Genomic DNA, 42,222 nt, shown 5'->3' on the forward strand with positions numbered 1-42,222 from the left:
TTGGATCTGTAGCTGTGATCTTTGAGATCGTATATCTGGCTGTGCAGATGGGAGAGAACTGGAAGCTTTTTCGAATGTAGAGGATGTTTTATTTACCGATTACGGATAATTTTATATGGGGCAGATATTGCAGGAACTGAAGGTTAGAGCGTGTTTGAAAAATCATTCCCGTAATCTGCACGCCCCACTTTGCGGTATATTTTACCCGAATTCAGTTGCCGTAGCCCGCTACGGCGCCCTCATCCGGACAAAATCTCCCACAAATTGTGACGCACATCTTGCAGAAAGCCTTTTTCAAACACGCTCTAAGCCAAAAAAGGAGCAGATTTTCCAAATACGGAAGATCTGCTCCTTTTAACCGAATCAAGGGAGTCCCCTGTTTCAATTATGAATATCCGCCTGACGGTTTATAAGTGTGATCATTTATTCTTTCTGATCCTGCAGGCGCATGCTGTGTAAAGTACGTCTGTGGAAGAGTTCAGTGCTGTCTCACAGGAATCCTGGATCACGCCTACGATGAAACCGACACCAACTACCTGCATGGCAACATCATTGGGGATTCCGAAAAGGCTGCAGGCCATCGGGATCAGAAGAAGAGAACCGCCGGCAACTCCGGAAGCACCAGCCGCACTTGCAGCAGCCAGGATGCAGAGGATCAGAGCGGTCGGGAAGTCTACGCTGATACCGAGTGTATGTGCAGCTGCCAGAGCCATGATGGAAATGGTGATCGCTGCACCACCCATGTTGATGGTTGCACCAAGAGGGATGGAGATGGAGTAGGTATCCTCATCAAGTCCGAGATCCTTGCACAGCTCCATGTTTACCGGAATGTTGGCGGCAGAGCTTCTTGTAAAGAAGGCTGTGATACCACTGTCCTTCAGGCAGCGCAGAACCAGCGGATACGGATTCTGGCGTGTGCAGATGAAAGTAATGATCGGGTTGATCACCAGTGCAACAAAGAGCATGGTTCCCACCAGTATACAGATCAGACGGCCATAGCTTAACAGTACGCCAAGCCCCTGCTCGGAGATGGTTGTGAAGATCAGGCCCATGATACCAAATGGAGCAAGGCTGATGATCCATCTTACGGCTGTGGAGGTTGCATCGGAAATGTTTTCGATGACAGTCTTGGTAGTTTCACTTGCGGCCTTCAGTGCGATACCGAAGATGATGGCCCATGCAAGGATACCGATATAGTTGGCGTTGACAAGTGCGTCAACCGGGTTGGAAACAATGTTCATCAGAAGGTTTTTGAGGACCTCTGCAACACCGCTTGGCGGAGTGACGTCGGAAGTATTTGTACTTTCGGAAAAAGTCAGCATGATCGGGAACAGGCGGCTGGAGATCACAGCTGCCAGTGCTGAGAGTATATTTCCCAGAAGATAAAGTACAACAACGAATTTCATGTTTGTTTTCTGGCCTTTTCCCATGTGGCACAGAGAGCTCATTACCAGGAAGAACACCAGAAGCGGAGCAATTCCACGAAGAGCACCGACGAACAGATCACCGAGAATGGAGATCACAGATGCCTGAGGGATCGCAAGTCCGAGAATGATACCAACGATCAGACCACAGATGATACGCTTGATCAGGTTGATGCTGTTCCATTTTTGAATCAGGTTTTTCATAACTAGTTTCCTCTTTCCTATTGTGTGAGTGTGCTAAAAAAATGCTGAGCCGCAAAGCAACGATCCAGTGTAAAGGGCGGATCGTTCTAAGCCGGTATTACTGCATCGCGTAAAAGCACAACAGGATAATTATATACAATTATGTCCGCCTTGTAAAGACAAATGTACATAAAACGCGAGAAAGATATAAAAAGCGCCAGATCAATGCTTCGTCTGGCGCTATATATTTGAAGTATCAGGTCCGAATTTTCCGGAAGCTTACAGCAAAGAACAGAACCTCCGCAAAGCCTGTAATTCCCCATGAGAAAATATACAGGAGATAAAGTGAGGAAATGGTCTGGAAGTGTGCAAACACCGTATAGAACCAGATGACACGGAATACACAGGATCCCAGAATGATGATGATGGTCGGTGGGATACTTTTTCCGATGCCACGGGAAGCGGCGATACTGCAATCCATAAAACAGCTGAAGGCATAGCTGAAGCCCATGATCCGGATCCTCTCCATGCCGGCATCGATGACTGCCGGTTCTGTGGCAAACAGTGACAGAAACTGCGGACCGAAAACAAGAAGCAGTCCACCAAGGATCGCGCCTGCGATGAAGGCATAGGTAAGGCTGATCCCATAAGTTTTCAGCATACGTTTTTTATTTCCGGCACCCCAGTTCTGACCGATGAAGCTTGCGCATGCAGTATAGAAAGCAAACATGACGTTGTAGATCAGAGAGTCTGCATTTGCGGCAGCGGCATTTCCGGAAACCGTGACTGCATCGAAGGAGTTGACACCGGCCTGTACGAACAGATTTGCAATGGCAAAAATTCCATTCTGCAGACCTGTGGGAATACCAAGAAGCAGTACTGCTTTACAGGCCTTCGGGTGAAGACGGAGCTTACGCAGGGATACCCTGCATTCGTCTTTTCTCCGAAGGAGGTGGATCATTACCAGCGCTGCGGAGATATACAGTGCGATCGCGCTGGCAGTTGCCACACCTGCGGCGGCCATATGACAGACGATAACGAAAAACAGGTTCAGAAGAACGTTGATCACTCCGGCAATGGAAAGATAGATCAGCGGTCGCTTCGTATCGCCGCGGGCACTTAATACGCCGTTACCGAAATTGTATACAGCCATGGCCGGCATACCCAGAGCATAAATCTTCATATATAAAACAGCCTGGTCCATCAGCTCCGGTTTCGTATTCATCATGGACAGCATCTGTCCGGAAAACAGAAGACAGACGACACAGACCAGAAGTCCTGCGATGGCACAGAGAAGAAGAGATGTATGAATCGTTTCTTCGGTACCTTTTCTGTTTTCGGCACCCAGCTCGTGTGCTACACGAACATTGACTCCGGCGCCCATGCCGATCAGGATTCCGGTAAATAAAGTGACCAGCAGAGTTGTGGAACCCACAGCTCCAAGTGCCATGTAATCTGCAAATCGCCCTACAACCGCAACATCACTTAAATTAAAAAGAACCTCCAACACCTGGGACCCCATCAGGGGAAGGCTAAAGAGGAGGATATTTTTCCAGAGAGAGCCGGAGGTCATCTCAATGGAAGACGTTTTCTTTTTTTCATTTTCACACATAGTTTACCTCATAAAAATTATAAAAAATTCCTTCATCCAAGGTATACAATACTATGTTGGAATAGGTTTGTAAAGAGGGGAAAATAGCTCTTTTACCAGGCGCAGAGGTTTGTTTTTATTTATAGATTCTACATTGATTTCAGTACGAACAATGATATAATAAATGAGAGCAATAAGAAAGTATTTTCAGAAATATTGGAAATATAAAATACAGCAGACCAAGGAGGAACTCAATACAATGAAAATCGGAAATGATATTTATTATGTAGGAGTAAACGATCATCAGGTAGACCTGTTTGAGGGACAGTATGTAGTGCCAAACGGAATGTCCTACAACTCCTATGTGATCAAAGATGAGAAGATCGCAGTTATGGACACTGTAGATGCCGGCTTCACAGAAGAGTGGCTGGGAAAAGTTGCAGAGGTTCTGGATGGTGCGAAACCGGATTATCTTGTAGTCCAGCATATGGAGCCGGACCATGCAGCAAATATTGAGAATTTCATGAAAGCATACCCGGATACAACTGTTGTTGCCAACACAAAGACCTTTACCATGATGGAGAATTTCTTCCGTGGAATGGATCTGGAAGGAAAGAAACATATTGTAGCCAACGGTGACACCCTGACACTTGGAAAACACGTCCTTACCTTTGTATTTGCACCGATGGTTCACTGGCCGGAGGTTATGGTTACATATGACAGCACAGACAAAGTTCTGTTTTCCGCAGACGGCTTTGGCAAATTCGGAGCTCTTGATGTAGAAGAGGACTGGGACTGCGAAGCACGTCGCTACTATATCGGAATCGTCGGAAAATACGGTCCGCAGGTACAGAAGCTTCTCAAGGCAGCAGCAACTCTTGATATCCAGACCATCTGCCCGCTTCACGGACCGATCCTTACCGAAAATCTTGGACATTATCTGGAGAAATATGATATCTGGTCTTCTTATAAAGTAGAGAGTGAAGGAGTAATGATCGCCTACACATCTGTATACGGACATACAAAGAAAGCAGCAGAGCTTCTTGCACAGAAGCTGGAGGAAAAGGGCTGCCCGAAGGTTGTTGTCTGCGATCTTGCAAGAGAAGACATGGCAGAGGCAGTGGAGGATGCTTTCCGCTACGGCAAGCTGGTACTGGCCAGCATTACATACAACGGAGAAGCATTCCCGTTTATGCGTACATTCATCGAGAACCTGACAGAGCGTAATTACCAGAACCGCACCATCGGCCTCATTGAGAACGGAAGCTGGGCACCGACTGCAGCTAAAGTCATGAAAGGAATGTTCGAGAAGAGTAAAAATATCACATGGCTTGAGAACAATGTAAAGATCATGTCTTCCCTCAGTGATGAGAATGCAGCAGAGATCGATGCAATGGCAGAGGAGCTCTGCAAGTAATTTCTGAATACCAGAACAGCTTATAAAAAATAAAGATATAACATAATAAAAAGACGTGGATCCGGATCGATATATTTCGTTCATTTACTGAGTTGTTAATGAACGAAATATATCGATCCGTAAGGCCACGTCTTTTTTATTTACATGAACAACAAATTAAAGGTAAGTACAGTGATCTCATGATCCTAGAAACTGCCACAGGATCATTATATCCTCTTACACCACATAAATCCATAAGCCGGAAGCTCCACGTCCTTAAGCTCCAGTGTCTGGTCAGTGATCAGATCGCGGAAGGTTCCTTCCTCCTGCATCCAGGCAGTTTTTTCACTGTCACTGAAATTGAAGATTCCGATGAAACGTTCGTTTCCTTTCTGGCGGAGGATGCAGAGAATGCTGTCATCATGAACATCGTATGTATATACATCACAGTCCTTATCAAAAACAGATTCCTGGCTGCGGATCTGCTCCATGCGGCTAAGAGTCTGGAAGATCTGTCCCTCAACGGAGGATTTGGAGTTTCTTTTTCCGGCAAGCTCCCACTGGAAAGCACCACGGTGGATATAGCGGGAATCTGCAGCCTTATCCGGATCCTCTTTATAGGAATAATCATTGAGACGTCCGATTTCATCGGAGCTGTAAAGCATCGGGATCCCGGACTGGGTAAGCATATATGCGTGAAGCATCAGATCCTCGCGGATACCCCTTTTCAGCTTCTCGTCATCTTTTTCAAAAAGAGCAGCCTCGATCCCGCACATGGAAGCAGTAGTTCCGCAGAAACGGGCATCCTGAGTTACCGGGTCATCATTATAGAGCTCTCCGCGGCTGTCGCTTCCCGGATGCTTTCCTGTAAAGAAATCATTCAGGTAACGCTTATGGGATGGCTCATCCATGTCCCATTCTTTCAGGGTGGCGAAATCAAGTCCCCAGCCGATATCGTCATGGCAGCGGAGATAATTCAGGAAGGTGTACTGCTTCGGAAGGCTGTTTACAATATCCATCTGTTTTTTCAGAAGGCGGATATCACGAGTGGCAATGCTGTTCCAGGTTGTAGCCATGGTTGTTACATTGTAAAGCATATGGCATTCCGGCTTCTCTACGGTTCCGAAATAGGGAACAACCTTCTCCGGCTCCATAACGACCTCACCCAGAAGTACGACACTTGGGCAGACGATCTCGGCGATCATACGCATCATACGAACGATCGTATGCACCTGCTTCAAGTTACGGCAAGGAGTTCCCAGTTCCTTCCAGATATACGGAACCGCATCGATACGGATCACGTCCATTCCTTGGTTTGCAAGGAAGAGGAAGTTGTACATCATCTCATTGAAAACACGGGGATTGCCGTAGTTCAGATCCCACTGGTACGGATAAAAGGTAGTCATGACATAGTGACCGATATCCGGAAGCCAGGTAAAGTTCCCCGGAGCAGTGGTCGGGAATACCTGTGGTACGGTCTTTTCGTACTCGTCCGGGATCTCACGGTTGTTGTAGAAGAAGTAGCGGCTCATATATTCGCCGTCACCCTGGCGTGCTTTTTTGGCCCACTCATGATCCTCGGAGGTGTGGTTCATAACAAAATCCATACACAGGTTCATTCCGTTTTTGTGGCATTTATCTGCAAGGGCAGCCAGGTCCTTCATAGTACCAAGGTCCGGGCGGACTTTGCGGAAGTCGGCTACTGCGTAACCACCGTCGGAACGGCCCTTCGGAGTGTCCAGAAACGGCATCAGATGCAGGCAGTTCACGTTGCATTCCTTAAGATATGGAAGCTTGGCAGAAACTCCCTTGATGTTGCCGGCAAAATTGTCAATATAGAGCATCATGCCAAGCATATCCTTCTGGCGGAACCAGTCCGGATTTTTTTCTCTTTCCAGGTCGCGGTTTTTGAGCGCGCGGCGGCGTGCTGTAAAATACTGGTACATCTGGTCGCAGAGCTCTGCAAACATATCGTCATTGTGATAAAGCTCTGTGTACAGCCATCGAAGCTCGTCGTGATGATGGTTTAAACGTTCCTGAAAAATTTCCTGATCTTTTTTCATGATTTCCTCCCTGAATAGATATTTATAGATGTCGGGAAACCTGTCAAATATTTCCCGGCGGTAATGGTTATCTGACATTTTTCCACAGAATTATAGCATGAAGTTTCCGGTACATGAATATACGGGTTGTTATGGAATATGGAAAAATGTTGTAAGTATTTTCAGTCTCCTGTTGTCTGCCGTCGTATCAGAACAGGAGTGATCTTTTTGTGGATCGGTTTTTGAAGCGGTGCCGGTTTTCTTTTCTTCATTTCGTTCATCTGTTCCACAAGCAGTTCCATGGTAGTCTGTGCGATCACATCAATCTGCTGTCCAACAGTAGTGATCGGAATGATGGACTCCGCAGCAATGGGTGAATTATCGAATCCAATGATCTGATATTCATCCGGCAGACAGTTGTATTTCTGGAAGATCAGATTGAGAAATATATTTGCGTAAGTATCATTGGATAAAAATATGCCTTTTTTCTGACCGGAATATTTACTGTCAATATCCTGAAAGATCACACGCATCTGTTCAAAAAGCTCCTGATAGGAATCACCGGAAACATTAAGGTTCAGTTCATAAGGAACATGATATTCCCGGCATGTTTCCTCAAAGGCACGGATACGGTCATAAGCCGGAATATTCTCAGGTACATGGACATTGATGTGGATCAGTACATCACACTGATTACGTATCAGCAGAGAAGTAGCCTGCATGCTGCCCATGTAATTGTCTGTTGTAACGCTGCATATATGTTCTGCTTCACGTTCAATGGCGATCACAGGAATATTATAGGAAGCCAGTTTTTCAGAGGAAAGAGTATGGCTGAGAACAATAAGTCCTTCAATCTTATAAGCCATCAGCTCGTCCAGATACTGCATTTCTTTCTCCGGGCCGCCATCACTGACAAAAACCAGAAATTTGTAATGATAATCGGAGTAACTTCGAAGAAGCTGTGTCAGCATTTCGGAATAATAATGAAGATAAAGGTTCGGGACAATGATCCCTACAAATTCGCTTTTTCCATTGGCAAGAACCCTGGCAAGCTTGTTTTTTCTGTAGCCGAGCTCATCAAGGGCTTTTGCGATCTTTTCCTGATTTTCCAGGGTCAGAGAATCCGGATGATTGAAATATCTGGAGATCGTAGTCTTGGAAAAACCAGTGTATTCTGCAATATCGGCAAATGTTACCTGTTTTTTAGCCATAAAAAAATAGTCTCCTTTTAACAGCAGAAAGTTATGATACGGAATGCAGATGTGATCATATAAGAGAAATCTGCAGACCGTACAGGATAATTGGATTGATGTAATTAAGTATAACAATACAGACGTTAAATAGCAATAAAAAAATAACCAGTTAAGTTACCGGTAACTTTTCTTGAATAAATTAACAAAAAAGGTTGACAGAAGCTATGTCATATAGTAGTATCAAATTATAAAGTAACCGGTTACTTTACCGGTTACTAAACAAGAACGAAAGAACAAAAAAGGGAGGAAAAGAGAATGAAAAAAGGTTCTGCGAAAGCTGTTCCGGCAGGAAAAAGAACTGCTGCAGAAAAGCTTCAGTATGTGAAAAAGAACTGGCAGCTGTATGTGTTTTTTCTGTTGCCAGCACTTCTTCTGACGATCATCTTCAAATACGTGCCCATGGGTGGTGTACTGATCGCTTTTGAGGACTACAATGTTATTGATGGTGTATTTGGAAGCAAATGGGTAGGACTGGAATACTTCCGGAGATTTCTGGCATCACCGGACTTTATGAATTATCTTGTGAATACTCTGAAACTGAGTATTTACGGACTGCTGTGGGGATTTCCGATTCCGATCATTCTGGCACTTCTTCTGAATCAGATCCGGAGAGCCGGGATCAAGAAAAAGATCCAGCTTCTGATCTATGCACCGAATTTTATTTCAGTTATCGTACTTTGCGGTATGGTTCGTATGTTTCTTTCACCAGTAGGTCCGCTGAATAAACTGATCGGTTCTGATGCCAACTGGATGACCATGCCGTCGGCGTTCCGTACGATTTACATAGCCAGCGGAATCTGGCAGACAGCCGGATGGGCGTCCATTATGTATACAGCAGCACTTGCCAATGCAAGTAAGGATCTGGAAGAGGCAGCAGTGGTGGATGGAGCGAATATCCTGCAGCAGATCTGGTATGTACAGCTTCCGGCTATTAAAAATATCATTGTGATCCAGTTTATTCTTCAGGCCGGAAATATTATGAGCATTGGTTTTGAAAAAGCATATGCACTGCAGACAGATATGAACCTTCCTGCATCTGAGATTCTTTCTACTTATGTATACAGAATCGGTCTTCTGAATGGAGACTATGGATATTCTACAGCAGTGGGGCTGTTTAATTCAGTGATCAATGTAATTCTTTTGATCTTTGTAAACTGGGTAGTCAAGAAACTGAATGACGGAGAAGGATTATAGGAGGTGCTGTTATGGCAAAAGTAGAGAAAAAGAAATATTCGGCATCTGACAAGGCTATTTTAGGAATCGGATACGTGCTTCTGGGTGTATTTGTAATCTCCATTCTGGTTCCGCTTTTATATGTTGTGATCGCATCTTTTATGGATCCGAATGTGCTGAACAGCCAGGGAATCAGCTTTGATGTGCGGAAGTGGACGATCGATGCGTACCGCAGAGTTCTTGAAAATAATATGATCTGGAGAGGCTTTGCAAACTCATTTTTTTATTCCCTGGTGTTTACCATTATTTCAGTTCTGGTAACTCTGCTGGCAGCATATCCAATGTCCAAGAAAGAATTTGTGGGAAGAAATTTCTTCAATGTTATTTTTCTCATTACCATGTTTTTCGGTGGAGGAATGATCCCGACTTTTATCCTGATCAATCAGCTGCATCTGGTAAATACAATCTGGGCAATCCTGCTTCCGGGTGCGTTTAATGTCTGGAACATGATCCTTGCCAGAACCTATTATCAGTCTATCCCCAAGGAACTCAGAGAGGCATCTGCCATTGACGGTGCCACGGAAATCGAGCATTTTTTCAAGATTATGATGCCGGTATGCAAACCGATCATCGCAGTGCTTGCACTGTGGTCCTTTGTAGGAATGTGGAACAGTTATTTTGACGCTATGATTTATTTGAATGATGCGAAACTGCAGCCATTGCAGCTGGTACTTCGTTCCATCCTTGTACAGAATACACCGCAGCCCGGAATGATCGCAGATATCCAGAGTACTGCACAGATGGCAAAGGTAGCGGAACTTCTGAAATATGCTACGATCATTGTATCAAGTTTACCGCTTCTGATCATGTATCCATTCTTCCAGAAATATTTTGACCAGGGCATTATGGTTGGTTCTGTAAAAGGCTGATGACAGGAGGTTGATAATGATGAAAAAAAGAATGAAGGCATTATTGGCAATCGGGCTTTCTGCAATTATAATGGTATGCAGTGCCGGATGTGGAAATGGAAAAGAACACATGAAAGCAGAAATAGATCCGGATATCCCGGTGGAAGATGTGTCATTTCCTCTGAAAGAAAAAGCAGAGCTGTCTTTTATTACCAGTGCACCTGCAACATCTACACAGGAACCTAATGAAAGAACGATTTTTGAAAGACTGGAAAAGCAGACCAATGTCCACATTGACTGGACCTGTTTTGTATCGGATCAGTTTAATGACAAAAAAAATCTGGCACTGGCACAGTTCGGAAATCTTCCGGATGGACTTTTTAACGCAGGTATGAGTGATTATGATCTTCTTCGCTATGCCAAACAGGGAATCATTATTCCGGTAGAAAATCTTATTGATAAATACATGCCGAATCTTAAGGCTGTATTGGAAAAATACCCGGAATACAGAACAATGTGTACAGCACCGGACGGACATATTTATTCTTTCCCATGGATCGAGCAGCTTGGTGCGGGGAAAGAAGCCATTCAGGCAATTGGAGATATCCCCTACATTAATAAAAAATGGCTGGATTATCTGAAGCTGGACGTTCCGAATACAACAGAGGAATTGGAACAGGTTCTGATCGCTTTCCGAGACAATGCAGATAAACTGGAACAAGAATTTGATATTGAGGGTGGTGTGATCCCGATGTCCTTTATCATCAATAATGGTGATCAGGATCCTGCAATTCTCATCAACGGATTCGGAGAAGGATATGGTGACACCGGTGATCATTTTGCAGTGAAAGATGATGGAACCGTTATTTATACAACTGTACAGGAAGGCTATAAAGAAGGTATTCAGTGGCTCCATCAGCTGGTAGAAGAAAAGCTGGTGGATCCGGAGGCTTTTACCCAGGAATGGTCAACTTATGTTGCAAAAGGTAAGAACCACAGATATGGTCTGTGTTTCACCTGGGATATTGCAAATATTGATAACAATGAAGATTATGTAATGCTCCCGGCGCTGGCCGGTCCGGATGGTCTTGTAAATATCACAAGACAGAATAACAGTGAAACCAGTGGCTTTGACAGAGGACGCTGCGTTCTGACTACAAGCTGTCGGAATACGGCACTGGCAGCAGCATGGATCGATCAGATGTATGCACCGATCCAGTCTCCGCAGAATAACTGGGGTACTTACGGGGAAAAAGATTCATTTAATATCTTTGAGATGTCCGAGAATGCAGAAGGTGGTCAGATGCTGAAACATATGGATCTGGGAGATGCATCTCCGGTAGAGGTTCGTGAAGCACAGTCTGTAAATGGACCGTTGGCAATACTTAACGAGTATTACGATGTATATGTAACAGAGCCGGCAGATGCAAAATGGCGTCTCGACAATATGCACGAAACATATCTTAAGGATATGAACAGTAAATATGTGTATCCGAATGTATTTATGAGTATTGATGATACCAATAAGGTATCTCAGTACGACACGGATATCAAGAAGTATGCGGAACAGAAAAAAGCAGACTGGATCCTGAATGGCGGCATCGATAAAGAATGGGATTCCTATCTGAAAAAGATGGAGCAGTATGGACTGTCTGATTATCTGGCGATCAAACAGAAATATTTTGACCAGTATCAGAAGTCTCTTAGTGAGACAGAGAAATAAAAACAGAAAAAGATACCGGTCAGAAACATAAAAAAGAAAGAGAGAGCAGAGTATGAGTGAAAAACTTGAAAAAGCACGTCTTTATGAAATAGAGGAAGCAAAAAATATCCCGCAGGAAGAGAAACCGGCCTTTCATGTATCTGCACCGGTTGGCTGGATCAATGATCCCAATGGATTTTCTGTTTTTAAAGGAAAGGTACATCTTTTTTACCAGTATCATCCTTACAGCCGTGACTGGGGCCCTATGCACTGGGGCCACAGTGTGACAGAGGATATGATCAGATGGGAGCAGCTTCCTGCAGCACTTGCACCGGATCAGGAATATGATCGAGAGGGATGCTTTTCCGGAAGTGCTATTGAAGCGGATGGAAAACAGGCTTTGATCTACACAGGAGTTACAACAGAAAAGCTGCCTGATGGAAAAGAAGAAGTCCGGCAGAATCAGTGCCTTGCCTGGGGTGACGGAAAAGATTATGTAAAGGCAGAGAAAAATCCGGTAGTCACCGGGGATATGCTTCCGGAGAAATGCAGCAGAGTTGATTTCCGTGATCCGAAGGTATGGGAAGATAACGGAACATACCATATGCTCGTAGGATGCCGCAGCGAAGAAATTCCTGGACAGGTAGTTCTGTTTTCCAGTAAAGATCTGAAAGAATGGAAATTTGAAACAATTCTTGCGGAGAACTCCACAGGAGAAATCGGTGTTATGTGGGAATGCCCCGATTTCTTTCCGCTCGGGGATAAACATGTGCTGATCTGTTCTCCGCAGCATATGCGGGCAAAAGGGTATGAGTTTCATAATGGACATAATTCCCTATATTTTACGGGAGATTATGACAGCGAAAAACATACATTTGAAAAAGACGCACCGGTAAGTCTGGACTACGGACTTGATTTTTATGCGCCGCAGACAACCCTTCTTCCAGATGGAAGAAGAGTGATGATTGCTTGGATGAAATCCTGGGATAGCTGTGTGATCAAGGAAAAGCAGAGATGGCAGGGAATGATGACTCTTCCGAGAGAGCTGGAATATCGTGACGGAAAGATCTGGCAGAAGCCGGTCCGAGAAATTGAGAATTATCGGAAAAACCGTTGCTGTTATGAGAATGTAAAAGTGGGTGAGAGCTTAAGCCTTGAAGGCGTCCGTGGCCGAATGATCGATCTGACTGTGGAACTGCAGAACGCAGATGGCATCATGGATGGAAGCAGGAACTCCGGAAATCCAAATCAGGAAGCATTGGATGTGTACAATGAGTTCCGGATCGAGCTTGCACGCAATGAAGAATATACAACGGTCTTTACCTATGATCGAAAAAGACAGATACTGGAAATCGACAGAACCTGGAGCGGGATGCAGCGTGATGTTATATGTACAAGAAAGCTCCAGATCACAGATGACAGACAGAATCTGAAGCTGCGTTTTATCCTGGATCGAAGCTCCATAGAGCTTTTTATCAATGATGGAAGCAAAACTGCGACTACCGTGATCCCAACACCAGTGGAAGCAGATGAGATCCTGTTTCACAGTGACGGAAATGCTGTGATCCAGGTTGAGAAATATGATATTGTGTTGTAGAAGCCTCTCAAATATTGACAATTTCTCTATTTTTGTATAACATAGGGGAAGTTGCTTACGCCGGATCAGGAGTTATTCGTATCTCCTGATCCGGCATATATTTACAGGAGAGGAACACAGGAATGTTTTATCAGTTAAAAATCACAAGAAAAGGAACGAAACCGCCGGTATGGAGACGTTGTACTGTTGCGGCTGACGTTACATTTGCAAATATGGCAGCCATGCTTGAAAAACTGGTTCAGTATCCGGCAGGCAGCCTATATGAGATTGAATTTTTTCAGAAAAAAGTACAGATCCGTGAGAACGGTGACGGAGAAGCGAAGAATAATTTCACATTATTAAATGCAGGCGAGACAGAGACTGCAGAGCTTATGGATTCCGAGAAATGGTTTACCTTCCGTCAGTATGGCGCGGATAAGGAAGCTCCGGAATACAGAGTTGATATTGAGAAGAAAGACGAGGGAACAGCAGAAGCTCCTTCTATTGTAAAAGAAGTAAAGGGTGAGGATGATCCGTACTGGACAGAGGCACCGGAGCTGGGATGCACTGCAGCAGTTGAGACAGAGGCGGAAACAGCCAAAGCATCGGAAGACATTGCTGCAACAGTAGCAGCAGTAGAGGCAGCAGCCAGAGCTGCAAAAGCAGATGAGGCAGCCACAGGCAGCAGAAGAAATCCTACAGTAAAAGATTTCCTCATGTCCTATCGTAAAGAAGACCTTCTCAGCATTGCAGGTGAGCTTGGACTTCACTGCAGGGGAATGGAGCAGGAAGAGATCGCCGCAAAGGTTGCCGCAGAGGTTCTTAAACCGGAGGTTATGAAAGCAAGCTTCCTCGTAGCAGACGATCAGGAAGTACTGGCTTTTGAGGCGGCTATTCAGAGAAAATGCTTCCATGTTGCAGAGGATGAGTGGAATACATTAGAGTGGCTGAACGATATGGGCTACCTTGTTTCCTACAGTGATGATTACGCAGAAGTTCCGGCAGAGGTTGCAGCTGTTTACGACCAGATCAATACACCGGAATTCCGGACACTTCGCAGCCAGGTAAACTGGCTGAAGGATTGCCTTATTATGGTAAGCTATCTGTATGTATCTGCACCGGCAAAGACCGTATATGAGATGTTTAAGCAGAGAAAAGGCTTTGACATCGGATATGACAGCTTCATCGAGCTGTATCATACCATTCCGGAGAAGGCCTGTATCTGTGAGCTTGCGGGGGATCAGCTGATCCTGAAATCCGCACTGGTCAATAACATCTACAAGGATATCGAGAGACGTCAGGGTGGACGGAAATTCTATATTCCGTCTGTAGATGAGATCCTGGATTATTCCGAAAACGGGTATCCGACAAAATCTGCTTCTTACCAGAGACTGGGCAGATTCCTGCTGGATGAGATGAAGGTTTCCGATGCAGTGAAGGATCAGGTACTGTTCTTTATTTACAAAGAATGCTCCATGGATGGCAGAATGTCAGCGATCATGGAAAACCTGAACCAGAAGGGGATCCAGTTTAACGATGAGCAGCTTGAGAAATTTACAAAGCTGATCATGGAGGCAAACAATAACACAAGAATGCTGGAATTCCGCGGTTACACACCGAATGAGATCTCAGGAGCAGTATGGCCGTTTGCCACAGGCAAGCCGCACACTGCAATGCCGAACAGCTTTGTGCCGACAGCAATGCCGATGCAGCCGGCATCTGCAAGAAAAATCTACCCGAACGATCCGTGTCCGTGCGGAAGCGGTAAGAAATATAAGAAGTGCTGCGGAAGAAGATAATTCTGCAGAAAATTTACCGTAATTCCGGAGTTGAAAGTTCCCATAGATCGTTGCGGAGCGACTGCGCTCATGAGTGAGCAGCGAACGCGGATGATCTGGTTCGATTTATCGTTTGATGCAGTATCTCCGGAAATACCATACAAATTAATATAAGACAGTTCGTTTGTACCATCCTGTCTATAAATAAAACCAGGGCTGAAGAAGATGTGAGAATCAGGGCAGACTCGTGGCGGGTCTGCCCTTTTTTTACTTTAACTGGATCAAGGCCGGGAATCCCGGTTTTTTTTATTTATGGAAATATTCGGGTGGTGTGACAGATCCAGAAGGAGGAAAAATTTATGTATCAGTTAAAAACAGAAGCAGATTTCGATTCGGCACACTTTCTGTCCGGTTACACCGGCAAATGTTCCAACATCCATGGTCATCGCTGGCATGTGGAGATTGAGATCGAAAGCCGGAAGCTGGAGAAAAACGGTCAGGGGCGAGGGATGCTGGTAGACTTCGGAGATCTGAAAAAGGATCTTCGGGAGCTGGCAGATTCCATGGATCACACGCTGATCTATGAAGAAAATACATTACGTCCGAAAACGCTGGAAGCACTGGATGAGGAAGGCTTTCATCTGGTGAAGGTTCCCTTTCGCCCTACAGCAGAGAATTTTTCAGAATATTTTTTCAGGAAAATGGAAGAAAAGGGCTATCCTGTAAAAAGAGCTGTTGTTTACGAAACACCAAATAACTGTGCAGCTTACCGGGAAACGGAAGAAGAAACGGAGGCGGTATGGCTATGAGTACCTATCAGGTTGTAGAGAAATTTGTCAGCATCAACGGAGAGGGCAGACGGGCAGGAGAGCTTGCCGCTTTTATCCGGTTTAAGGGCTGCAATCTTCAGTGCAGCTATTGTGATACCAGCTGGGCAAATGAGCCGGGATGTGAGAGTGAAAGGCTGACAGAAGAAGAGATCCTTTCCTGGATCCGTGAAACAGGCGTAAAAAATGTGACACTTACAGGCGGGGAACCACTTTTACGGAAAGGCATGGAGGAGCTGATCGAGGCAATCCTGGAGGATCCATTCCGGCGGGTGGAGATTGAGACCAATGGAAGCGTAGATCTGAAGCCTTATCATATATTAAAAAAACGTCCGTCCTTTACCATGGATTATAAAGCACCGGACAGCGGCATGGAAAAAGAGATGCTCCTTTCCAATCTGGAGCTTCTGGGCAGTGAGGATACGCTGAAATTCGTGGTCAGCAGCCGCAGAGATATGGAAAAAGCTCTGGAAATCCTGGAAAAGTACAGGCTGGTCGGAAAAACGGCAGTTTATTTCAGCCCTGTTTTCGGCAGGATCCAGCCGGTGGAGATCGTGGATTTCCTTATGGAAAAAAAGCTCAACGATGTAAAGCTTCAGATCCAGCTTCATAAGGTGATCTGGGACCCGCAGAAACGGGGAGTATGACAGGAAAACATATCACAATATAACAAGAAATACCGCAGAAAAGGAGAACGCTATGAAAGCACTTGTACTTGCAAGCGGCGGTGTGGATTCCACCACCTGCCTGGGGCTTGCCGTAAACAAATATGGAAAAGAGAATGTAATTGCATTAACAGTAGCTTACGGACAGAAGCACACAAAAGAAATCGAGGCTGCCAGAAAAACAGCAGAATATTACGGAGTGGAACATTTTTATCTGGATCTGGAGCCGATCTTCCGGTACAGTGACTGCTCGCTGCTGAAGCATTCAGACAGAGAGATCCCGCACGAAAGCTATGCAGAGCAGCTGAAGGAAACCGATGGCTCACCGGTTTCAACCTATGTGCCGTTCCGGAACGGATTATTTCTTTCCTCGGCAGCAAGTATTGCGTTGTCAAAAAACTGCAGTGTGATCTATTACGGAGCACATGCGGATGATGCAGCCGGAAATGCATATCCGGACTGCAGCAGTGCGTTTCACAATGCGATCAACGAGGCGATCTATCAGGGAAGCGGCGGCCAGCTGAAGGTTGAGGCGCCTTTTGTCAGCTGCACAAAGGCAGAGGTCGTAAAAACCGGCCTGGAGCTGAATGTTCCTTATGAACTGACCTGGAGCTGTTACGAAGGCGGCGAAAAGCCCTGCGGTGTGTGTGGAACCTGTATTGACAGAGCAGAGGCATTCCGGCTCAATGGAGTGAAGGATCCGGCACTTGACAGATAGATCGGATCATAAATATCCGTTTGACCATAGAAAGGAAAAAAATATGAGCAGAGAAAACCTGGAAAAAGAAGGGATCACCCTTCTCGGAAATCAGAAAGTAAAATATCCGGACAATTATGCTCCGGAGGTACTGGAAACATTTTTGAACAAGCACCCGGACAACGATTACTTTGTAAAATTTAACTGCCCGGAATTTACAAGCCTTTGTCCCATTACCGGACAGCCGGATTTCGCGACGATCACGATATCCTACGTACCCGGTGAAAAAATGGTGGAGAGCAAATCTCTGAAGCTGTATCTTTTCAGCTTCCGCAATCACGGAGATTTTCATGAGGATTGCGTGAACATCATTATGAAGGATCTGATCCGTCTCATGGATCCGAAATACATTGAGGTCTGGGGAAAATTTACGCCGAGAGGCGGCATTTCCATTGATCCATACTGCAATTACGGAAAAGCCGGAACCAGATGGGAGGAGATTGCCTGGAAACGTCTGACAGAGCATGACATGTACCCGGAAAAGATCGATAACCGGTAGAAAAACTAAAAGTCCCTGTTTTCACTGCGAAAAGCAATGAAAGCAGGGGCTTTTTGTTTAGGTGCGCCTAGCGGCGCAGGTTTATCTTTATGACAGCCGGATGCACTCCGATTCTGTGTCAAACAGATCAGCGATCACATCGTGCACGGTTTCGATCTTATCTGCCATATAGGCCTTTGCTCCGCAGAACAGCAGGCCATTTTCCACGTCTCCTTTTACAGCGGCGATCAGCTTATCTGTGATACAGTAGGGAATCTCGCCAGGTGAGCATTTGACCAGGCAGCGGTGGCAGGGGCTGTGCGGGATTTTTTCTCCGGCCATGACATGCTGCATGAAGGGATTCATGATGGCACGTCCCGGCATACCTACCGGACTTTTTACAATGGCAATGTCGTCCTTTGCGGCGTGGATCAGGGATTCTTTCAGCCGGATGTCTGCGTCACATTCTTCCGTTGGGATAAAACGGGTGGCGACCTGAACGCCGTCCACACCAAGATCAAGGACATGCTTTACATCCTCGTGCGTGGCGATGCCGCCGGCAGCTACTACAGGGATTTCCGTGCCGAATTTTGCGGCATAGCTTTTTACAGTCTGGACGATCTTTCGGATCTCATTGTCGTAGGCTTCCGGTGTATAGGAATCCAGCTCTTCCTTGTGGAAGCCCAGATGACCGCCTGCCTGGGGACCTTCGATCACCACAAGGTCTGCAGTGCGCTTGTACTTTCTTTCCCAGTATTTCAGGATAACCTTTGCAGATTTGTCCGTTGAGACGATGGGGGCAATCTTTGTTTTGCTTCCGCTGACAAGAGCAGGGAGCTCTGTAGGAAGTCCTGCACCGGAGATGATCAGGTCAGCGCCGGCATGGACAGCGGCTTTTACATGAGATGCGTACTCCTTCAGTGCAACCATGATGTTGTAGCCGATGATACCGTCAGGAGAAATCCTGCGTGCTTTTTTCATCTCGGACAGGATAGCCCGCTGGTTGGCTTCTTCGGTATTCCGGTCGAAATCCTTTTCCCGGTAGCCGATCTGAGCGGTGGAAATGATTCCGATCCCACCTTCCTTTGCAACGGTGCCTGCCAGACGGCCAAGGCTGATACCAACGCCCATTCCACCCTGGATCAGGGGAAATTTCGTAAGTTTATCACCGATTTTAAAATTCTTCATAATGATCAGATCCTCACATTCATTTGCTTTCGTTAAATAATTTTAGTATAAAATAGTTTTATCATCAAAGTATATCATAACAGGGGAATTTGTCAATGTAAATGTCGGTGAATCAGGGAAGTCCTCTGCTTCAATTGCGAATAGCTGTTTGACCAGATTTTGTTAAAATCCACTTTGTTGACAGAACAGAAAATATCAGGCAAATTTACAGTGATATCAGCTTTACAGAAAACTGTAAAGTGAATTAGAGGAAAAGGGAGGAACAGGTATGCGAAAAAAGACGAGTACCATCATGGCCTGGTTGCTTGCGGCGTCCGTGACAGTCACATCTCTGTCAGCGGGAACCGTGACGGCCTATGCACAGGAGGAAATGCCGCTGGCGGAAGCCGGAACCGTGACAGAGAGTGCGGAAGAGTTTGGCGACAGCAGTGACAGCATTGCAGATATTGCGGAAGAGGGCAATATTGAAGCTAAAGAAAAGGGTGAGCTGACAGCATTATGCTGTGTAGTTTCACCCTTTTTATGTGTGATGAAATTTTTAAACTGTAAAGCAGTAGACTGTGTCCGGAATCCCTCTGGCAAAATCAGAATTTAAACAGATTCAGACCGATCTCCTGACTGAACTCACGGCCGATCTCTCCGTCGATCACCTGGATCTGGATCTCGGCAGTAGCGCTGATGATGGCACGGTTCAGATGACCGCCGTGTACATGGCCTTCCTCGTCACCGGCTGCGATATGGAGATGAAGATAAACGTCACCGTCTTTGCGGGTAACGGTACCGGTAAGTGATACGATTTCAAACGCTCCCTGGAACTGAATAGAGTGGTATTCCTTTGTCACTGTGTTGTATACGCCTGCAGTGAAATCATTGATGGCGCCAAGGCCTGTGACCTGTGCAAGGCGGATATTCTCTTTTTTTGCAACCTTGCCGATCTCCTCTAGGATCTCTTCCTTCGGATCAAGACGAAGATAGATCGTGTTTCCGAAACGTCTGTATTCCATGATAAAAAACCTCCCTGTAAATTCTTTGATTTTCCCATTGTCTGAGTATGATTTCAGTATAATACATTCCTGTTTTTATTCAATAGTTACATTAATCAGATTACAGCACTTCCGGAGATTGTTGCATCATGCTCTGTTCAACTTCTTTTTAATGTATTAATTTCTGGAATTGCTATAGGTGTATTTTTTACATGTTCAGATTTTTTACATGAAAAAAAGGACTAAACCGATGAAAATATTGAATTTATATTTTTACCGGCTTTTTTTATAATGATTTTCATAAAGAACGGAATGTAAGAACTGTAAACTGGAAGCAGCAGGGAAAGGGTGAAAGTATGAAAAAAAGATTTGGTCAGATGATCAAGGTAAAACCGGAAAAGCTTGCCGAATATAAAAAATGGCATGCAAATCCAATGCCGGGCGTAAATGAAATGATCAAAGAATGCGGCCTGAAAAATTATTCTATCTACAGCAGAGGAGAATATCTTTTTACATATTTTGAGTACGAAGGCGAAGATTTTGATGCAGATATGGCAAAGATGGCAGCAGATCCGGCAACACAAAGATGGTGGGATGTTGTAAAACCGCTGATGTCACCCCTTCCTGACAGAGCAGAGGGCGAATTCTGGTCAGATATGGAAGAAATTTATCACCTTAACTAATAAGCAAAAGCAATAGATATGGAGGAAAAGAAACATGAACAGTAGAGAAAGATTTATCGCAACTGTAGAAAGAAAACCGGTAGACAGACCGGCCTGCTGGCTTGGTGATCCGACACCGGAGGCAGTTCCTGCACTTTGCGATTACTACCATGTAGACAATATCAAAGAACTGAAAAAAGTATGCGGAGATGATTTCTACGCAGTAGAGATCCCGTATAAATCCCCGACATGCTCCGCAATTTTCGCGGCATTTGACTGGTATATGAACGGAAGCAACGTAGATACAGAGCACAGAACACTGACAGCAGACGGATGCTTTGCACAGTGTGAGGATCTTGAAGATGTGGAGGCAGTGAATTTCCCATGGCCGGATCCGGAGCTTTATATCGATCCGGAAGAGTGCCGCCGTCTTGTTGATGAGGCACCGGATGATAAAGTAGTTATGGGTATGCTCTGGGCCTGCCACTTCCAGGATACCTGTGCTGCATTCGGAATGCAGACATGCCTTATGAACATGGTTGCAGAGCCTGAGATGGTACATTATGTAGATGATCATATTGTAGATTTTTATCTGAAAGCCCTTAAGATTTTCCTTGAGGCAACAAAAGGTAAAGTACAGGCAATCCTCATCGGTGATGATGTAGGAAGTCAGAGAGGCCTGATGATCAGCCCGGCTCTTATCAGCGAGTTCGTTATTCCCGGAGCAAAGAAACTTATCGATCTGGCACACAGCTATGGCGTAAAGGTTGTATATCATTCCTGCGGATCTATTGTTGAAGCTATCCCGCTTCTCATTGAGGCTGGCGTTGATGTTATCCATCCGATCCAGGCACTTGCAGCAGGTATGGATCCTGCAAACCTGAAAGATAAATTCGACGGAAAGATTTCTTTCTGCGGCGGTGTTGATACACAGGATCTTCTTCCGAACGGAACACCGGAGCAGGTAGCTGCAAAGGTTAAAGAGCTTCGTACCTACTTCCCGACAGGCCTTATCGTATCACCAAGCCATGAGGGATTACAGCCGGATGTTCCGCCAAGCAATATCAAGGCGCTGTTTGACGAAGCAACCAAGATCTACGAATAGGGAGGAAGAAAAATATGATTATTATTGGAGAAAAAATCAACGGTTCCATTCCTTCTGTTGCAGAGGCTATTGCAAAAAGAGATGCGGAGTTTATCAAAGACCGTGCAAGAAAACAGGCAGAAGCCGGAGCAACATTTATCGATTGCTGTGCATCTGTTCCGGAGGAAGAGGAAGTTGAAACACTGAAATGGATGATCGACTGTATTCAGGAAGTAACAGACCTTCCGATTTCTGTGGACAGTCCAAGTGCTGATGTACTGATCCAGGCTTATAAATTCTGTAAACGTCCGGGACTTTTCAATTCTGTATCCGGCGAGGGCGACAAGATCGACAAGATTTTCCCTGTTATGGCACAGGAAGAAAATAAAGGCTGGGAAGTTATCGCTCTTCTCAGTGATGATACCGGAATCCCGAAAAATGCAGCAGACAGACTTCGCGTATTTGATAAGATCATGGCAAAAGCCAAAGAATACGGAATCGCTCCATCAAGGCTCCACATTGATCCGCTGGTAGAGATGCTTTGTACATCTGAGAACGGAATTGAGACAAATATCGAGGTTATCACTTCTGTTCGTGAGCAGTATCCGTCCATTCACATTACAGCAGCGATCAGCAATATTTCTTTCAACCTGCCGGTTCGTAAGCTGATCAACCTTGGATTTATGGTACTGGCTATGAATGCCGGACTGGACAGTGGAATCCTTGATCCGACAAACAGAGACATGCTTGGCCTTATTTATGCAACAGAAGCTCTTCTTGGAGAAGATGACTACTGTATGGAGTACATCGGAGCATACAGAGAGGGTCTTATTGGACCTGTAAAAAAATAATCAGGATCCCTTCAGGTTTGCAGAGCCTGCGGAGGACTCTGCAAACGAATCCCATAAAAAATACGATAAAAGCTGAGATGAGTGCGAAAAATTATCAGCCTGTCCGTAGCAAATAATGAATATACATAATATTTGGAGGTAGAACAATGTCAAAAATCGAAGAAGTTGCAAAATTAGTAGAAATCGGTAAAGCGAAACTGGTAGGAAAAGCAGTGCAGGAAGCTCTTGATGAAGGCTGCGATCCACAGGAGATCTTAAATAAAGGTATGATCGATGCCATGGCTGTTGTAGGTGAGAAGTTCAAAAATAATGAGATCTTTGTACCTGAGATGCTGGTAGCAGCAAGAGCCATGAAAAAAGGTGTTGAGGTTCTGAAACCGCATCTTGCATCCGGAGCTACAGGCGTAAAGGGTAAACTTATCATTGCAACAGTAGCAGGAGACCTTCATGATATCGGTAAAAACCTTGTTGCCATGATGATCGAGAGTGCAGGCTTCGAGGTTATCGACCTTGGTGTTGACGTTTCCAATGACAAGATCATCGAGTGCTACAGAGAGAACCCGGATACAAAGATCATCGCTCTTTCCGCTCTTCTTACAACAACAATGCCTGCACTTCGTGATGCTGTAGATGCACTGAACAAATCTGATTTCAGAAGCAATATCAAGGTTATGGTCGGCGGAGCACCGATCACTCAGGAATTCGCAGACGAGATCGGCGCAGACGGATATTCCGAGGATGCTGCAAGTGCTGCAACACTGGCAAATCAGCTGATCGGAGCATAACTGAATAATCCAACCGCTTATGATAAACCTATGCCATCAGGGATACCGTATGGAACAGAATTCAGAGATTCTGTTCATGCGGCATCCCTTTTGGGGTTTTAGAAACATATTGTCTGTACTTTATCTTCTGGCATCCTCAACAGCTTTATACATAGCCATGATATTCTGAGGAGGAACATCACCGAGGATGTTGTGCTCCTGGTTGAATACGAATCCGCCATCCTGGAAGAAGATATCGATCATGCGTCTGCAGTAGTCGTAAACCTCTTTTTCAGTTCCCATGTTCAGAATTTTTCTGGTGTTGCATCCGCCGCCCCAGAAGGTGATATCTTTGCCGTATTCCTGTTTCAGTCTGGCAGGATCCATATTGGCTGCTGATGTCTGAACCGGATTAAGGATATCGAAGCCTGCTTCTGCCAGATCTCCGATGACCGGGAAGATGGAACCGCAGGAGTGGAGGAATGTCTTCATGCTGCTGTGTTTATGTACATACTCATTAATCTTTGTATGATACGGTTTGAATAAGGTACGGTATTTTTCCAGGGACATGAACATGTTGTTGTTCATTCCGAGGTCATCACCGAAACGGACGATATCTACGATTCCGTTAAGGTACTTACATGTGTTTTCCAGGTTTTTCAGGTGGCGTTCCAGAAGCTGGTCATTAAGTGCAAGAACCTGCTCCGGTTCCTCATAAATATCCATGAGATAATTTTCCATTCTGCGAAGGAAAGTTCCCCATTCGAAGAAGTTGCATCCGCAGGTGATCATCAGGGCACGGTCTGTGCTGTTCTTCAGTACAAGACATCTCTCACGAAGTGTTTCCCAGAAATATTTTTCGTTGGAATGATCCCATGGACTGTGAACCATAGCACTCCAGATAACCTTTCCCATCTCTTTATCCAGATCATTGTAGTTTTTCGGGTAATCTTCTTTATATGGGAAGTACTGCTGGTCAAAACACATTCCGCCGTTTGGCATCTTGGCAATGAGTGTGCCCTCGCAGTCAAAATATTCATAAGAGCCATCTTTGTTATGTCTCGGCCTGAACCAGCCCGGCCACTGTGCGGCAACGCCGTTTGATAAGGTTACATCGTACCAGTTGGAGTCTTCTGTGTTAAATACACGGCCAACGTCAAGGACGTCAGCTCCGATGATATCAAGAACCTGGATCTCAGGCTGAGCTACCTGCTGTACCACATCGTAAATACGGTTGTGGCCTGTTGTGATTCCAAGATATTCTTTTAATTTTCCGTAAGCCATACCACTGATTCCGGCACTTACGTTGCTTCCCAGATCCATTGGAAGGGAATCAGGATTCTGATGATTGACAGACGCCATTACACGTTCTCTGGGTGTCATTTTCATATATATTTACCTCCTGTAGTTTTTCATTTGCTTCAACTTATAACTACATTATGTGAAAAAAAAGTGTGTGTTTCAATACGATTGCCGGAATAAAAATCTAAACGTTTTACTACGAATTTTACTATGTTGAATGAAGCGGATCTCATAGGACATATAATGAAAAACAGATAAAAACAGAGAGAAAAACGACGAAACAGAAGCATTTGAAGGGACATAAAAATGATAACATTAAAAGACGTTGCAAGGGAAGCAGGTGTATCCATAGCAACCGTTTCCTGCGCACTGAGCGGAAAGAAAGCAGTCCGTCCGGAAACCTATACAAAGATAATGGACGCTGTGGAGAAGCTGAAATATATTCCGAATTATTCTGCCAGAAATCTGAAAAAAAAAGCCAGTAATATGGTAAGCGTGCTGCTTCCGGGAATGAGGAGCCAGTTTTACTCAGGGCTCTTTGACGGAATATCTTCTTATCTTCAGTCCCATGGATATTCCATTAATATTGCGTTTTCCAATGATTCCGCAGATGTTGAATGTACGAAGATCGACGAATTTATTACCCAGAATTCAGCAGGGCTTATTATCGTGACGACACAGCCCGGTAATACAGCTTTTTTTCAGAACCACATTATGGATTATCAGATTCCGGCGGTTTTTGTTGAACGTGAGCCGGATTCGGTGTTCTGTAATTATGTAGGATTTCGTCATTACGATACCTTTTACAGCATAACAAAACAGGTTCTGGAACAGGGATACCGGGATATCAGTATTGTCTGTGGTCCTCTTGAGTTTTCTTCTGAGCGGAATTATGTCCGGGCATGCAGAGATGCCATGGAAACACTGGGAGAAGATTTGGCACCGGAGAAGATATGTGCGACGAATTTTACCAGAGAAGATGCATTCAGCAGTTTTATGAAAATTTTTTCCAGGAAGCCGCCGGAGGTTTTGCTGTCAACAAGTCGTGAGATCACATATGGAATTCAGACTGCCATGGAATACTGCGGATTGCGAACCCCGGAGGATATTGTTCTGATCAGCTGTTCCGAGGAATCCTGGATCAACATCAATCAGAATGATGGTGTGATCAAAATCTCCAGAAACAGTACTGTTCTGGGGGAGCAGGCAGCCAGGATACTTTTGCAGAATATCCATAACCCAAGGCTGTATGAGCAGATTATACAGGAGATTGATTTTTCGGAAAAGGATATCCGGCTTGTGAGTCTGCCGGAAAAAGAAAAGCAGCAGAAACAGAGCTTCCGGATATCCTGCAGAGAGAAAATCCGCTTTCTGTCAGTGGACAATCCGACTATCCAGGCACTGCAGCTGCTTACCGGACATTTTGAAGCGGAAACCGGGATTCAGGTAGAGTTTCATTGTGTACCTCAGAACCAGCTGCTTTCCATGATTTCAGAGTCCTGTGCTACGCTGACGCAGACCTATGACTTTTATACCTATGATGTTCCGTGGCTGGAATATATGGTTCAAAATATGTGTCTTGCAGATATTTCTTCCTTTATTGAAAGTGACAGCTTCAAAAAGGATCAGTTTTTTCAGTCAGGCTTCCGGAACTGCCAGTTGAACGGACGGTATTTCGGAATCCCGGTGAGCGGAGGAACACAGCTTCTTTTCTACAGAAAAGACCTGTTTGAAAACAGGGAGCTTCAGACTGAATACCAGAAAAGGAGTCTGATATCACTTCGGGCACCGAGAACATGGAAGGAATTTAATGATGTGGCTGCCTTTTTTACAAGGAAGGAGAATCCTGCGTCACCTACAGAATACGGAGCTTCTTTTGCGGGAGCGATCGATGAAGAACTGGCACCGGAGATCCTGATCAGGCTCTGGGCCTGCGGCGGAAAGCTGTGGGATAATTATCATAGGCCAACCTTTCATACGAAGGAGAACAGAATGGCTTTTGAGAGTATTCTCCATACGCTGGATTATATACCGGAGAAAGATATGAACAAATCTATCACTCAGACAGTAGATGATTTCTGTACAGGCAGGACAGCTATGCTGATCACATATTCAGAGTTTGCCCATGGAATAAACCAGCGGGTGAAAGAGAATGTATCCGGTCGGATCGCTTCCGGTATGGTTCCGGGAAAAGCACCTGCCAGTGTAGGATGGAATCTGGGACTGAATCCTTTTTCCTCACACAGAGAAGCTGTCTGCCGATTTTTTTCCTGGCTGTGCAACAGTGATACGAATCTGTATCTGACTATACTGAATGGTGCGTCAACAGTTGTGACACCGTACCGCAACAGTGAGCTTCTGAAGCTGTATCCCTGGCTGGTCAGCACTGAGGAGAGCCTTCAGTATGCAAAAAGACGAAACAGTCCGTATCGAAAGAATCGCCTGATTATTCCTGTAGAGCAGATTGAGAAGATCATGTGTCAGGCTCTGCGAAAAATATACCAGGGAGATATCTCTATTGAGGAGGCTCTGAAAGCAGCACAGGAAGAGGCGGATCACCTGTTCAGCATGTATGGATATCCAACGATTCACGAAATATTCAGAAGATGACGAAAAACCACGTTTAATAATTTTTGTAATATGCAATATACACAAGAATAATTGTGGGAAAAGTTGTAACTTTTGTGAAAATATAGTATAATCAACAAAAAAGTGCACGAAAAACAGACAAAAATTATATATAATCACGGGCGATGTACAGATGGGAGGGGAAGAAAATGTATACACTTCTGATTGCTGATGATGAACCTCTTATCCGCAATGGGGTGAAAAAGATCATAGACTGGGAATCTCTGGGATTTTCGGAGATTTTTCTTGCGGAGGATGGACAGGAGGCACTGGATATTATACGGAAAAATCATGTGGATCTTGTGCTGACAGATATTGTGATGCCGTTTATGGATGGTCTGGAGCTGACGGAGATCCTTTCAAGGGAATTTCCGCAGATCCATGTTGTGATCCTCACTGGACATGAGGATTTTCAGTATGCACAGAAATCTGTCGGACTTGGAGTGAAGAACTATATCCTGAAGCCTATCGGTGCCGAAAGCCTTTATAAGGAAATGAAGGAGATCTGCGAGAAGCTTCATATAGAGAACAGCCAGAGACAGTATATCCAGTCAATGAAGAATCAGCTTCGCCAGAGCCTGCCTGTACTTCAGGAACAGACACTGAACAAGATTGTCTGTTCTGCAGACCGTAATCTCAGGCTGTATCTGGAGAGGGCAAAAAGCCTTCAGCTGGATATGAGCCAGGCACCATATGAGATTGGAGTCATGGATCTTGATATGGAAAATATTTCAGGGGCAGATTATGATCTTTATCTTTTTGCATCGCGGAATATTGTGAAAGAATGTCTGGGAAAAGAACATTATGTTTTTGAAGATGGAAAAGACAGAGTGGTAATTTTGTTTCGCTGCGGTACACTTGAAGCAGAATCGCATGATCTTATTTATGATGTCCTCTGTATTATCCAGAAGTCTATCTATAACACGATCCGGCTGAAAACCACCTGTGCACTGGGGACAACGGCAGCCACCCTGGATGAACTGAACCAGGCCTACCGCAATGCAAAGAAAGCACTGGAGTGTAAATATTCACTGGGAAGCAATAATGTTTATGATATTGAAGACCTGAATTATCTGGAGCGTTCCTTCTATTATCCGCAGCAGGAACTTCACCATCTTACTAAGAGTATCATGATCGGCAATACGGAAGAAATCGAACGAGCAGTACGTTCTGTATTTCGTGACAATGGAAAGGACGGTTCCCTTTCCGGAAAAAATGTCAAGGTTATTTATATGGAGGCAATGAATGCGCTTTTGAGAGAACTTGCCGGGCTTAAGGATATCCCGGATGAAATGTGGAACAGAGGATTTGTATTATACCAGAAATTTGAAACATACAGTTCCCTAAGAGAGATGGAGGATGAGCTGATCCGTTTTGCATGCAGTATCCGTGACGAAATGAATTCTGCTCAGACAAACAGTGGAATGCAGGTTATTGACAAGGTGAAGGATTATGTAATGAGAAATTATAAAAATCCGGAGATTTCCCTTACATCAGCAGCGGAATTTGCATCTGTCAGCACAGGATATTTAAGCGGACTCTTCAAGAAAGAAGCGGGAACGAATTTTGTAAAATATCTTACAGATGTCCGTATGGAAAAATCCATGCAGCTGCTTCGATCAACAGATATGAAAACCTATGAGATTGCTTATGAAACAGGATTTTCCAATCCTCATTATTTCAGTGTTTCTTTCAAAAAATATACAGGAATGTCTCCTTCCGAGTTCAGGGCAAAGGAGTAAGCCATGAAGAAAAAACAGAAAAGCAGCCTGAAAAACCGGGCCCTGAGTCAGACAGCGGTGCTGATTATTGTTACCATGTGTATTATGGTTACTGTTTTTTATATGGTCTTTCATTCAAGGGCATTTAATGAACGGGGAAAGTACGAAGAAGAAAATCTGGTAAATATGGAAGCCTATCTGAACAGCTATCTGGAGGAAGTGGATTCCATTGCAAAAAATGTAAATTATAATTATTATCTTCAGGATTATCTGGAAACTGTGATCAAAGAAGAAGATGATTATGTGGATAGCGGAATCGGAAAAAATATGCGTTCTTATGAGATGAGCTCCCAGGCATTCAGTGACACCTTACTTTCCAGGGCAGATATTTCCTCCATTATGATTTTTGGAAAGAAAAAAATGCTCCTGAACAGATCTATGTATACCTATCAGAAGGTCGCATTGGATTATTCCAAGCTGGACTGGTATGCGAAGGCAGTGGCAAAGCCACAGGATGCAATTATCACAGGACCTAACAGACATTCATTTTTTGACACAGATGATGAGGTGATCTCACTGAGCAGGGAAGTCCAGAGCTATGAAAACGGAACCTTCCGAGGTGTGATCCTGATCAATCTGAATATGAATAAGATCACGGAGATCTGTAATTCTTTTCAGGAAAAACAGGAGAATTTTATATGTATTATAAATGATAAGGGCGAGCTGGTTTATGAGCAGCAAAATGGAAGAGAACGCTTCGCTTTTGATGAGAAGGAAAACCGTCAGGAGCTGAATACAGCACTTGGGAAAACGAAGGAGAGCTGTTTCAGGCTGAACTACAGAGGAGAGAAATATCTGGTAACCAGAACCGATATGAAAACAACAGGGTGGACTCTGGTAAGTATGGTTCCGTACAAGTCTGTGATGGCAGAAACAATGGCAATCAGTGGGGTAATGATCCTGGCTGTGGCAATTACTCTTATAGTAACCCTGCTTCTGCTTAACCGGATTCTTACAGGAGTAGTAAAGCCTCTGAAAAAACTGGAAAAATATATGGTTCAGGTTAATCCGGATAATATGGATCAGCGTATGGAAATTCTTACAGACGATGAGATCGGACATTTGTCAATGAAATTTAATCAGATGATGGACCGTATCCGGAATCTGAAAGAGCAGGTGATCGAAGAACAGGAAGATAAGCGAAAGTACGAGCTTCAGGCTCTGCAGGCACAGATCAATCCGCATTTTCTGTACAATACGCTGGATTCCATTATATGGATGGCAGAGACAAATGACTCAAATATCGTGGCAATGACAGAAGCACTGGCAAAGCTGTTCCGGATATCCCTGAACAAGGGAAATGAAGAAATCTCTCTGGAAAGGGAGCTGGAGCATGTGAAAAATTATCTGATCATTCAGAGTATGCGTTATGCAGATAAATTTACATATGAAATTTCAGCAGAGCCTGGTGTGGAACGGTGCAGGACGATAAAGCTGATCCTGCAGCCGATAGTGGAAAACTGTATTTATCATGGCATCAAAAAGAAACGAGGAACAGGAAAGATCACTATCCGGGCGTACAGGCGGGAACAGAATCTGATCATAGAAGTCAGCGATGACGGATGCGGAATGCCGGAAGAAATATGCAGGAAAATCCTTTCTGATGAGATCGAATCTGAGAATATCAGCGGTTCCGGAATCGGAGTCAAAAATGTAAATGAACGCATCCAGCTCCGTTTTGGAAAGAAATACGGTCTGAGCTATTCATCAGAAGAAGGCGTTGGAACGACAGTGACTTATGTTCTTCCATATAATGAGGGAGGCAGTATATGAATAAGAAGCATATGAAAAAAAGGCTCCTGATTTTTGCGGCGGCAATTTTGATGATAATAACGACAGTAACTGTTCATTATAAAACAGAAGTCAGATCTGAGGCAGCCGGTATAAAAACGCAGCAGGAAACAAAGAAAAAAATAATCGGTGCCACCCTTGCATCCAGTCAGGCCAGTTATCAGTATGCTATTGGAAATCTTCTTGTTGCAGAAGCAGAGAAAGATCCGGATTATAAGTTGGAAATCCAGTATGCAGAATGGAATGTAAAAAACCAGGAAGAGCAGATGAGGGATTTTATCCGGAGAAAGGTTGATGCCATCATTTTTTGTCCGGTTAATGCGAAATCCTATCTGAATGTACTTCGCGAGGCAAAGAACGCCGGAATCCCTGTGATCAATCTGAATATGAAGGTGGATACTGTATCTGCGGAATATATTACAACTTATGTAGGGGCAAGTATGTCGGAAGAGGCTGATCTGGCAGGTCAGCTGGTGGTGGAATGTCTTAATGGAAAAAAAGGAAAAGTGGGAATCATAGAAGGTTCTCAGGGAACAGATCCCCAGATTTACAGAACACAGACATTTCTGGAATATCTGTCCAGTTATCCGGACGTTGAAGTTGTGGGGATTGAAGAAGCCAACTGGTCCCGGGCAAAAGCAGGTCTGGCAGCATCCAGACTTCTTTCCCAGAATCCGGATATCAATGTATTTTACTGCCATGACAGCAATATGGCACTGGGAGTTTATGATATGCTGAAGGCAAGAGGAATACAGGACAAGATCCAGGTAATAGGAATTGGAAATGAAACAGAGCATATGGAAGCGGTAAAGAGTGGAAAGCTTTATGGTATTGTAACCCAGCCGCCGGAATATGAAGCGGAATATGCATGGAGCTGTGCAAAAAGAGCTGCTTCGGGAGAAATCCTGAGACTGTGGTATAAGAACCTGGTGGTAAGCCTTACAAAAGATAATATAGACACTTATTTCAGACCGTCACTGGATTAAAAAAAGGACTGTCACTGATGTGAAAAATAAGACTAAACCGATGAAAAAATTGAATTTCAATTTTCATCGGTTTTTCTTATTATACTAATAAATACTTCGTAATGATCGGATTTGTTACTCAGAAAGATGAACTGACATTGGCGGAGGTGTCATTCATGGGAAAGGAGATAAATATGAGCAGTGGAGTAAACAGCACGGGACAGACATATGCTCTGGATATGCAGAAGGTTTCAAAACGTTTTCCAGGTACACTGGCTGTTGATAAGGTAGATTTCCGTGTGAAAAAAGGTGAAGTGCATGCTCTGATGGGAGAGAATGGTGCGGGAAAATCAACTCTGATGAAAATGCTGAACGGTTTGTTTAATGACTATACAGGAGATATCTACATTAACGGAGAGAAGAAACTTCTCCATTCCCCGACAATGGCCAAGGAAGCAGGAATCGGAATGGTATATCAGGAACTTTCTCTTGCAAGAAGAATTTCCATTTATGAGAATCTTCTGGTGGGAAGACTTCCGAAGAAAGGTATTTTTGTAGATAAGAAGAAAGCAATTGAGGAGTCAAAGAAACTTCTTGCAAGAGTGGGACTGGATTATATTGATCCGACTATGGATGTTTCTGAAATCAGCCAGTGCGAAGCACAGCTTGTCGAGATTGCGAAAACTCTTGGCTTTAATCCATCCATTATTGTTATGGATGAGCCCACATCCGCTCTTTCCAGCGACGAGGTTGAACGCCTTTACAAGATCATCCGTCAGCTGAAGGCAGAGGGGCTTGCAGTGGTTTATATTTCCCATCACCTGGCAGAGATCTTTGAGATCGCAGACAATGTTACAGTTATGCGAGATGGTAAGCTGGTAGGCTCCTGTGCAGTAGCTGATACGAATCCGGACAAGCTGGTTGAGATGATGGTAGGAACTCCTGTAAAGAATTTCTATGAGAACCATAAATCCATGGTACAGGATGAAGTTGTACTGAAGGTTGAAGATTATACACACTGGGGATTTTTCCATCATGTAAACTTCGAGCTTCATAAGGGTGAAGTACTTGCTATCTGCGGACTGGCCGGGGCAGGAAGAACAGAGATCGCAAGAGCACTGATCGGTGTGGATAAGGCCGATGGTGGAAAAGTCTATATACATGGAAAAGAGACGCATTTCAGGAACTTCGGAGAAGCTATCGCCGGAGGACTTGGATATCTGACAGAGGATCGAAAAGTCGTAGGTCTGGCACTGAACCAGACAGTTGGTGATAATGTGACCTCCTGTATTATTGATCGGAATTCCAACGGTATTTTCTACAATCAGAAGAAACTGAACGGACTGATTGATGAGAAGATCAATGAGATGAGCGTTTATCCGGCAGACAGAGACCGTCTGGTAAACAGCTTCTCCGGTGGAAACCAACAGAAGGTGCTGATGGCCAAATGGCTGGCAGCAGGTGTTGATATCCTGATCCTGGATGAACCTACACGAGGTGTTGATGTTAATGCCAAGCAGGTTATCCATAATGTAGTTAAGGATTATGTATCAAAAGGCAATTCCGTAATTCTTCTTTCTTCTGACCTTCCGGAAGTTGTGGGACTTGCAGACAGAGCAGTGATCTTACGTGAAGGACATACGATCGGAATGATCCGGAAAAAAGATATGACGGAAAATTCAATACTGATTGCAGCTAATGGGGAGGGAGAGTTCGTATCATGTCAGAAGTAAATAAAAATGGAAATACTGCCGCTCCAAAGGTAGATACAAGAAAAACAGAGATCAACAAAGCCAGCCTGATCTTTAATCAGCTTGGCATCTGGATCATTGTTGCAGGACTTATCATTCTGGGAATGATCATTTCGAAAGGACAGTTCTTCGGAAAAAGTAATATCCAGTCTATTCTGGAAGCAGTAGCCCTGACCGGTATGGTCTGTGCAGGACTGTTCTACGTTACATATTCAGGAAACATGACAGATATGTCTGTGCCGATCACAATGGCATTCGGCGGAGTTATGGCAGTACAGTGCATTAACTTCGGTTTTGTGGGATCTATTATTGCAGGACTTCTTGCAGGTGCCCTGATCGGTCTGATCAACGGTTTCATGATCGGTAAGATGAGAGCCAACGCCATCATCTGGACACTGGCGGTAAATCTTTTGATATCCGGTGTCATACGAGTAGTATGGCAGGGAAAAATGCTCTACGCAGAGGATATCGCGAAAGAGAGCATGCAGTCATCTGCTGAAAAGTTTTACGCGATTTCCAGAACCTATATCGGTGGAGCAATCTCCCTGATGGCAATCGTTATGCTGGTTATGTTTGTGATCTCATGGGTGATTCACACAAAAACAGCATTCGGACAGAAACTGAAGATCATCGGTACCAATTATGAAGTAGCGAAATTTTCAGGAATCAACTGTACAAAACAGATCATTATCGCATATGTGATCAATGGTCTCTGCAGCGCAACAGCTGGTATCTTTTATGCAGCTCTCAGAAAATGTGCTTCCTACGAAAACGGAACCGGTTATGATTTTGATGCTCTGACTGCGATCCTTCTGGGTGGCGTTTCCCTGAACGGTGGAAAAGGAAGTATTGTTGGAACCTTCGGTGGTGTTCTTGCTTATGGTATCCTCAACAATATTCTTTCCTGGATCGGTCTTGGGACATACACCAAGTATCTTGTCCAGGGTATCGTATTCCTGTTCATCGTATGGTTAAACACACATTCAAACAGAAAGTTGGGTAAAGCATGATGGAGAAGAAATTTAAGCTGAATGCAGCAATGATCAACAAAAACCGCGCATTTTTATTACTTGCGATCGTACTTTTCTGTGGACTGTTTGTGGACAATTTCTATACAGCCTACAATATCCGGGCAGTAACAGGTAACGGAAGTCTTGTTATCTGGCTGGGACTTGGATTTACTATCGTCCTCATTGCAGGGCATATGGATATGACAGTTATGTACATGTCAACCTTTGCAGCACTTCTTACACTTGGGCTTCACAGCAACCAGAAGCTTCCGTGGGCAATCTGCATTCTCATCGGTGCTCTGATGGGTGTTGTAAACGGCCTGATCATGGGACTGCTTGTTACAAAGCTGAAGATCCACGCATTTATCGCAAGTATCGGTATGCAGCTGGTTCTCAAGGGAATCATGTATGTGTACTGTAACGGAAGTGAGCTGAGTATCGGAAGAGATTATGATCTGAATGAGAAGCTGAATAATCAGCTGCTTCCATTTCTTCCATTCTCAACGTACTTTATTATCACAACACTTTTTGTAATCCTGGTAATTGTAATTCTTCGTTACACAAGACTTGGAAGAAATATCCATATGGTAGGTGGCAATGCAGAGACAGCATGGCTTGCAGGTATCCACAGTGACCGTGTTGTAATAGCAGCATTTATCATTTCCGGACTTGCAGCAGGACTTGGCGGAGCATTGAACGGAATCTATTCCGGCGCGGCGAATGTAACCATGGGTGAAAAAGGAATCTCACCTTTCTATATGGCATTTACAGCAACTGTTATCGGTGGAACAGATATCTACGGCGGCAAAGGAAGCGTAGGCTGGACCTACATTTCTCTTCTGATGATCGCGTTCCTGAAATCTCTCTGTAAATCCACAGAGCTTCAGGTACTGGTTATCGGTGCAGCACTTGTGCTTTGCCTGATCTATGAGACAGTTGCAAAATACAATAAAGATAAGATCCTTGGACGTCGTCCGAATCTTCATCTGGAACATCTCAAAGAGATGAAAGGTGCAAAATAAGTAATGAAAAATAATAGGGGAAATTAAAAGCGGAGGGAGCTTTTAATAAAATAAAAACTATATAAGGTATAGGAGGAAGAAAACATGATGAAAAAGAGACTGGCGGTTCTGTTATGTGGTGCTATGTTGTTAGGTACGGGGTCTGTAGCATTTGCAGAGGAGAACACAGACGCCCAGGCAACTGAGGCAGAGGCAAGTGATGAGAGTGCAGAAGAGGAAGCAGTAGAAGTTCCGGACGCTGCAAAAGATTCTTACGACAAACTGCAGGAAGCAGAAAAAACATTAAAAACAACAGATGACCATCTCATGATGGAAGCACCGCTTAGCTTCGATGTTCCGGAAGTAGACGGAGATGCTGCATATTGTGAAGACAATTACGAAGAGACAGATGCCAATCACTGGCATTACAAAGAGTATCTTGACTGGGACGAGGCAAATGATGCAAAATTCCCGGAGTCACCGGCAGATGGACAGGAAGGCAAAAAAGTTATCCTGATCGTTCATGGTGCACATGCCTGGACAACATGCTACACAGAGGCTTTCCAGAAAGCATGTGATGCAGTCGGAATGGAAGTAACTGTTTATGATCCAAACTGGGATCAGGGAAATCAGGACAGCTACATTGACCAGGCGATCAACGAGCATCCGGATGCAATCGCATTGATTCCGCTTTCCGCTGACCATGCAACACAGCAGTTCAAGAAGATCACAGACGCTGGAATCCCGGCATTCTGTGTAAATACAACACCAGAAGCAGAAGCTATGAACTACATCATTTCCTACACTGGCCCGAATGACTGGTACCAGATGAGAACACTTGCCGATATGCTTGGCGAGAAGATGGAAGGCAAAGGAGGAGTTGCTTACATTACACATAACGTAGGTGGATCTCCTTACTATGCACGCTGCTATGGACCTATGACAGAGCTTGCTGAGAAATATCCGGATATCGAGACACTTGATATCCAGTCTCCTGGATTTGAGGCTTCCAAGGTTAAACAGGTCGTATCCGACTGGATCACAAAATATGGCGATAAATTAAATGCTATCGTTCTTGCAGATGACTCTGACCAGGCTATCGGTGCAGCTGAGGCTTGCGAGGCAGCAGGACGTGACGATATCGTAATCGTTGCAGCTGGTATCTCCAAACAGGGTCTTGATCTTGTAAAAGACGGAAAACTTTATGGTATGTCCTATCAGACCTGCCAGGGTGATGCTGGTCTTGCAGTTCGTACAATCTCCGAGTGGTTCTGTGGCATTGATGTAAACCGTGTAAACTATCTGAGAACAGACGTTGTTACTTCTGAGAACACAGCAGACTTTGAGCCGTGCCAGTGGTAATAAAAAAGAATAAACATGTCTGCTGATGCGGATGTCTGGATGCCGTCTCCTTTGAGGGAGGCGGCATTTTCAAACTGTGGATTGTGAAGAGCTTATGCAGCAGTGGCTTGTGTGGGCATGAATAATGGAGGTAATGGAATGAAAGCAGAAGAAGTTAGGATCTCCGAATGGGAAGGATATCAGAGAAAGGATTTTAAACTGGATGGCCATGAGTGTATCCTGGTCATGCCGAAAGAAGTGCATCCGGGAAAACCATGGGTATGGCGCGCAGAGTTTTTCGGAGCTTTTGATTATGCAGACAGAGCACTTCTTGAAAAAGGCTGGCATATTGCATATATGATGATCAGCGACATGTACGGATGCCCGGAATCCATAAGCCTTATGGAAATGTTTTATCAGTATATCACAGAGGAAGAAGGCCTTAATAAAAAAGCAGATCTTTTCGGCTTCAGCCGAGGCGGTCTTTATTCTGTCAATTATACGGTGAAAAATCCTGAAACGATCTCCACGCTGTATCTGGATGCGCCGGTTATGAATGTGACGAGCTGGCCGGGAGGATATGGAGCAAGTGAGCGTTATTCGAAAGAATGGGAAGAGTGTAAGGCAGTTTATCATCTCACAGATGAGAATGCTCTGGAGTTTAGGGGGAATCCTCTGGACAAAATGCCTCAGCTTCTTAAAGCGGGGATCAGGATCATGCTGGTAGCGGGTGCGGTTGACAGTGTTGTGCCTTATCAGGAAAACGGTGCCAATCTGGTCAGATATTATGAGGAAAACGGCGGCCAGATCAAAGTGATCGTAAAACCGGACTGTGACCATCATCCGCACAGTCTGGAAGATCCTGCACCGATCGTAGAGTATATTGCAGATAATTTCGAGAGAAACTGAGAAGAGATATACTTAAAAACAAGTATGCCTACCAGAAACTAATCATAAACAGCCAGAAATTAAGAATTGTACACATTGGCTGACCGGGGTACAATATAGGCAATTCAAAAAACAATTAAACGAAATGCAAAGGCGCATTTGTTGTAGAAATACAGCGAATGCGCCTGTTTTTTTACCAGAATGAACGCAGGATGCAGAGGCAGATCGCGGGATGATTTTCAGAAAGAGAGGGAATGTATTATGGCAAAGAGCGAACAGGTAATCAAAGATCTTGATAGAGTGATCGGACTGATCAACACAGATATGAAAGATATTCCGGCAGAGGAGAAAAAACAGATGGTGGCAGATACCATCGATCATTTTGACAACTATGTAAGCCCGGGCTGGCTGAAATACCGTAAATCTGTTTCTTCTGACTCTGAGCAGGGTGCAGTTCTTGAGTGGCAGGATGAAGGAGCTTATTGCTATGGACTGAACGGAGAAAAATTTATCGACTGTCTTGGCGGCTTCGGTATTTACACCTGTGGTCACAGAAATCCGGAGATTCTGAAAACCGTAAAAGCGCAGCTTGATCATCAGGCACTTCATTCTCAGGAACTTCTTGATCCGCTTCGTGGATATCTTGCAAAAGCACTTGCAGATATCACACCTGGCGACCTGCAGTACTGCTTCTTCACAAACGGCGGTGCAGAGGCCGTTGAGATGGCTCTGAAGCTTGCACGTATCGCAACCGGCGGAAGATGGTTCATTTCCACAGTAGGTGCTTTCCATGGCAAGAGCATGGGTGCAATCTCCATGGGTGGTAAAAGTACATACCGTACTCCTTATATTCCGATGGTACAGCAGGTACAGCATGTGCAGTATGGTATTGCAGATGATGTAAGAAAAGCGATCAAGAACCTTCAGGCAGTTGGAGAGAAGGTTGCCGGTGTGATCCTTGAGCCGATCCAGGGCGAGGCTGGCGTTATCGTTCCTCCGGCAGGATACCTTCAGGAGGTTCGTGAGATCTGTGATGAGACAGGTGTGGCGCTGATCTTTGATGAAATCCAGACAGGTATGGGACGTACCGGTACAATGTGGAGATGTGAGGCAGAGGGTGTTACACCGGATATCATGACATATGGTAAAGCTTTCGGCGGCGGTATCATGCCGATCACAGGTATCATCTGTAAACCGAAGATGTGGGTTCAGGATCTGATCGACAACCCATGGCTTCTTGGCTCTCCTACATTTGGCGGAAACCCGGTATGCTGTGCAGCAGCTATCGCAACTATCAAATATATGCTTGAAAATGATATCCCGGGTGTCTGCAAAAGTAAAGGTGAGATCCTGAAAGCAGGACTTCAGAGCCTTGCGGAAAAATATCCTGAGATCATCCAGGAGGTTCGTGGTACAGGTCTTATGCTTGCAGTTGAGTTCCATACATGTGAGCTTGGCTATGAGACTGCAAAGGGTCTGTTTGCAAGACGTGTCATGACAGCAGGAACACTTGTTAATGCGAAAACCATCCGTTTCGAGCCTACAGCTGTTATCTCCGAACAGGATATCAAGGATGTTATCTCCAGAATGGACGAGGCTCTTGCTGATACAAAGAAAGAACTTAATGTATAAGATAAGACAGAATTTTACAGAGAGTATTTTTTATGCGGAAAGGCATCGGCTTAGCTGGGCTGATGTCTTTTCTGAATGAATTACAAAGCATTTATATTGATGGATATGCTGCAGAGATAGACGTGAATATCTGAGTTAATGATCAATGTATTTTTTCAGAAAGGGATGATATTATAAGATGAGCTTATGCAGAATAGAAGTCATCACAAGCCTTGCAAAATTTTCCAGCCTGAAATCTGCACTTAGTAAAGCCGGTGTCAGAGGTATGACTGTTATGCAGGTGCTTGGATGTGGCGTTGAAAAAGGTACCCGTGAGTACGAGGTGGATGAAAATTACGAGATGGAGCTCCTTCCGAAGCAGCAGATCAGTGTTGTGGTAAAAAAGGAGCAGGTGGATAAGATTGTGGAAGTGATCAAGCATGAGCTTTATACTGGGCATATTGGCGATGGCAAAATTTTTATCTACGATATTGATAATGTGATCCGTGTAAGAACGGGTGATGAAGGTGTAGATGCTCTGTAAAGGGTAAGCAGAGAATCGTGATGGCAGGCGAGGGTGTCCGCAGATAAAGCGGAACTTCGCCTGTTTCTATGTTGTCTGTTTTGGGCTGCTAAACGAATGCGGATCGCGAATATCCGTCTGACTTATTGGGAGGTGACTGGGATTATGAGTGAAGATAAGAAATTAGGGCTGGGAAGTGTTGTATCTATATCAGTAGGGTTGGTCATTGCCACCAGCTGTCTGGTCTCACTGGGGCAGGGTGCAGGTACGGTTGGTGTTGTGTTTATTTTTTCCATGATTATTGCGTGTCTTTTGAATATGACTACGGTGGCTTCGCTTTCGGAGTTGAATGCCATTATGCCGAATACGACGGGTGGCCTGGCGCAGTATACGCTGGCATGTCTGGGGCCTTTTCCCACGCTGATCTCCATGGTGGGCGGTTATCTGCTCTGTAATATTTTGTCCTCTGGTGTGGAGGCTTCGATTTTTTCCTATGCGATGGCGCAGACGATCAAGCTGCCGGTTCCCAGTATTGCGTATACGCTGATCATGACCATTGTGATCATGATCGCAAATCTTCGTGGTGTGGATATGTTTGCAAAGATCCAGGATCTGGTCGCGTTTCTTCTGGTTGGTTCCATGATCATCATGGGACTGATCGGTATGCTTAAGCTGGGGACAGGGCAGGTGGTTTCGCAGCCGTATACAATGGCCACGAAGCCTTCGGAGCTGTTTTCTGCTACAGCTACGGCGTTCTGGCTATTTATCGGGGCGGAGTATGTGATCCCGGTTTCCAAGAGTGTTAAGAATGCGAAGAGGAATGTTCCTCTTGGTATGATCATAGGTCTTGCTCTGATCTGTGGTGTGCAGTCGATCATGGTGTTTGGTTTTCATAATTATACGCCATGGCAGGAGCTTATGGATTCCCCGGCTCCGCATCTGCTTTACGGAGAAAATCTTCTTGGCAGTGCAGGTAAGATCTGGATGACTTTGGTGGCTGCGCTTGCAGTTGTGAGTACGCAGAATTCTACGGTGAATGGTCTGGCGAGTATCTGCCAGGGGATGGCGAAGATGAATATGATGCCGAGGATTTTTGCGAAGACGAATAAGCACGGGGTTCCCTGGTGTGGCGTTGTATTTGTCAGTGTGACGATTTTTATTTTTGCACTGATCAGTAATGATTCTTCTTCTATTATTTCGTTCCTGATCCTGGTGGGTTCGGTGTTCTGGATGATTTCTTATGTGCTGGCGCATGTGGATGTGCTGATTCTGAGAAAGCGGATGCCGAAGGTGCCGAGGAGCTTCAGGGTTCCTGGTGGGCCGGTGTTTCCGCTTGTTGGTATTGCGGGGACGTGTTATATGATCCTGAATATTTCTTCTGATCCGGTGGAGCGGAATATGATCTGGCTGGTTGTGGTGATCACTTTTGTGGTTCTGGCGGTTTATTCTTTCTGGTGGATCAGGACTAGGATGAAGATGCCGGTGTTTAAGAGTGTGCCGATCCAGAAGGTTATGGCGATGGAGAATGAGTTGTTTTATACGATCCGGAAGAGAAAGGGGATTTGGAGATAGTGTGGTGGAAGGACGCTGCTTTTATTGGCAGCGTCTTTCTTAATAAACGGGATAAACGAAATATTTTAAAAAAATTGAATTTTATGGTTGACAAGCATAACTCCCAGTGGTATTATAACTGAGCTGTCGCAAATAATTGTTTTTGAAAAACAAACAATTAAAAAGAATTTCAGAAAAATGAAATTCATAGTTGACAAAAGACAGAAGATATGATAAAGTATCCGAGTCGCCAACAAAGCGGCAACAAAATCTTAACTCAAAAATGTTTGAAAAAACTTAAAAAAGTGCTTGACAAACAAAAAGAGATGAGATAGAATAAACGAGCTGTCTGAGAGACAGACACAACAAACCTTGATAACTAAACAGTGAAACACATACGATTCTCGAAAATTTCTTTACATTTAAAGAACGGTTTAAACAAACCAAAAGCAGTAAAAACGAGAGATAGCCAAACGGTTGTCTTGAGTAAATGAATCAAACATTTTATCAGAGAGTTTGATCCTGGCTCAGGATGAACGCTGGCGGCGTGCTTAACACATGCAAGTCGAACGGGAATTACTTTATTGAAACTTCGGTCGATTTAATTTAATTCTAGTGGCGGACGGGTGAGTAACGCGTGGGTAACCTGCCTTGTACAGGGGGATAACAGTCAGAAATGGCTGCTAATACCGCATAAGCGCACAGGACCGCATGGTCCGGTGTGAAAAACTCCGGTGGTATAAGATGGACCCGCGTTGGATTAGCTAGTTGGTGAGGTAACGGCCCACCAAGGC

Annotated in this window: 34 protein-coding genes, 1 rRNA gene and 3 pseudogenes (1 of these 38 cut by a window edge); 30 read left to right on the forward strand and 8 right to left on the reverse strand. The window is 44.6% G+C overall.

The window, feature by feature from the left end; genetic code table 11:
* A protein-coding gene (locus EAI83_RS09280; protein ID WP_129975172.1) for a metal-dependent hydrolase crosses the window boundary here: on the forward strand, positions 1 to 80 show its 3' end. The gene continues 550 nt to the left of window position 1, outside the view; the window shows 80 of its 630 coding nt (coding positions 551-630); its start codon lies beyond the left edge, outside the window; its stop codon occupies positions 78 to 80.
* A gap of 8 nt (positions 81 to 88) precedes the next feature.
* Here EAI83_RS09280 and EAI83_RS17855 read toward each other — a convergent pair.
* Positions 89 to 277, reverse strand: a pseudogene (locus EAI83_RS17855) (DUF6783 domain-containing protein).
* On the opposite strand from EAI83_RS17855, the pseudogene EAI83_RS17860 reads away from it, so the two are divergent.
* Positions 215 to 358: pseudogene (locus tag EAI83_RS17860) on the forward strand (DUF6783 domain-containing protein); the annotation flags it as partial. The pseudogenes EAI83_RS17855 and EAI83_RS17860 sit on opposite strands and share 63 nt — an antisense overlap.
* Positions 359 to 419: 61 nt before the next feature.
* On the opposite strand, the gene sstT reads toward EAI83_RS17860, so the two are convergent.
* Positions 420 to 1,628 carry a serine/threonine transporter SstT gene (gene sstT, locus EAI83_RS09290; protein WP_021652899.1) on the reverse strand — a complete coding sequence of 403 codons (1,209 nt, stop codon included), beginning with the start codon at positions 1,626 to 1,628 and terminating at the stop codon, positions 420 to 422.
* A 235-nt stretch (positions 1,629 to 1,863) separates the two neighbouring features.
* Positions 1,864 to 3,219, reverse strand: a complete 1,356-nt coding sequence (locus EAI83_RS09295) for an MATE family efflux transporter (RefSeq protein ID WP_059086413.1) — start codon at positions 3,217 to 3,219, stop codon at positions 1,864 to 1,866.
* 238 nt (positions 3,220 to 3,457) lie between these two features.
* Between EAI83_RS09295 and EAI83_RS09300 the strand changes: the two are divergent.
* Positions 3,458 to 4,612, forward strand: a pseudogene (locus tag EAI83_RS09300) (FprA family A-type flavoprotein); the annotation flags it as partial.
* A 209-nt stretch (positions 4,613 to 4,821) separates the two neighbouring features.
* On the opposite strand, the gene EAI83_RS09305 reads toward EAI83_RS09300, so the two are convergent.
* Together EAI83_RS09305 and EAI83_RS09310 are read right to left on the reverse strand one after the other, a co-directional pair.
* The gene (locus EAI83_RS09305; protein ID WP_192926480.1) at positions 4,822 to 6,657 is read right to left on the reverse strand and encodes an amylosucrase; all 1,836 of its coding nucleotides are present in this window, start codon (positions 6,655 to 6,657) and stop codon (positions 4,822 to 4,824) included.
* 161 nt (positions 6,658 to 6,818) lie between these two features.
* Positions 6,819 to 7,847: a LacI family DNA-binding transcriptional regulator gene (locus tag EAI83_RS09310; RefSeq protein ID WP_129975174.1), complete on the reverse strand. Its 1,029-nt coding sequence runs from the start codon at positions 7,845 to 7,847 to the stop codon at positions 6,819 to 6,821.
* A gap of 297 nt (positions 7,848 to 8,144) precedes the next feature.
* Here EAI83_RS09310 and EAI83_RS09315 point away from each other — a divergent pair, with 297 nt between their 5' ends.
* From EAI83_RS09315 to queF, 9 genes are all read left to right on the forward strand, one after another.
* Complete coding sequence (locus EAI83_RS09315) at positions 8,145 to 9,083, forward strand: ABC transporter permease (RefSeq protein ID WP_119239811.1); 939 nt, start codon at positions 8,145 to 8,147, stop codon at positions 9,081 to 9,083.
* Positions 9,084 to 9,094: 11 nt separating this feature from the next.
* Positions 9,095 to 9,991, forward strand: a complete 897-nt coding sequence (locus EAI83_RS09320; RefSeq protein ID WP_129975176.1) for a carbohydrate ABC transporter permease — start codon at positions 9,095 to 9,097, stop codon at positions 9,989 to 9,991.
* A gap of 70 nt (positions 9,992 to 10,061) precedes the next feature.
* Complete coding sequence (locus EAI83_RS09325; protein ID WP_412377894.1) at positions 10,062 to 11,693, forward strand: ABC transporter substrate-binding protein; 1,632 nt, start codon at positions 10,062 to 10,064, stop codon at positions 11,691 to 11,693.
* A gap of 52 nt (positions 11,694 to 11,745) precedes the next feature.
* The gene (locus tag EAI83_RS09330; protein ID WP_129975178.1) at positions 11,746 to 13,269 is read left to right on the forward strand and encodes a glycoside hydrolase family 32 protein; all 1,524 of its coding nucleotides are present in this window, start codon (positions 11,746 to 11,748) and stop codon (positions 13,267 to 13,269) included.
* A gap of 122 nt (positions 13,270 to 13,391) precedes the next feature.
* Positions 13,392 to 15,047, forward strand: a complete 1,656-nt coding sequence (locus tag EAI83_RS09335) for a YecA family protein (protein WP_059086408.1) — start codon at positions 13,392 to 13,394, stop codon at positions 15,045 to 15,047.
* A 338-nt stretch (positions 15,048 to 15,385) separates the two neighbouring features.
* The gene (gene queD / locus EAI83_RS09340; protein WP_021976186.1) at positions 15,386 to 15,835 is read left to right on the forward strand and encodes a 6-carboxytetrahydropterin synthase QueD; all 450 of its coding nucleotides are present in this window, start codon (positions 15,386 to 15,388) and stop codon (positions 15,833 to 15,835) included.
* The gene (gene queE, locus EAI83_RS09345) at positions 15,832 to 16,500 is read left to right on the forward strand and encodes a putative 7-carboxy-7-deazaguanine synthase QueE (RefSeq protein ID WP_021976185.1); all 669 of its coding nucleotides are present in this window, start codon (positions 15,832 to 15,834) and stop codon (positions 16,498 to 16,500) included. The genes queD and queE overlap by 4 nt, the downstream gene beginning before the upstream one ends.
* A gap of 19 nt (positions 16,501 to 16,519) precedes the next feature.
* Positions 16,520 to 17,236 (forward strand): 7-cyano-7-deazaguanine synthase QueC, encoded by a 717-nt coding sequence (gene queC, locus EAI83_RS09350; RefSeq protein WP_278635392.1) that lies wholly within the window; start codon positions 16,520 to 16,522, stop codon positions 17,234 to 17,236.
* A 43-nt stretch (positions 17,237 to 17,279) separates the two neighbouring features.
* Positions 17,280 to 17,774 carry a preQ(1) synthase gene (queF, locus tag EAI83_RS09355; RefSeq protein WP_015526640.1) on the forward strand — a complete coding sequence of 165 codons (495 nt, stop codon included), beginning with the start codon at positions 17,280 to 17,282 and terminating at the stop codon, positions 17,772 to 17,774.
* Between the two features lie 87 nt (positions 17,775 to 17,861).
* On the opposite strand, the gene EAI83_RS09360 is transcribed toward queF, so the two are convergent.
* Complete coding sequence (locus EAI83_RS09360; RefSeq protein WP_129975182.1) at positions 17,862 to 18,941, reverse strand: NAD(P)H-dependent flavin oxidoreductase; 1,080 nt, start codon at positions 18,939 to 18,941, stop codon at positions 17,862 to 17,864.
* A gap of 268 nt (positions 18,942 to 19,209) precedes the next feature.
* Between EAI83_RS09360 and EAI83_RS09365 the strand changes: the two genes are divergently transcribed.
* A complete protein-coding gene (locus EAI83_RS09365; protein ID WP_021652911.1) occupies positions 19,210 to 19,536 on the forward strand; it encodes a hypothetical protein in 327 nt (108 codons plus the stop codon).
* Here EAI83_RS09365 and EAI83_RS09370 read toward each other — a convergent pair.
* Positions 19,526 to 19,945: a PPC domain-containing DNA-binding protein gene (locus tag EAI83_RS09370; RefSeq protein WP_044962367.1), complete on the reverse strand. Its 420-nt coding sequence runs from the start codon at positions 19,943 to 19,945 to the stop codon at positions 19,526 to 19,528. The two genes, EAI83_RS09365 and EAI83_RS09370, sit on opposite strands and share 11 nt — an antisense overlap.
* A gap of 335 nt (positions 19,946 to 20,280) precedes the next feature.
* Here EAI83_RS09370 and EAI83_RS09375 point away from each other — a divergent pair, with 335 nt between their 5' ends.
* The 4 genes from EAI83_RS09375 to EAI83_RS09390 all read left to right on the forward strand — a co-directional run bounded on the left by EAI83_RS09375 (position 20,281) and on the right by EAI83_RS09390 (position 23,306).
* Complete coding sequence (locus EAI83_RS09375) at positions 20,281 to 20,607, forward strand: L-rhamnose mutarotase (protein ID WP_059086402.1); 327 nt, start codon at positions 20,281 to 20,283, stop codon at positions 20,605 to 20,607.
* Positions 20,608 to 20,641: 34 nt separating this feature from the next.
* Positions 20,642 to 21,691, forward strand: coding sequence for a uroporphyrinogen decarboxylase family protein (locus EAI83_RS09380; RefSeq protein ID WP_015526635.1), 1,050 nt, complete (start codon positions 20,642 to 20,644; stop codon positions 21,689 to 21,691).
* Between the two features lie 14 nt (positions 21,692 to 21,705).
* Complete coding sequence (locus tag EAI83_RS09385) at positions 21,706 to 22,521, forward strand: methyltetrahydrofolate cobalamin methyltransferase (protein WP_059086401.1); 816 nt, start codon at positions 21,706 to 21,708, stop codon at positions 22,519 to 22,521.
* 146 nt (positions 22,522 to 22,667) lie between these two features.
* Positions 22,668 to 23,306: a corrinoid protein gene (locus tag EAI83_RS09390; protein WP_015526633.1), complete on the forward strand. Its 639-nt coding sequence runs from the start codon at positions 22,668 to 22,670 to the stop codon at positions 23,304 to 23,306.
* A 120-nt stretch (positions 23,307 to 23,426) separates the two neighbouring features.
* Here the strand turns inward: EAI83_RS09390 and EAI83_RS09395 are convergent, their stop codons facing one another.
* Positions 23,427 to 24,674, reverse strand: coding sequence for a uroporphyrinogen decarboxylase family protein (locus EAI83_RS09395; RefSeq protein WP_110925806.1), 1,248 nt, complete (start codon positions 24,672 to 24,674; stop codon positions 23,427 to 23,429).
* 219 nt (positions 24,675 to 24,893) lie between these two features.
* On the opposite strand from EAI83_RS09395, the gene EAI83_RS09400 reads away from it, so the two are divergent.
* The 13 genes from EAI83_RS09400 to EAI83_RS09460 form a co-directional block, all read left to right on the forward strand.
* Entirely contained in the window at positions 24,894 to 27,197 is a 2,304-nt protein-coding gene (locus EAI83_RS09400) for an extracellular solute-binding protein (protein ID WP_059086400.1), read from the forward strand.
* 167 nt (positions 27,198 to 27,364) lie between these two features.
* The gene (locus tag EAI83_RS09405; protein ID WP_161206355.1) at positions 27,365 to 28,957 is read left to right on the forward strand and encodes a response regulator; all 1,593 of its coding nucleotides are present in this window, start codon (positions 27,365 to 27,367) and stop codon (positions 28,955 to 28,957) included.
* A 3-nt stretch (positions 28,958 to 28,960) separates the two neighbouring features.
* On the forward strand, positions 28,961 to 30,769 hold the full coding sequence (locus EAI83_RS09410; RefSeq protein ID WP_015526628.1) for a cache domain-containing sensor histidine kinase: 1,809 nt from the start codon (positions 28,961 to 28,963) through the stop codon (positions 30,767 to 30,769).
* A complete protein-coding gene (locus tag EAI83_RS09415; protein ID WP_059086398.1) occupies positions 30,766 to 31,773 on the forward strand; it encodes a sugar ABC transporter substrate-binding protein in 1,008 nt (335 codons plus the stop codon). Before EAI83_RS09410 ends, EAI83_RS09415 begins: the two co-directional genes overlap by 4 nt.
* A 155-nt stretch (positions 31,774 to 31,928) precedes the next feature.
* Positions 31,929 to 33,485, forward strand: a complete 1,557-nt coding sequence (locus EAI83_RS09420) for a sugar ABC transporter ATP-binding protein (RefSeq protein ID WP_015526626.1) — start codon at positions 31,929 to 31,931, stop codon at positions 33,483 to 33,485.
* Positions 33,473 to 34,513, forward strand: coding sequence for an ABC transporter permease (locus EAI83_RS09425; RefSeq protein ID WP_015526625.1), 1,041 nt, complete (start codon positions 33,473 to 33,475; stop codon positions 34,511 to 34,513). Before EAI83_RS09420 ends, EAI83_RS09425 begins: the two co-directional genes overlap by 13 nt.
* Entirely contained in the window at positions 34,510 to 35,535 is a 1,026-nt protein-coding gene (locus tag EAI83_RS09430) for an ABC transporter permease (protein WP_059086396.1), read from the forward strand. Before EAI83_RS09425 ends, EAI83_RS09430 begins: the two co-directional genes overlap by 4 nt.
* Positions 35,536 to 35,619: 84 nt before the next feature.
* Positions 35,620 to 36,876: a sugar ABC transporter substrate-binding protein gene (locus EAI83_RS09435; RefSeq protein WP_015526623.1), complete on the forward strand. Its 1,257-nt coding sequence runs from the start codon at positions 35,620 to 35,622 to the stop codon at positions 36,874 to 36,876.
* A 138-nt stretch (positions 36,877 to 37,014) separates the two neighbouring features.
* Positions 37,015 to 37,764, forward strand: a complete 750-nt coding sequence (locus EAI83_RS09440; RefSeq protein WP_059086395.1) for an alpha/beta hydrolase family protein — start codon at positions 37,015 to 37,017, stop codon at positions 37,762 to 37,764.
* Between the two features lie 240 nt (positions 37,765 to 38,004).
* On the forward strand, positions 38,005 to 39,375 hold the full coding sequence (locus EAI83_RS09445) for a putrescine aminotransferase (RefSeq protein ID WP_015526621.1): 1,371 nt from the start codon (positions 38,005 to 38,007) through the stop codon (positions 39,373 to 39,375).
* A 178-nt stretch (positions 39,376 to 39,553) separates the two neighbouring features.
* Positions 39,554 to 39,898, forward strand: coding sequence for a P-II family nitrogen regulator (locus tag EAI83_RS09450; RefSeq protein WP_059086394.1), 345 nt, complete (start codon positions 39,554 to 39,556; stop codon positions 39,896 to 39,898).
* A 144-nt stretch (positions 39,899 to 40,042) separates the two neighbouring features.
* On the forward strand, positions 40,043 to 41,449 hold the full coding sequence (locus EAI83_RS09455; RefSeq protein ID WP_059086393.1) for an APC family permease: 1,407 nt from the start codon (positions 40,043 to 40,045) through the stop codon (positions 41,447 to 41,449).
* Between the two features lie 483 nt (positions 41,450 to 41,932).
* Positions 41,933 to 42,222 (forward strand): 16S ribosomal RNA (locus EAI83_RS09460); the annotation flags it as partial.

Source organism: Blautia sp. aa_0143, from assembly GCF_004167315.1.
Lineage (GTDB): Bacteria > Bacillota > Clostridia > Lachnospirales > Lachnospiraceae > Blautia_A > Blautia_A fusiformis.

Excerpts from the sequence above, each read along its gene's own strand:
- queD (WP_021976186.1), top strand. The coding sequence starts at position 15,386 with ATGTATCAGTTAAAAACAGAAGCAGATTTCGATTCGGCACACTTTCTG.
- EAI83_RS09330 (WP_129975178.1), top strand. The coding sequence starts at position 11,746 with ATGAGTGAAAAACTTGAAAAAGCACGTCTTTATGAAATAGAGGAAGCA.
- queF (WP_015526640.1), top strand. The coding sequence starts at position 17,280 with ATGAGCAGAGAAAACCTGGAAAAAGAAGGGATCACCCTTCTCGGAAAT.
- EAI83_RS09380 (WP_015526635.1), top strand. The coding sequence starts at position 20,642 with ATGAACAGTAGAGAAAGATTTATCGCAACTGTAGAAAGAAAACCGGTA.
- EAI83_RS09315 (WP_119239811.1), top strand. The coding sequence starts at position 8,145 with ATGAAAAAAGGTTCTGCGAAAGCTGTTCCGGCAGGAAAAAGAACTGCT.
- EAI83_RS09425 (WP_015526625.1), top strand. The coding sequence starts at position 33,473 with ATGTCAGAAGTAAATAAAAATGGAAATACTGCCGCTCCAAAGGTAGAT.
- EAI83_RS09390 (WP_015526633.1), top strand. The coding sequence starts at position 22,668 with ATGTCAAAAATCGAAGAAGTTGCAAAATTAGTAGAAATCGGTAAAGCG.
- EAI83_RS09310 (WP_129975174.1), bottom strand. The coding sequence starts at position 7,847 with ATGGCTAAAAAACAGGTAACATTTGCCGATATTGCAGAATACACTGGT.
- EAI83_RS09370 (WP_044962367.1), bottom strand. The coding sequence starts at position 19,945 with ATGGAATACAGACGTTTCGGAAACACGATCTATCTTCGTCTTGATCCG.
- EAI83_RS09385 (WP_059086401.1), top strand. The coding sequence starts at position 21,706 with ATGATTATTATTGGAGAAAAAATCAACGGTTCCATTCCTTCTGTTGCA.
- EAI83_RS09435 (WP_015526623.1), top strand. The coding sequence starts at position 35,620 with ATGATGAAAAAGAGACTGGCGGTTCTGTTATGTGGTGCTATGTTGTTA.
- EAI83_RS09295 (WP_059086413.1), bottom strand. The coding sequence starts at position 3,219 with ATGTGTGAAAATGAAAAAAAGAAAACGTCTTCCATTGAGATGACCTCC.
- EAI83_RS09400 (WP_059086400.1), top strand. The coding sequence starts at position 24,894 with ATGATAACATTAAAAGACGTTGCAAGGGAAGCAGGTGTATCCATAGCA.
- EAI83_RS09365 (WP_021652911.1), top strand. The coding sequence starts at position 19,210 with ATGCGAAAAAAGACGAGTACCATCATGGCCTGGTTGCTTGCGGCGTCC.
- EAI83_RS09335 (WP_059086408.1), top strand. The coding sequence starts at position 13,392 with ATGTTTTATCAGTTAAAAATCACAAGAAAAGGAACGAAACCGCCGGTA.
- sstT (WP_021652899.1), bottom strand. The coding sequence starts at position 1,628 with ATGAAAAACCTGATTCAAAAATGGAACAGCATCAACCTGATCAAGCGT.
- EAI83_RS09415 (WP_059086398.1), top strand. The coding sequence starts at position 30,766 with ATGAATAAGAAGCATATGAAAAAAAGGCTCCTGATTTTTGCGGCGGCA.
- queE (WP_021976185.1), top strand. The coding sequence starts at position 15,832 with ATGAGTACCTATCAGGTTGTAGAGAAATTTGTCAGCATCAACGGAGAG.
- EAI83_RS09325 (WP_412377894.1), top strand. The coding sequence starts at position 10,062 with ATGGTATGCAGTGCCGGATGTGGAAATGGAAAAGAACACATGAAAGCA.
- EAI83_RS09360 (WP_129975182.1), bottom strand. The coding sequence starts at position 18,941 with ATGAAGAATTTTAAAATCGGTGATAAACTTACGAAATTTCCCCTGATC.
- EAI83_RS09320 (WP_129975176.1), top strand. The coding sequence starts at position 9,095 with ATGGCAAAAGTAGAGAAAAAGAAATATTCGGCATCTGACAAGGCTATT.
- EAI83_RS09455 (WP_059086393.1), top strand. The coding sequence starts at position 40,043 with ATGAGTGAAGATAAGAAATTAGGGCTGGGAAGTGTTGTATCTATATCA.
- EAI83_RS09445 (WP_015526621.1), top strand. The coding sequence starts at position 38,005 with ATGGCAAAGAGCGAACAGGTAATCAAAGATCTTGATAGAGTGATCGGA.
- EAI83_RS09440 (WP_059086395.1), top strand. The coding sequence starts at position 37,015 with ATGAAAGCAGAAGAAGTTAGGATCTCCGAATGGGAAGGATATCAGAGA.
- EAI83_RS09375 (WP_059086402.1), top strand. The coding sequence starts at position 20,281 with ATGAAAAAAAGATTTGGTCAGATGATCAAGGTAAAACCGGAAAAGCTT.
- EAI83_RS09305 (WP_192926480.1), bottom strand. The coding sequence starts at position 6,657 with ATGAAAAAAGATCAGGAAATTTTTCAGGAACGTTTAAACCATCATCAC.
- EAI83_RS09430 (WP_059086396.1), top strand. The coding sequence starts at position 34,510 with ATGATGGAGAAGAAATTTAAGCTGAATGCAGCAATGATCAACAAAAAC.
- EAI83_RS09395 (WP_110925806.1), bottom strand. The coding sequence starts at position 24,674 with ATGAAAATGACACCCAGAGAACGTGTAATGGCGTCTGTCAATCATCAG.
- EAI83_RS09450 (WP_059086394.1), top strand. The coding sequence starts at position 39,554 with ATGAGCTTATGCAGAATAGAAGTCATCACAAGCCTTGCAAAATTTTCC.
- EAI83_RS09410 (WP_015526628.1), top strand. The coding sequence starts at position 28,961 with ATGAAGAAAAAACAGAAAAGCAGCCTGAAAAACCGGGCCCTGAGTCAG.
- EAI83_RS09420 (WP_015526626.1), top strand. The coding sequence starts at position 31,929 with ATGGGAAAGGAGATAAATATGAGCAGTGGAGTAAACAGCACGGGACAG.
- EAI83_RS09405 (WP_161206355.1), top strand. The coding sequence starts at position 27,365 with ATGTATACACTTCTGATTGCTGATGATGAACCTCTTATCCGCAATGGG.